Below are 56,697 nucleotides of genomic sequence, written 5' to 3' on the forward strand. Positions count from 1 at the left end.
CCAGAATGTGCGGACGACCCTCGTGCACCTTGTTGACCAGACGCGGGTTGATGCTCGCCTCGCCCAAGGTCACGGCGGTGCCGTGGGTGGCGTCGAGGTCATAGCCCAGCTCCAGCAGCTTGGCGGCCAGGTTGACCACCCGTTCCTTGTCGCCGTGGCGAACGGACAAGAGGGCGCGACCTTCGCTCGGAACCTGGTGACCGGCACCCAGCTGCGCCTTGGCATAGGCCTCGGCGAAGCTGCTGCCTACCCCCATGACTTCACCGGTGGAGCGCATTTCCGGCCCCAGCAGCGGGTCCACACCCGGGAACTTGGCGAACGGCAGTACCACTTCCTTCACCGAGTAGTAGGGCGGGATGATCTCGGTGGTAAAGCCCTGTTCTTTCAGGCTCTGACCGGCCATGACGCGGGCGGCAATCTTCGCCAGCGGGGCACCGGTGGCCTTGGAGACGAAGGGCACGGTACGGGCGGCACGGGGGTTCACCTCGATGAGGTAGATCTCGTTGTCTTTCACCGCGAACTGCACGTTCATCAGACCGACCACGCCGAGTTCCAGCGCCAGCTTGCGTACCTGCTCGCGCATCTCGTCCTGGATGGCCTTGGACAGGGTGTAGGGCGGCAGGGAGCAGGCGGAGTCACCGGAGTGGATACCGGCCTGTTCGATGTGCTCCATAATGCCGCCGATGACCACGTCAACACCGTCGCAGATGGCGTCCACGTCCACCTCGGTGGCGTCGTCCAGGAAGCGGTCCAGCAGCACCGGCGACTCGTTGGAGACGCTCACTGCCTCGGCGAAGTAGCGGCGCAGGTCCTGCTCGTCATAGACGATTTCCATGGCGCGGCCACCCAGCACGTAGGAGGGACGAACCACCAGCGGGTAGGTGATGCGCGTGGCCAGTTGCACGGCCTGCTCCAGGGCGGTGACGGTGCCGTTTTCCGGCTGCTTGAGCCCCAGGCGCTCGACGGCGGACTGGAAGCGCTCGCGATCTTCCGCGCGGTCGATGGCATCCGGGCTGGTCCCGATGACCGGCACGCCGTTCGCTTCCAATGCCCGCGCCAGTTTCAGAGGAGTCTGGCCGCCGTACTGGACGATGACGCCCTTGGGCTGCTCGACCCGCACGATTTCCAGCACGTCTTCCAGGGTCACAGGCTCGAAGTAGAGACGGTCCGAGGTGTCGTAGTCGGTGGAGACGGTTTCCGGGTTGCAGTTGACCATGATGGTCTCGTAACCGTCTTCGCGCAGGGCCAGGGCCGCGTGCACACAGCAGTAGTCGAACTCGATGCCCTGACCGATACGGTTCGGGCCGCCACCGATGACCATGATCTTGTCGCGGTTGGTGGGGTTGGCCTCGCACTCCTCGTCGTAGCTGGAGTACATGTAGGCTGTGTTGGTGGCGAACTCGGCCGCGCAGGTATCGACCCGCTTGTAGACCGGGAAGATGTTGTGGCGGGCACGCAATTTACGCACTTCACCTTCGGCCACGCCGAGGATCTTGGCCAGACGGGCGTCGGCAAAGCCTTTGCGCTTGAGGGCGCGCAGGAAGTCGGCGTCAAGACCGGCCATGCCGCGCTCTTTCACCTGCTCTTCCAGCTTGACCAGCTCTTCAATCTGGACCAGGAACCAGGGGTCAATCTTGGTCAGCTTGAACACGCCGTCCATGGAGAGGCCGGCGCGGAAGGCGTCGGCGATGTAGAAGATGCGCTCGGCACCAGCATCCTGCAGCTCGTGACGGATGCGGGTCAGGGAGTCGGGGGCGTTCAGGTCAACCATGGGGTCGAAGCCGGTCTTGCCGGTCTCGAGACCACGCAGGGCCTTGTGCAGGGACTCCTGGAAGTTACGGCCGATGGCCATCACTTCACCGACGGACTTCATCTGGGTGGTCAGACGGTCGTTGGCACCGGCGAACTTCTCGAAGTTGAAGCGCGGCACCTTGGTCACCACGTAGTCGATGGCCGGCTCGAAGGAGGCCGGGGTACGACCGCCGGTGATGTCGTTCATCAGCTCGTCCAGGGTGTAACCGATGGCGAGCTTGGCGGCGATCTTGGCGATGGGGAAGCCAGTCGCCTTGGAGGCCAGCGCAGAGGAGCGCGACACCCGCGGGTTCATCTCGATGATGACCATGCGGCCGTCTTTGGGGTTGATGCCGAACTGGACGTTGGAGCCGCCGGTCTCGACGCCGATTTCGCGCAGCACCGCCATGGAGGCGTTGCGCATGATCTGGTACTCCTTGTCGGTCAGCGTCTGGGCTGGCGCGACCGTGATGGAGTCACCGGTGTGGATGCCCATGGGGTCGAAGTTTTCGATGGCGCAGACGATGATGCAGTTGTCGTTGCGATCCCGCACCACTTCCATCTCGTACTCTTTCCAGCCGATGAGCGACTCGTCGATGAGCAGCTCCTTGGTCGGGGAGAGATCCAGACCGCGCTCGCAGATCTCCACGAACTCTTCGGTGTTGTAGGCGATGCCGCCGCCCGAGCCACCCATGGTAAAGGAAGGACGGATGATGCAGGGGAAGCCGACCATCTGCTGCACACCCCAGGCCTCTTCCATGTTGTGGGCGATGCCGGCACGGGGGCACTCGAGACCGATGCTGCGCATGGCCTTGTCAAAGCGGGAGCGATCCTCGGCCTTGTCGATGGCGTCGGCGGTGGCGCCGATCATCTCGACACCGAACTCCTTGAGCACGCCATGCTGCTCCAGCGCCAGGGCGCAGTTCAGCGCAGTCTGACCACCCATGGTGGGCAGGATGGCGTCCGGGCGCTCTTTCTTGATGATCTCGCGCACCACTTCCCAGGTGATGGGCTCGATGTAGGTGGCGTCGGCCATCTCCGGGTCGGTCATGATGGTGGCCGGGTTGGAGTTCACCAGGATGACGCGGTAGCCCTCTTCTTTCAGGGCCTTGCACGCCTGGGCGCCGGAGTAGTCGAATTCGCAGGCCTGACCGATGACGATGGGGCCGGCGCCGAGGATCAGGATGCTCTGTAGGTCGTTACGTTTTGGCATGGCTCTCTTTATCCTCTTAGGCGCGATACTGCTTAATCAATTCAATAAAGTGGTCGAACAGACCGGCACAATCGTGCGGGCCCGGGCTCGCTTCGGGGTGACCCTGGAAGCTGAAGGCCGGACGGTCGGTGCGATGGATGCCCTGGAGCGACCCATCGAACAGGGAGACGTGGGTGGCACGCAGGCACTCGGGCAGGGTCTGCTCGTCCACCGCAAAGCCGTGGTTCTGGGCGGTGATCATCACGGTGTTGTCGTCCAGACTCTTCACCGGGTGGTTGGCACCGTGGTGGCCGAACTTCATCTTGATGGTCTTGGCGCCGGAGGCCAGGCCCAGCAACTGGTGGCCCAGGCAGATACCGAACACCGGGGTGCTGGTATCAAGGAAAGCCTTGATAGCTTCGATGGCGTAGTCGCACGGCTCGGGGTCGCCGGGACCGTTGGAGAGGAAGATGCCATCCGGGTTCATCGCCAGTACCTCGGCGGCCGGGGTCTTGGCCGGCACCACGGTCAGGCGGCAGCCACGGTCCACCAGCATGCGCAGGATGTTGCGCTTCACGCCGAAGTCGTAGGCCACCACGTGGTATTTCAGCTCATCGGCCGCCGGGGTGACGTGACCCTTGCCGAGCTGCCAGCTGCCTTCAGTCCAGCTGTAGGATTCGCTCACGGTCACTTCCTTGGCCAGGTCCATCCCCTTCAAACCGGGGAAGGCGCGGGCCTGTTCGAGGGCATGGGCTTCATCGAGCTGCTTGCCGGCCAGGATGCAACCGGCCTGGGCGCCTTTTTCACGCAGGATGCGGGTCAGCTTGCGGGTGTCGATGTCGGCGATGCCAACGATGTTGTGAGACTTGAGGTAATCGGAGAGGGATTGCTGATTGCGGAAGTTGGAGGCCAGTATCGGAAGGTCCCGGATGATGAGGCCCTGAGCATGGACCTGACTGGACTCTTCATCTTCGCTGTTGGTGCCGGTGTTGCCTATATGGGGGTAAGTGAGGGTAACGATCTGACGGGAATAGGAGGGATCTGTGAGGATTTCCTGATAACCCGTCATCGACGTGTTGAAAACCACTTCACCAACGGAACATCCCTCGGCGCCTATCGACACGCCTTTGAACACAGTTCCATCTTCCAGCACTAGCAATGCAGTGTGATTCAAGACAACCTCCAGTTATTTAGCTTTAAATTCAGCAATTTACCTGGGTGTTGCGGGCTCGGTTCCGGTCTTTGACAGGACTCGAACCCGGCAGATTTCTGGCAAATTGGGCGCATTCTACTTAAAAACGATCTCATTTCAACGTCTTTTCTCGTTTGAAATGCATCTAAATTCAATAAACAAGCAACATTACCCATTATCTATGCACTCACTCGCTTTGCAACCCCCTCTTCAAAAAGAAAAGCCAAACACAGACCACAAAGCGGCACCCGATGCCATGCAACGTACAAAAAACCAAATTTACCACTTAATAAACAGCAAGATATAAAATTAAAAAATAAACAACACAACAGCAAAAACACCATTTGAAGCCAGAAAAGTGAACACCAAGAATAGAAAACGTTTTTCTTGGATTGCATTTTTAGTCTATTTCACATCAGGGCGAAATGCCCCCCGCAGGGGAATATTGAGACCCAAACCCGTTACCCCTTGATGACATTTTTGTCGCAAGAGGGTGGCAGGCTTGTAAGAATGGCAGGATTTAGCGAGGTTCACTCAAAAAGTGATGATTAAGGCTTATTTCTACAAAAAAGTGACAAAAAACCCCGGCGGACCGGGGTTTGGCAAACAGTACGGGAGTCTGCACTCCCCCTGAAGACGGTTTATTTCAGACCGAGCACATCCTGCATGTCATAGAGACCGGCCCCTTGCTGGCCGAGCCACTTGCCCGCCCGCACTGCACCGTTGGCGAAGGTCAGACGGCTGGAAGCCTTGTGGCTGATCTCGACCCGCTCGCCGATGTCGGCAAACATGACGGTGTGCTCCCCCACCAGATCTCCGGCGCGGATGGTGGCAAAGCCGATGGTGTTGCGATCCCGTTCACCGGTGATCCCCTCACGGCCATAGACGGCGCACTCTTTGAGATCCCGGCCCAGGGTTTTCGCCACCACTTCTCCCATGGAGAGCGCAGTGCCGGATGGAGCATCCACCTTGTGTCTGTGGTGCCCCTCGATGATCTCGATGTCGGTGTACTCCCCCATCACCCTGGCCGCCTGCTCCAGCAGCTTGAACACCAGGTTGACCCCGACCGAGTAGTTGGAGGCGAAGACGATGCCGATCTGCTTGCCCGCCTCGCGAAGGGCCGCCTTGCCCGCCTCGTCAAAGCCGGTGGTGCCGATCACCATCCGCTTGCCATGGGCCAGGGCGAAGGCTAGGTTAGCCAGGGTCACCTCGGGACGGGTAAAGTCGATGATGAGATCGAATTCGTCCTTCACCTTCTCCAGACTGTCGCTGATGATGACGCCAAGGCGCCCCAGGCCGTTGAGTTCACCCGCATCCAGACCGATCACGGCAGAGCCCGGTCGTTCCAGCGCCGCTCCCACCACCACGCCCTCGGCGTTGGCGATAGCCTCCAGCAGCACCTTGCCCATACGACCATTACAGCCCATCACGGCCACACGGATCGGATTGTCCATCTCCACCCTCTCATCTCTTTATTATGGAAAGAGACCGTTTTACCAGCCCGCGCCCCCTTTGAAAAGCCCGATCTGGCCCGCCAAACCACCCCGACATTTAAACGATAAATTCATTAAAAACAGAATAAATAACGGAATAACTAGTCAAGTCAGAATCACGAAGCAAAAAGCCCTATCCATCTGGACGGCTATCTTGACCCGGGCGGGCCGACTCACTACTGTTGGCCCCCCATGGTGGCAGGATGCCCGCCCTGTGCCCGCCCTGGAGGCGCCACAGGCAACGACAGGAGGTCATTGTTCAAGTTTCGAGGAACACATGATCCAGACCCAACCCCGTGCCAGAGCCCTGCTGCCCCTTCTGGTCTTTCTTGCCCTCTTCATCGGTACCGGTACCTGGCTGACCCTGCAGGGGGTCGAGTTCGCCTTCTACCAGCTCCCCGCCCCCGTTGCCGCCCTGCCCGCCGTCATGCTGGCCCTGCTGATGGGACGCGAGGGGTTCAACAAGAACCTCGAGACCTTCTTCAAGGGGGTGGGCGAGAGCAACATCATGGCCATGTGCCTCATCTATTTGCTGGCGGGCGCCTTCGCCACCGTGGCCAAGGCCACCGGCGGGGTGGATGCCACGGTCGCCCTCGGCCTCTCCCTCATTCCGGGCTGGTGCCTGCTGCCGGGGCTCTTCCTCATCTCTGCCTTCATTGCCACCGCCATGGGTACCTCCATGGGCACCATCGGCGCCGTGGCACCGGTGGCGCTGGGCGTCGCCCAGGCCGCCGGCATCGATCCGATGCTGATGGCGGGGACCATCCTCTCCGGCGCCATGTTCGGGGACAACCTCTCCATCATCTCCGACACCACCATCGCCGCCACCCGCAGCCAGGGCTGCGAGATGAAGGACAAGTTTCGCGAGAACATCAAGATTGCCGCCCCCGCCGCCGTGCTGGTGATCCTGCTCTATCTGGTGCTGGGCTCCACCGGTGAAGCGCCGGCCCCCACCGCCGAGGCGGACTTGCTCAAGGTCGCCCCCTATCTGCTGATCCTGGTGCTGGCCCTCTCTGGCATGAACGTCTTCATGGTACTGGGGCTCGGCATCCTGGCGGCCGGTGGCGTGGGGCTGCTTGGCAGCTACTCTCTCGGCCAGTTCAGCAAGGACATCTATCAGGGCTTTACCAGCATGCAGGAGATCTTCCTGCTCTCCATGCTCATCGGCGGTCTGGGTGCCCTGATGGAACGCCAGGGGGGGCTCGCATGGATAAGTGAGCGCATCGCCGCCCTGATTGCCCGCTTCACCCGCCACCACGATGGCGAACAGAACGAGAAGGCGGCCGAGCTCGGCATCGCCGGCGTGGTGAGCCTCACCAACCTGTGCACCGCCAACAACACCGTGGCCATCATAGTCGCGAGCAAGGTGGCCAGGGATCTGGCGGACCATCACGGGGTCACCCCGCGCCGCGCCGCCTCCATGCTGGACATCTTCTCCTGCGTGGTACAGGGGCTGATTCCCTGGGGCGCCCAGGCGTTGCTGCTGGGTTCCATCTTCGCCCTCTCGCCGATCCTGGTCGTGAGCATGAGCTTCTACCCCATGGCGCTGGCCCTGGCCGCCATCGTGGCCGTCTTCCTCAAGCACCAGATGGGCGCAGTGGCTCCCGCCCCCCACCGTTCCTGACACCCGACCTCAGGGGCCGCCCGGCTGGCGGCCCCGCCATCGGCTTTTCATCCCGTCGGCCCCTTGCTAAGGTAGCGCCAGCCCACCTTTGCCCAGGAGTCCCCATGCCGGATACCCAACCCGAACGCCAGAACCTGCGCCAGCTCATTCGCCAGCGCAGAAAAAGCCTGAGCCAGGCCGAGCAGCAGGCGGCGGCCCAACAGCTGGTCGAGCGCTTCCAGGAACATCCCGGCATCCTCGCGGCCAGGCGCATCGCCCTCTATCTGGCCAACGACGGGGAGCTCGATCCCCTGCCCGCCATCCACTGGCTGTGGGCCCGGCAAAAGGAGGTCTACCTGCCGGTGCTGCACCCCTTCACCCCGGGTCACCTGCTCTTCTTGCGCTACACCGCCACCACCCCCATGACCCGCAACCGCTACGGCATCGCCGAGCCCGAGCTCGACGTGCAGCAGGTGCTGCCCCACAGCATGCTGGACATCATCTGCACCCCGCTGGTGGCCTTCGATGAGGCTGGCAACCGCCTCGGCATGGGGGGCGGCTACTATGATCGCACCCTCGCCTGCTGGCACGAGCACCAGCTCGGCCCAAGACCCCTGGGGCTCGCCCACGATTGCCAGCAGGTGGATGCCGTCCCCCGGGAGCAGTGGGACGTGCCGCTCCCCCAGATCATCACCCCCAGCCGCAGCTGGCACTTTGCCTGATGAGGCGAGGGCGCCCCCTTCGGTTCAATAAACAGGCAAACGATTTACATCTTGGGGATTTTTGCGCCGGAACGTGAGCACCATGGTCGCTCTGGGGGGGATGCTTGGATATAATGCGCCCGCTTTTTCCATAAGGATCCATCATGACTCAAGATGAAATGAAGAAGGCGGCCGGTTGGGCTGCGCTCAAATACGTGGTACCCGGCACCATCGTCGGGGTGGGCACCGGCTCTACCGTCAATCACTTCATCGACGCACTGGCGACCATGAAAGACCAGATCAAGGGCGCGGTGTCGAGCTCCATCGCCTCCACCGAGCGCCTCAACGGTCTCGGCATCCCGGTGTTTGACCTCAACGACATCGATGCCCTCTCCGTCTACGTGGATGGTGCCGACGAGATCAACGCCAGCCGCGACATGATCAAGGGGGGCGGCGCCGCCCTGACCCGCGAGAAGATCGTCGCCGCCGTGGCCGACCAGTTCATCTGCATCATCGACAACACCAAGACCGTCGACGTGCTGGGCACCTTCCCCCTGCCGGTGGAAGTGATCCCCATGGCCCGCGAATACGTGGCCCGCGAGATCCGCGCCCTTGGCGGCAACCCGGTGTGGCGTGAAGGGGTGGTGACCGACAACGGCAACATCATCCTGGACGTCAAGGGCATGGCCATCACCGATGCCAAGGCTCTGGAAACCCGCCTCAACAGCATCGTGGGCGTGGTCACCAACGGCCTGTTCGCCCACCGTGGCGCCGACGTTGTGCTGATCGGCACCCCCGAGGGTGTGATCACCAACTAAGGCCCGCTCCCCGGACCTCTCCCTCCGGGCAAGCCCCCGCCCGGGTCAGTCAATCTGACTGCCCCAAATGGACAACGGCGCCTCATGGCGCCGTTTCTGGTTATCCCTCAATGGGTTGTAGCAGCACATCTGCAACAATCGTTGATAACTTCAAAGAATTTGACTTTCGTCACAAATATTCCCTCTCCCAAACGTTTTTGCTACTTTACGGTTTTCTTCACACTACAAGCCTGAACGCATTTTTCAAAACAATAGAGGGAACGTCATGACAGCCAAGTTTTCGCTGGACAAGGATAAGATCAAGGTACTGCTGCTGGAGGGAGTCCATCCCAACACGGTGGAGACCTTTCGGGCAGCCGGCTACACCAATGTGGAATATCTGAAGACGTCCCTGTCGGAAGAGGAGTTGATCGAGCGCATTCGTGACGTGCATTTCGTGGGCCTGCGTTCACGCACCCAGATCACCGAGAAGGTGCTGGATGCCGCCACCAAGCTGGTGGCCATCGGCTGCTTCTGCATCGGCACCAACCAGGTCTCCCTCGACGCCGCCCACGTGCGCGGCATCCCCGTCTTCAACGCCCCCTTCTCCAACACCCGCTCCGTGGCCGAACTGGTACTGGGGGAGATCCTGCTGCTGCTGCGCGGCATTCCCGAGAAGAACGCCAAGTGCCATCGCGGCGTTTGGGAGAAGCTGGCCAACCGCAGCGTCGAAGCCCGCGGCAAGAAGCTCGGCATCATCGGCTACGGCCACATCGGCACCCAGCTTGGCATCATCGCCGAGATGATCGGCATGAAGGTCTATTACTACGACATCGAGAACAAGCTCTCCCTTGGCAACGCCATCCAGGTGCCGAACCTGGTGGAACTGCTCAACATGTCTGACGTCATCAGCCTGCACGTACCGGAAACCGCCTCCACCAAGGATCTCATCGGTGCAGAGCAACTTCGCATGATGAAACCGGGCGCCATCTTCATCAACGCCTCCCGCGGCACCGTGGTGGACATCGACGCCCTGGCCGACGTCATCAAGAGCGGCCACCTCTCCGGCGCCGCCATCGACGTCTTCCCGGTGGAGCCCAAGTCCAACGACGAGGAGTTCCTCACCCCGCTGCGCGGCCTGGACAACGTGATCCTGACCCCCCACATCGGCGGCTCCACCCAGGAAGCCCAGGAAAACATCGGTCTGGAAGTGGCCAACAAGCTGGTCAAATACTCCGACAACGGCTCCACCCTCTCAGCGGTCAACTTCCCGGAAGTCTCACTGCCCGGCCACAAGGGCTCCAGCCGCCTGCTGCACATTCACCGCAACCAGCCCGGCGTGATGAACCAGATCAACCAGATCTTCGCCGACGAGGGGATCAACATCGCCGGTCAGTACCTGCAGACCAGCAGCGAGATCGGTTACGTGGTCATCGACGTCGAAACCGAGCACAGCGAGAAGGCCCTGGCCCGTCTCAAAGAGATCAATGGCACCATCCGTGCCCGGATCCTGCACTGATAAGCCCTTATCTGCGCAGCAAAAAGCCCGTCGTGATGACGGGCTTTTTTATGTCAGGAGAAAGGTTGCTCTCGCAACCTACCACCAGCCCAGCAGGTTGCGGCCCACCAGGGCTCCCCACACCAGGGCATTGAGGGCCAGGGCGATGAAGACGGCGGCGGAGCCCAGATCCTTGGCGCGGCCCGAGAGTTCGTGATGCTCGGAGCCGATGCGATCCACCACCGCCTCCACGGCGGAGTTGAGTACCTCGACGATCACCACCAGCCAGCTGATGCAGACGAGCAGCAGGATCTCGTTGAGGGAGTCACCTATCCAGAATGCCAGCGGCATCAGCAGCAGGATGAGCACCAGCTCCTGACGGAAGGCGGCCTCGTTGAACCAGGCCGATTTGAGACCTTTCATGCTGTAACCGGTTGCGTTGATGATGCGGGTGATCCCGGTCGCGCCTGGCTTTGCCACGATAACTACCTCATTTGAAATGGCTTTTGGGTTCACATCCTATCAGAGCCGCCCAAGGTTTCCATCGGGTGACTTTTGCTTTATTTTATTCCCTTGCATTTTGGCATCCCGCCCACCTTATCCACTCGAGAATTGAGTCGTATGTCCATTCACACCGATGAATTGCGCACCCGTCGCCTGGAGGCCCTGATCACCCCCAGCGAGCTGGCGCACGCCTTCCCGTTAACCGACACCATCGCCCAGAACCTGCTGGATGCCCGCCGCCAAGTGGAAGCCATTCTGTCCGGTGAGGATCAGCGCCTGCTGGTCATCGTCGGCCCCTGCTCCATCCACGATCCCGCCGCCGCCCACGAATACGCCCTGCGTCTGAACACTCTGCGGGAAGAGTACAAAGAGAGCCTGTGCATCGTGATGCGCACCTACTTCGAGAAGCCGCGCACCATCGTCGGCTGGAAGGGGCTCATCAATGATCCGCGCCTGGACGGCAGTTTCGACGTCAATGAAGGGCTGAAACTGGCCCGCAAGCTGCTGGTGGACATCAACGAGACCGGCATGCCCACCGCCACCGAGTTCCTCGACATGGTGACCGGCCAGTACATCAGCGATCTCATCACCTGGGGCGCCATCGGGGCGCGCACCACCGAGTCCCAGGTTCACCGGGAGATGGCCTCCGCCCTCTCCTGCCCGGTGGGGTTCAAGAACGGCACCGACGGCAACACCCGCATCGCCATCGATGCGGTGCGCGCCGCCCGTCACAGCCACATCTTCTACTCCCCGGACAAGGACGGCAAGATGACCATCTACCGCACCGCCGGCAACCCCTACGGCCACGTGATCCTGCGCGGCGGCCACCGTCCCAACTACGACACTGCCAGCATCGACGAGGCGTGCGAGGCTCTGGCCCAGGTGGGCCTGCCGGAGCGCCTGGTGGTGGACTTCAGCCACGGCAACAGCATGAAGGATCATCGCCGCCAACTGCTGGTGGCCCAGGATATCTGCGATCAGCTGCGCCGCGGCCGCACCGGCATCGCCGGCATCATGGCCGAGAGCTTCCTGGTGGAAGGGCGTCAGGACGTGGAGAACGGCTGTGCCGCCACCTTCGGCCAGAGCATCACCGATGCCTGTCTGTCGTGGAGTGACACCGAAACCCTGCTGGCCATGCTGGCAGAAGCCGCCCAGGTGCGGCTGGACAAGCAGAAAGCCTGAGCAACCGCTCAACGCTCTCTCTACCAATTCAAAGAGCCAGGCATCACGGATGCCTGGCTCTTTTCATTTCCACGGTGATTCACTCGCCCCCCTTGGCTTCACTCAGCCTCTGCAGGTTTTCAATGCTGTATCAGTGGTAGACGGAGCGGCTCCCTTCTCCCGCTTGTTTCAAAAGAATGGGAGAAGGGCGGGGGATGAGGGGGAAGCCCGCCTCACAGGCTCGGCATAAACCAGGTGCGGCCAGCCGCCTCGATACGATCGGTACGGATCTGGAACACCCGCTCCAGCAGCGCCTCGTCGATGATCCCGACGCCCCCTTCCCCCACCACGCGGCCCTGTTGCAGGCAGAGCACGCGATCCGCCCAATCGATGGCCAGATTGATGTCGTGGATGGCCACCACCACCAGCAATCCCTGCGCGGCCAGTTGCTTGAGCAGCCGCAGCAGCGCCATCTGGTGATGCAGATCCAGCCCCGCCAGGGGTTCATCCAGCAGCAGCACCCGCCCGGTCGGATTGAGGCTTGGCCACAGTTGCAGCAGGGTGCGGGCGATCAGCACCCGCTGCTGCTCCCCCCCGGACAATCGGCTGAAGTCCCGAGCCAGCAGAGGCGCCAGTTCCAGGGCGTCGCACACATCCGCCACCGCCTGCGCCTGGGCATCGGGGCCCCCCTCCTCCAGCCCCAGGCTCAGCACCTGGAACACCGGGATGTGGAACAGCTGGGGCTGGCGCTGGGGCAGCATGGCGCGCCGCGTTGCAAGCTCGGGCCAGCTCAGGGTCGTGATGACCTCTCCTCCCAGCAAGACGGCGCCATCGGCGGGCAGCAGGCCCGCCAGGGCTCCGAGCAGGGAGGACTTGCCGCTGCCGTTGGGGCCGAGCAGGGCCACCAGCTGACCGCCGGACCAGGCGAGATCCAGGGGGGCGAGGCGATGGGGGATGGCCAGGGCGCGGGCCTCCAGCCGCCAGGGGGCGGGATCAGCGGGACACATCGGCATCTTGCCTCAGCAGCAGATAGATAAAGAGCGGGGCGCCCACCGAGGCGGTGATAACCCCGATGGGCAGTTCACCGGCGTGCAGCGCCGAGCGGGCCACCAGATCGGCCCCAAGCAGCAGGGCGCCGCCCCCCAGCGCCGAGGCGGGCAGCAGGAAGCGCTGATCGCTGCCACCGCACAGGCGCAGCAGGTGAGGCACCACCAGGCCGACGAAGCCGATGACGCCGCACAGGGAGACCGCCACCCCGGTGAGCAGGCAGACCGCCAGCACCAGGCGTACCCGCATGCTGTCCACGTTCAGCCCCATGAGGCGGGCCTGAGTCTCTCCCAGCAGCAGTTGTTGCAGTGCCCGCCCCTGCCAGCAGAGCCAGCCGAGGGTGAGGGGCAGCACCAGCCACCACCAGGCGAGCTGCTGGCTGCCGTAGGCGAGGCTGCCCATCATCCAGAACATGAATTCCCGCAAGGCGCCGTCGTCGGCGAAATACATCAGCCAGGTCATGGCCGCATTGGTGAGGATGCCGATGGCGACCCCGAACAGCAGCAGCCGCCCATGGCCGAGCCGTGCCCGGCGTGCGAGACGGATGAGCAGCATGGTCACCACCAGGGCACCGCCAAAGGCCGCCAGCGACAGCCCCCAGCCCGGCAAATAGAGCCCGAGCCCCTTGGCCACCGCCATCGCCACCATGGCGGCCAGCCCAGCGCCGCTCGAGACGCCAAGCAGGCCGGGTTCCGCCACCGGGTTGTGCAGCATCACCTGGAGCACGGCACCACCGCAGGCAAGGGAGGCCCCCGCCAGCAGGGCCAGCAGGGCGCGCGGCAGGCGCAACTCCAGCAGGATGCGCAGCTCCAGATCCCCCAGCGGCTGCCAGGGCAGCAGCACGAACTCCCCGAGGGCGAGGGAAAGCAGGAACAGGGCCAGGGTCAGCAGCGACAGCAGGAGCAGCCAGCGGCGCTGCCAGCGCTGCTGGCGACGGATGAGAGCGAGATACACGGGATCCCCAAGAAGCGAGGCCCGCCGGGGGGCAGGCAGGAAAGCTGCATGATAACAGCGCGTTACCACCCAAGGTCAAGGCTGGTAGGGCTTGGCCAGCGCCGCTATCTCGCCGCTCTCCACCATGGCTTGCAACGCCTGCGCCAGCTTGGGGCCCAGCTCGTGGTGGGGCGAGTGCTTGCTCATCCCGAGGTAGAGCACCACCGGGTTGGGGGGCTGGAAGGGCGCCTTGACGAGGCCGGCGTCGTTGCGCTGGCTCAGGGCGTAATCCACCTGGCAGTCGGTCCCTATCATCAGGGGCAGGTGGCCCCGCTCCACCATGCGCTGCAACTGGTCTTCGGTGGGGACCCCGTGCTTGTCGAGCTGGGTGTCGCCATCGAAGGGGGGGAAGTAGGCGGAGTTGAGCACATAGCCTATCTCGCGGCCTCGCAGATCCTCGTAGCGCCTGAGACCTGCCACGGCGGCGGGCTTGCCATAGAAGGCAGGCCGGCACTGGTAATAGGACGGCTGCAGGTAGTCGATGAAGGCGGCCCGCTCATCGGTGTGAGCCAGCCCTATCATCAGATCCACCTGACCGGTCTGCATCTGTTTGAGTGCCCGTCCCCAGGGCACCCGTTTGAGGGTGAGCACAATGCCGCTGCGTGCCTGCAACTGGCGCAGAATGTCGATATCCAGCCCCTGGAAGTCGTCGTTCTCTGCCAGCATGCGAAACGGCGGCCAGACATCGGTGGCCACCGTCAGGGTCGGCGCACCTTGCGCCCAGCAGGCAAACAACAGACAAAGCGCACCCCAGCTTGTCTTGCCCATCCAGCTTTCGCCTTCTTTTGTTACATCCTTGTGAGCTAAAAATACCCTCAAGCACCACTTATGAAAACCCATGGAGTCGAGATAAAATGCATTGATTTAAAAGGAGAACCTAATGAACCCCATCATGACCAGTATCGGCCTGCTCATCTGCAGCAACGTCTTCATGACGTTTGCCTGGTACGCCCATCTCAAGAGCATGAATCACAAACCCTGGATCATCGCCGCCCTGGTGAGCTGGGGGATAGCCCTGTTCGAATACCTGTTGCAGGTGCCCGCCAACCGCATCGGCCACACCGTGCTCTCCGTCGGCCAGCTCAAGATCCTGCAGGAGGTGATCACCCTCACCGTGTTCGTTCCCTTCTCCATCTTCTATCTGAAAGAAGATCTGAAGTGGGACTACCTCTGGGCGGGTCTGTGCATCCTGGGCGCGGTCTTTTTTGTGTTCCGCGAAAAACTGACCGGCGCCTGAGGCTGTACACTCAAGCCATTCATCATCCCCCAGCCCTTTGAGCGACGAGGCCCCTCATGGAATTGAGAGACATGCTGCAGATCCTGGCCAAACAGGACGGTTCCGATCTCTATCTCTCCACCGGCGCCCCCCCCTGCGCCAAGTTCAACGGCGCCCTGCGCCCCCTCACCCAGGAGCCCCTGGGGCCGGGCGAGGTGGCCCGCATCGCCTACGACATCATGGATCTCGAGCAGAAACAGCAGTTCGAGAAAGAGCTGGAGATGAACCTCGCCATCTCCCTGCCCCAGATAGGCCGTTTTCGGGTCAACATCTTCAAGCAGCGCAATGAAGTCTCCCTGGTGGCGCGCAACATCAAGACCGAGATCCCCCGCTTCGAGGATCTCAAACTCCCTCCGGTGCTCCTCGACACCATCATGGAGAAGCGGGGTCTGGTGCTCTTCGTCGGCGGCACGGGGTCCGGCAAGTCCACGTCGCTCGCGGCCCTCATCGATCATCGCAACCGCAACAGCGGCGGCCACATCATCACCATCGAGGATCCGGTGGAGTTCGTCCACCGCCACCAGAAGAGCATCATCAACCAGCGGGAGGTGGGGGTGGATACCCGCAGCTTCCACGCGGCCCTGAAGAACACCCTGCGCCAGGCGCCGGACGTCATCCTCATCGGTGAAATCCGCGATCGGGAGACCATGGAGCATGCCCTCGCCTTCTCGGAAACCGGGCATCTGGCCATCTCCACCCTGCACGCCAACAACGCCAACCAGGCGCTGGATCGCATCATCAACTTCTTCCCGGAAGAGCGCAGACCCCAGCTGCTCAACGACCTTGGCAACAACCTCAAGGCCTTTGTCTCCCAGCGGCTGGTGAAGACCACGGACGGCGGGCGCCGGGCGGCGGTGGAGGTAATGCTCGGGACCCACACGGTGCGCGATCTCATCAAGCGCGGCGAGTTTGGCGGCCTCAAGGAGATCATGGAAAAATCCAGGGCCCTTGGCATGGTGACCTTCGACAGCACCCTGTTCGATCTGGTGGTCGAGGGGGTGATCGACGAGGAGGAGGCGGTGAAGAACGCGGACTCCCAGAACAACCTGCGCCTCAAGATCAAACTCTGGCGGGAGAAGGGTCAGATAGGCAACAGCGCGGCGGCGAGCGGCTGGAGCCTGGAGCCCACCAAGGACGAGGGCGACCTCTTCTGAGACGGGCCCGGCGGCCACGAAAAAGGGAACCCTCGGGTTCCCTTTTGCATGTGGGCAGGCATCAGCCCTTCTGGACCAGCCCTATCTGGCCGGGCTCGCACCACTCGAACGTCACCTCTTCGTGCTTGCCGCAGCAGGAGCCGCCACACAGGCGGCTCTCCCGCTTGGCGACGCGCCCCTTGCGCATCCAGACCCCGAGCATGGCCTCCACCGCATCCTCGGAGGTGTGGAAGTGGCGGGCCAGCGCCCGCCGGCTCACCTTCTTGTGCAGGGCCAGATAGTCCCCCAGTTCACGCAGGATCACAGAATACCCTCCCTCTCGGCGCACTCGCCCCTGACCATGAGCCCCTTCACAGGGTCACCACCTTGCGGGCGACGATGTCGCCGTGACGACGCCCCAGCCACCAGAGCAGCACCAGGGAGAGCAGATAGCTCAGGCTCCAGACCAGGCTCTGCGCCGGGTGGGCGGCGAAGGTCGCCAGTTGATAGAAGAGGGTGGCGCACAGGAAGGCGACGTAGTTGCACCAGGCGGCGGTGAACAGGGCCCACTGGCGCCCGGTCTCGCGCACCAGAGCCCCCATGGCGGCGGCGCAGGGCATGTAGAGCAGCACGAACAGCAGGTAGGCAAAGGCTCCGGCCACGCCGTCGAAGTGGGTCTGCATGTTGCCGTAGGTGGAGGTGTCCACCTCCTGGGCCTCGGCTGCCGCCTGCTTGTCCTCCAGATCCCCCACCTTGAGCCCCATGGGATCGGCGGGGTCGATGTCCGCCAGGTTGGCGGGAATGGTGGCCAGCGCCGCTTTCAGGCTGCCCAGCAGGGAGTATTCACTCTCCTCCTCATCACCGGCGCCGCCGGCGTAGAGGCTGTTGAGGGTAGCGACCACCGCCTCCTTGGCAAAGATGCCGGTGAGGATGCCCACCGTGGCCTGCCAGTTGTCGTCCCGCACGCCTATGGGATGCAGCACCGGGGTCACGGACTGGCTCAGCTTGCTCAGCACCGAGTTCTCCTGATCCTGGTTGCCGAAGCTGCCGTCGGTGCCGAGGGAGTTGAGCACGCTCAGCACCGCCACCATCAGGACGATGGTCTTGCCCGCGCCGAAGATGAAGCCCTTGAGTTTCTGCCAGGTGCGCAGCCCCACGTCCACCGGACGGGGCCACTCGTAATCGGGCATCTCCATCACCATGGAGTCGCTCTTGCCCGGCAGCAGGGTGCTGCGCAGGAAGAGGCCGGTGAGCACCGCCACCAGGATGCCGAACAGATAGAGACCGAACACCAGATTCTGCCCCGACTCGGGGAAGAAGGCCACCGCGAACAGGGCGTAGACCGGCAGACGGGCACCGCAGGACATGAAGGGCGCCATGGCCGAGGTCATCAGCCGCTCGCGCTCCGACCCCAGGGTCCGGGTTGCCATCACCGCGGGCACGGTGCAGCCAAAGCCCATCAGCATGGGGACGAAGGCCTTGCCGGGCAGGCCGAGGCGACGCATCAGGGCGTCCACCACGAAGGCGGCGCGGGCCAGATAGCCGGAGCTCTCCAGCACCGCGAGGAAGAGAAAGAGGCAGCCCACCACGGGGATGAAGGTCGCCACCGTCTGCAAACCGGCACCCACGCCGTCCGCGAGCACGGCCCCCAGCCAGTCGGGGGCACTCATCAGCCCCAGCAGATGGTGCACCCCGTCCACGAACAGGGCCCCCCCGAGGATGTCGAAGAAGTCGATGAAGGCGCTACCCACCTTGATGGCGAACATGAACATCAGGTACATCACCAGCAGGAAGAAGGGGATGCCCACCCAGCGGTTGAGCAGCACCCTGTCCAGCCGTTCGCTCTGGGCGACGGTGAGCTTGTCCTGATGGCGGCACGCCTGCTGGCACCAGTGGTGGATATGGCCATAGCGCAAATCAGCGAGTTGCAGGTCGATGTCCTGGGCGTGGTGGGCGCGACTCACCACGTTGTCGGCCGCCGCCTGCTGCCCCGCCGCCAGGGTCTCCTGCATGGCAATGTCTTCCTCCAGCAGGCGCAGGGCGCGGCCACGGCGATGCAGATGATGGGGGGCGAGCAGGGTCTCCAGCTCGGCGATGTCCCCCTCGAGGGGCTGACCGTAGTCGAGCACCAGGGCGGGCTGGGACTGACCGATAAACTGGTGGATCCCCTCTTTGAAAGCCGCCACCTGCTGGCGATTGTGGGCCGAGAGCGACACCACGGGGCACCCCAGCGCCTTGGCGAGCAAGGCCTCGTCGATGGTGATGCGCCGCTTTTGCAGCAGATCCATCTTGTTGAGCACCACCACCATGGGCAGCCCCAGCTCCCGCAGTTGCAGGGTGAGGTAGAGGGAGCGCTCCAGGTTGGCGGCATCGATGACGTTGAGCAGCAGATCCGGCTGCTGGCGCTGGACGAAGCGGCTGGCGATCTGCTCGTCCAGGCTCGCCTCCTGGTTGGCCAGGGCATAGATGCCGGGCAGGTCCACCAGGGTGTATTCCTGCCCGCGGGCAGCAAAGGCCCCCATCTTCTTGTCGACGGTGACCCCGCTCCAGTTCCCCACCTGCTGGCGGGAGCCGGTCAGGGCGTTGAACAGGGAGGTCTTGCCGCTGTTGGGATTGCCCACTGTGACCAGGTTGTAGCTCATACCGGCTCCACCTCGATTTGCTGGGCCAGACTCCGCTGCATGGAGAGGCAGATGCCCTGGCACTGGATCTGGAGCGGGTCCCCCAGGGGGGCGGCCCGCAGATAGAGGATCTCGGTCTGGGGCAGCAGCCCCATCACCATCAGCTTGCGCCGCAAGGCGCGGCCAAGGTGGTTCATGTGCGTGATGCGAGCGCTCTGTCCCGGCGACAGCTCTGTGAGTACCATGACGGGCTCCTGAAGTTAAACAAGAATAATTCGCTTTTAATGGGGGGATTATAAGCTGTGCCCTCAACATTTATTTGCGTAAAATCAAACTCCGCTTAGCTAACCGACAAAGTATTGCCATGAGTCACGACAACAACAGCCGCCTGGTCTATAGCACGGACGGCGGCATGATCAAGGAATCCGCCCCTGCCCAGCACGCCTCCCCCTTCCCCGCCGACGGGGTCGTGCGCATCCGCCGCGAGACCAAGGGACGCAAGGGGGCCGGGGTCATCAGCATCCACGGCGTTCCCGTCGACCAGCAGAAGGCCCTCGCCACCCTGCTCAAGAAGAAGTGCGGTACCGGCGGCGGTCTCAAGGAGGGGATCATCGAGATCCAGGGGGACAAACGGGACCTTATCAAGGCCGAACTGGAGAAGGCCGGCTTTCAGGTCAAGCTGGTGGGGGGATAATTCCCCATCCCGCGCCTTGCCTCACCGGGGGTTTTTCCCTAGAATGCCCGCTCCCATCGAGGGGGAGTAGTCTCGCCACGGACCCGTTCCGTGCGCGATCCTGATCAACATACTTGGTGCCAACTCACCATGGTCAGGGTGATCCGGGCAATGCCGGATTTGACAAGACCTTTGACGGGCCAGTGCCAAAACCGGGGACGGATGGCGCAGGCTTGTCTTTGGTTTATAACAATTCCGTCCCCCGGTCATTTTTATGGAAGCCTTGTTAACCTCCACCATCAGCGTTGCCATCGCCGAGATCGGCGACAAGACACAGCTGCTGGCCCTGTTGCTCATCTGTCGTTTTCGCAAACCCTGGCCCATCATCGCCGGCATGCTGGCTGCCACCCTGCTCAACCACGCAGGGGCCGCCTGGATAGGGGAATTCATCAGTCGCTGGATGGATCCCAAGGTGATGACCTGGCTGGTCGCTGGCGCCTTCATCGCCATGGCCGCCTGGATCCTGGTGCCGGACAAGATGGACGATGAAGAGAGTTCCCTGGACAAGTACGGCCCCTTCATGGCCACCTTCGTGCTCTTCTTCATCGCCGAGATCGGTGACAAGACCCAGATAGCCACCGTGCTGCTGGCAGCCAAGTACGACTCCCTGATCCAGGTGATCACCGGTACCACCCTCGGCATGATGCTGGCCAACGTGCCCGTGGTGCTGCTCGGCAAGCTCGGGGCCGACAAGCTCCCCCTCAAGGGGATCCGCATTGCCTGCGCCATCCTCTTTGCGGGGCTTGGCATCTCCACCCTGATCTTCGCCTGACCTCCATAGAAGCCGGCGGGGGATCAGCGTGAGCACTGATCGCCACCGCCGCCCCGGACGTCCTTCAGGCCCCCTCCTCACGGCGGGGGCCTTTTTAGTGCAAAGACATGGCCCCGTGCCGCGACCTGTGTCGCAGCGCCGACGGCGCCCCTGCCCCGAGACGCAGCGCCGACGGCGCCCCTGCCCCGAGACGCGGCGCCGTGCCATAATGCCTTATCTTTCAGGCATCACGGCTTCAGGAGCCCCCATGCACCTCACCTCACGACAGACCCTGCTCGACTGGGTCAGGCGCGGCCGCCTGCCACGGGCCTCGCTGCCTGCCGCCCTGGCCCTGTGCGAGCTGCCCCCCGGCCCTGCCCGCTGGCAGTGGCTGTTCGACAGGCTGCTGCTCTGGCTCGGCTGCCTCTGCCTTGGCGCCGGCCTCGTCTTCTTCGTCGCCTTCAACTGGCAGGCCCTGGGGCGCCTCTCACGTCTCGCCCTGCTGGAGCTGCCGTTGCTCGCCATGCTCCTGGTGCTCTGGCGCAAACCCATGAGTGACACCCCGCGCCAGGTCCTGCTGCTGGCCCTGGCCCTCAACCTCGGCGCCCTGCTCGCCCTGGTGGGCCAGACCTACCAGACCGGCGCCGACCCCTGGCAGCTCTTCGCCACCTGGGCCCTGATGCTGCTGCCGCTGGCGGCCCTTGGCAGAAGCCCGCTGCTCTGGACCCTGGCCTGGCTGCTCGGTCAGCTCGCCCTGGTGCTCTACTGGCGGCTCGGCCTTCTCGATCTCTTCTTCTCCTTCAACGAGGAGGCCCTCGGCTGGTGCCTGACCCTGCTCAACGCCGCCCTCTGGGGTCTGCTCATCCTGGTGCCCGCCCGCTACGCCCTGATGCCCTCCTGGCTCGCGGGGCTGGCCGCGGGGCTCGGCATCACCCTGCTTACCCTGCTGGCCCTGTTCGATGCCGCCTCTCCCTGGGTCTGGCCTGCCTGGCTCGCCTGGCTCGGCGCCGCCTACCTGCGCTGGCACCACAGGTTCATCGCCGGGCTCGCCATGGGGTGCCTGAGCCTTATCGCCGTCATCCTCGCGGCCCTTGGCAAGTGGATGGAGCCGGACATGAACGGCTTTTTGCTGCTGGCCCTCATCGCCATCGGCCTGTCGGTGATGGCCAGCCGCTGGCTGCAACAACAACGGAGGCAGCATGTCTGATCTCACCCCCTGGGAGCGCCTGCGTGCAGCCCAACTTGTGGAAGGGGATGCCCCCCGGGATGAACAGCCCCACTGGTCGGGCCGTTTTCTGCTCGGCATGGTGGGCTGGATAGCCGCCCTCTTCCTGCTCTTCTTCCTCTTCATGGCCTTCGAGCAGCTGACCCGCGACCCCAACAACGCCCTCACCATGGGGATGGTGCTGATGGCCGCCGCCCTCGGTCTCAACCGCATGGCGACCCGCAGCGATCTCTGGGATCAGTTCGTGCTGGCGCTGGCGCTGGCGGCAGATGCCTGGCTGCTCTACGGCCTGCTGGACAGGCTGGATCTGAACGTCGCGTGGCTCTGGTTCGGTCTGACCGCCTTCTCCCTCGGGGTGGCCGCCCTGTTCGAGCACTGGCTGATCAGGCTGTTCCACAGCTTCGCCGCCGCCATCCTGCTCACCCTCGCCCTCGCCTGCCTCGGCCTGCACCTGCTGGCCCTGCCGCTGGTGATGGGCGCCGTCGCCCTGTGCTGGCTGCAGGCGGAGCGCGATCCCGCCCGCCATCTGCTCTATGAATCCCTCACCCTGGGACTGGCACTCTCCCTGCTGGTGCTGGGACGGCTGCACCACCCCCTGTGGGAGGGAGGCACCAGCGTGCTCAATGAGCTCGGCAGCTCCCGCCTGCCCCTCTGGCTCAATCCCCTGCTCTGCGCCGCCCTGCTGCTCGCGGTCATGGTTCGCCTCAGGCTGCCGCTGCGCTACGGGCTGCCGCTGGTGGTGATCAGCGCCATCATTCCCGGCATGGGGGCTGGCGCCCTGGTGCTGGTGCTCGGCTTCTACGCCGGCAGCCTGGCCCTGATGACCCTGGCAGGCCTCCTGCTGCTCGGCTTTGGCTCCCTCTATTACTACGATCTGGGGCTGACCCTGATGACCAAGTCCTGGCTGCTGCTCGCCTCGGGGGCCCTGCTGCTCGGTACCCGTCAGTGGCTCAAGCACCTTCACAACGGGAGCCCCTCATGAGACGCCTCGCCTTTTTGCTGACCGGTCTTGCCCTGCTCGCCGGCATCAACGCCGCCGTCTGGCGCTTCGAGCACGCCATGAGCCAGGGGGAGGTGGTGCTGATCGAGCTGGCACCGGTCGACCCCCGCTCCCTGATGCAGGGGGACTACATGCGCCTGAACTACGCCCTCGCCCGCCAGCTGGCGGGCCGCCAGGCCGCCTCCGGCCCCCACACCCTGGTCGTTCGCCTGGATGAACATCAGGTGGTGCACTGGGTGGAAGGGGGCAAGCCCGAGGCCCCGGGCCCGGGGGAGCGCCTGCTCAAGGTGCGCCAGCGCGACGGCCAGTGGTTTATCGGGCCTGACGCCTTCTTCTTCGAAGAGGGCACGGGAGACCAGTATGAGTCGGCCCGCTACGGCGAGTTTCGTCTGCAGGAGGATGGCAGCACCCTGCTGGTAGGGCTGAGGGACGAGGCGTTCACCCCCCTGGGTCACACCCGCCCAGCCTGGTAAAAAGGGGGCGCCGACCCGGTTGAGAGTGGCGAAATGATGACAACCCCCGACGGATAACGTCTGCGCCGGGTGGCGAAACGCCGTGACTTGGCAACACTTGAAACTGGGCACTCGGCAGCAGGACGGTCAGGATGAACATAGACATTGCAGTCCCCCTTCGCAGACTGGTCGCCTGCGCCGCCCTCGCGGCCATGGTCTGGGGCACTCCCGCGACCCAGGCCAGCCCGGCGCTCGCCAGCCTGCACTACCTCACCGAAGAGTACAAACCCTACAACTTCACCGGGGAGGATGGCGCCCCGACCGGCTTTGCCATCGACCTGCTGCACCTGGTGTGGCAAAAGACCGGCACCCCTGTCCAGCCCGTCAGCATCCTGCCCTGGGCCAGGGGTTACTACCTGCTGACCCAGAAACCCAATGTGGTGCTCTTCTCCACCGCCCGCACCGAGGCGCGCAATCCCCTGTTCAAGTGGGCCTGCCCCATCGGCTATGCCGAGATAGTGCTGATGGGGCTCGCCAGTCGCCCCCTGACCTTGACCCGCCTGGAAGATGCCCAGCGCTACACCATAGGCGCCGTGCGATCCGACGTGGGGGAGCAACTGCTGCTCAACGCCGGCTTCGACGAGCAGAAGATCATGACCGCCAACCGCCTCTCCCAGGCCCTGCGCATGCTCACCTCGGGCCGGGTCGATCTGGTCTCCAGCAACAAGTCCACCCTGCTGGATCTCATCAAGACCCAGCAGCTGGATCCTGCCCAGTTCGAGGTGCGCTGGATGTTGAGCTCCGAGCAGTACTGCTTCGCCTTCAGCCACCCGGTTGACGATGCCCTGGTCAGGGAGTTCCAGCTCGGCCTGACCCAGGTGCTGGCCAGCAGCGACTTCCAGCAGCTCCAGCACAAATACTTCCCCTCCCCCTGACCCCTTCCCCCGCCGGGGCCGCCAAGGCCCCGGCCCGCCTTTGAGGCAGCGCACGAAACCCGTTTAATGTTCGCCACTTGCAACGACAAGGGGTGACGCAGACCGTCCCGGGTCCGTAATATAGGGCGCAGGAGCCTGTTGGCCCCTTTTTCACGGCAAGGGGCAGGGCGCACGGTGGCAGCGACAGTCAGGGGCGGCAGCGTGCCCGCTGGCCGCCTTCATCGGGCAGCGCCGCGCTCACGCCCTTCCCCGCCATCTCTCCGATCTCTTGGGAATACACATGCACAACACAGCGAAATGGTTGATGAGTCTCTCGGTCTGCGCCCTTCTGATGGCCTGCGGCGGTGACAAGACCACCGGCAAGGCCTGCCTCGGGTCAAACAACGACACCCTGGTGGAGGGGATGCAGGACAAATGCAAGGCGGGGGACATTGTCGCCACCAAGCACCCGGCCTATTTCTGCGATTTCAACTACGCGGTCACCTTCAACAGCTACAACTCCGCGATTTGCGTCTACTCCGGCGGTCTGAAACCGGAGAGAACCACGGAAAAATCATAACTGGCGACCCATTTGCCCCGTCTGACACGAAGAGGGCGGCAGGATATGTGGTCAATGCCCGGGCGGCGGTGCCGCCCAGGCCATCCGGGGGCGGCTTCGCCCCTATTTCACCCGCATCAGACGGTGATGCTGCCCGGCGCACTCGAGCTGGAGCACCTGGGATCGGGCCATGGCCTCCACCCTGGCCAGCATCTCGGCGCTGTAGCCCTTGCGGCGCATCCATTGCAAGGGCTCCTCGAAGCCCCCTTCGTTGACCACGAAGGTATCTGTGTAGGACTCCTTGACGATGCTGACCACCCAGATGCGCTGCTGAAACTCGCAGAGTCCGGCCACCAGGGTGGCCGTCCGCCCGGCAAGGGCGCGCACACGGCGGGCAAGAAGATGAACCATGGTATGGGCTCCGGACTGATAAAAGGGAAAACAGACTGGCACCCGGGTGGACGCGCCACCCTGTGCCCTCTCAACCCGCCCCGCTGCTATCGCGGGGCAGGCACCTGACTGGAAGGGGGCGGGTTCCCGCCCTCCCCTGCGGCCCGGCGCTGGCGCTTGACCGCATACATGCTCGCATCGGCCCGGTTCAGCGCCTCCTCGACGCTGACCTCGGCCGGCATCACGGCCACCGCCCCCACGCTGGCACCGGGATAATGGATCACCTTGTCCCCCACCGGCAGTGACAGCACGCTGTGCTCGAACAGGCGCTGGCGAAACGCCGCCACCGCCCCGTCCAGCGTGTCGGCGTCCGGGAAAGGCCCCATGCCCACGGCCACGAACTCGTCCCCCCCAAAACGGGCCAGCAGATCGCCGCCACGCAGGGTCTCCCCCAGTTGCCGCGCCATGGCGGTGAGCAGCCTGTCCCCCGCCTCGTGGCCATACTCGTCGTTGATGGCCTTGAAGCCATCGAGATCCACAAAGGCGATGAGCACCGGATGCCCCGCCCGCTCCGACAACGAGAAGAGGCGGGTGAGTTCGAGCATCAGGGCGCGGCGATTGGGGAGCCCGGTGAGGGGATCGGAGAGGGCCAGGCGCGAGAGCTCGTCGTTGGCCTGCTGCAATTGCCGCAGCAGTTGCTCCCGCTCCACCTGTTCGGCAATCAGGTGCGCGAAGAAGGCGATGAGCTGCTGCGCCCCCGCCACCGCGGGTTTTTGTTCGGTACTGGCGCCGCACAGGGTGCCATAGAGGGAGCCGGTCGAGGTGCGAACCGGGCTGCTCAGATAGGAGCGAATGCCGAGCTCGCTGGCCGCCTGGGAGTCCCCCCACAGAGCGGCGACGTCATCGGTGTAGCCAATCTCTTCGTCGATGGCGCGGCGACACAGGGTATCGCTCCACTCCACCGTCATCCCCTCGGGGATCTGCAGCCCGGCCACATTGCGGGCATAACGGACATGCTGGGTGCTTTGCCCGAGGTCAATCTCGGTGAGATAGGTCGACTCCAGCCCGGTCACCGACGCCAGCATCTCCAGCAAGGGGCGGGTCAGGCTCTCCAGATCCCGCGCGTTTATCATCTGCTCCGAGAGCGCCAGCAAAATTTTATCCATGCCTACCTCCACTACTGCGTGCATCTGATGGGCGGCTACCTTAGCCAACTCGGGGCGGGCCCGACAAGCGGCAGACCGCGATTGACCGGGGGAAAGATCGATTTGTTCACATTTTGGCATAACCGGACCCCAAGCGGCGTCGCCATGCGAAACACAGGGACACAACCCTGCCCTCACCCCTGGGTGCCGGGTCGATTCCCGCCGCGTATTCACCCACGGTCACCATCCCCTCTCCCCTTGCGGGAGAGGGTCAGGGTGAGGGGTCACTCGCCGTCATTTGGCATGGCTACGCCGTAGGGTCGGTAGGGTCGATTAGCGAAGCGTAATCGTCCGCGGTAACCATCCCCTCGCCCTTTGGGGGAGAGGGCTAGGGTGAGGGGTTGGGTAACCTTATTGCTCGGTGGAATATCGCTCCACGCCTGATTGGCATGGCTCCGCCATGCAGGACACGAGGACTTCGTCCTCGACGGGGTTTCGCCGCCGCTGCGCGGCTTGGCGAGTGACTTTGGAAAGACCCAAAGTCACCAAAGGTCTTCACCCCCGCTTGTTCGCCCTCCTACCGTCGGGTGCCCTCGGTTCACCCCTTTGTCCCACGGCACGCGCCGATGGGCCATCCCTGGCCCAGCGGCGCTCGCTCGGCGTCCAGCCTCGCGGCCTGGACAAACGGGCTCACCTCGGCGAACAACAGGGGGCAACACCCAACCCGCAGCGCCGAGGCCGGTTAACAAGCGTAGGGGGCAATAAGCGCAGCGCATTGCACCGCAGTAACAGTCCCTGTCTATTCGGGGCAAGGATCGGGAGGGGTGTCATCTCAGAACCAACCCCTCGCCCACCCCATGGCGAGATCAGATTGTCGCCCCCATGCAACAGGTGTCATCGACATGGTTGCATAGGTGAAAAAATCATTGTGTATATAACAGCAAACGGCAAATATCCCTATCGAGAAACAGTTTTATATTGAAGGCCCTATAGTGAGTATTTCACCGTAATAACACCCTATTTCTTGAACGTCCGCTTACGCTTCTCCAATCGAACCTATGGCCATATTTATTTACCCCAATAACATTAGAGAAATTCAATACAATGCACAGTAGAAAATCATAAGGAAATAATGCCTTGCTATGTAACACTCAAAAACTGACGGCATTTATTTTAGTCATTACGTTAGGTAACCGAACTGGGTGATTATGAAAATACAAATGTACAAAGCTGACAACGGCGATTGCATTTCAATTAAAACTCAATCTGCATTTATTTTAATTGATGGTGGTACCGCACAGTCATTTTCTAACTGGAGCATGGATGTTACTGGGGGTGGCAAAAAAATAGATGCAGTGATAGTTACACACATAGATAATGACCACATTAATGGTATCATTAAACTATTGATGCATCCAGAATGCCCAACTATTGGGAAAATTTATTTCAACGGAGCAGAACAATTTTTTGGAAAATCATCTACTGATAATATAGACCTTCGAGCAGATCTTAAGCTCAAAGCTATTTATGAGGAGAGTAAAGAAATTGCAGAAAAAACTAAAATTGGTCACTCAGAAGGCACGTCGCTATCCTATCTGATTTCTAATGAAAGCTATAAGTGCAACGATATCGTTAATGGTAACGCTTTATATAGAGAAATATGCGACCATTTTTATATAGGCAATTTGAAGCTTTCCATCATAGGGCCAAGCAAAGATGATCTCTTTAATCTAAAAAATATTTGGGAAGACAAGCTTAAGGAAAAAAATATTAACCCTCGAATCATAAATAAATGTCACTATGATTCATTTGAACAATACACTGGAAATATTAGAGGGTTACTTACTAATTCTCACCAGATCTCATCAGCAGAAAACAATAGCATTTTCGAATTGGCAAATTCGAAATTTTATGATGATGAATCACCAACCAACAGAAGCAGCTTTGCATTTTTAATTGAACATGATGGTAAAAAAATAATTTACCTGGGTGACTGCCATGCTAGTGTTTTCATATCTTGGCTAGATGAGAATAGAATAGATGTAATTAAAGTTGATGCAGTAAAAATATCTCATCATGGAAGTAAAAACAATACAAGCCTAGAACTATTAAAAAGAATTGAATGTAATAAGTTTTTGATAAGTACCAACGGGCAATCTCATGGACATCCAGATATAGAGACATTGGCGAGAATAGCATTTGTGAACGCTGACTCAGATGTAGAAATTCATTTTAATTATTCGCTAGACACAATACCAGACTGGTTCAAAGATGAACTAAATAATAATTACCCAAGAACTAAATTGTTAATGAATTCTTGTGAGGTTAATCTATGACTGCAGGAGCGCTGGGGAAATTCAATATTTCTAGCATATATCTATTAGAAACACATTTTTCAGATGGAAGGGTAAAACGAGGGACCTGCTTTTCTATTGCTCGCGACTTGTTACTGACAGCTAACCATGTTGTTGATGGAGCATCAAAAATCAATGTATCTCTAAGTAGTGATGGATTTTTTAATCAAAAATATGTAGTCGCCAACATAATATATTGTAACAAATATCGTGATGTAGCCTTACTAGAGTTACCTAACGGCACGACTAGTAGCCATATTGATTTATACAAAACAACTATAAACCTAGATAATGACGTGAAGGCGTGTGGCTATCCAGTTGAAAAAGAATACTATCCAGCCCCCATCAACGTTAAGGTTACAAATAACTTCGAACACATAGCAAGTCGCGAGTACAGTTTTGAAGTTTCACAATCTGATTCAGTTAGTCAGTATAGTGGTATGTCTGGATCACCAGTTATGCATAATGAATTTTGTATAGGCATGTTGCTTGTACAGCAGAGTAATAATACTCTTTATGCTGTGTCAATTAAAGACTGCTTACAAGATAACTCTTTCCAAGAACTCATTATAAAACATGAAGTCTGCATCAAGGTTCAGGAAGGTATTGACTATAAACCACCCAATTTTCCTACATCCCCTTTCAAATACTGTATCAACTGCAATGCTGACACTCCAAATATAAAGGGCATTGAAATTGGCTTTACCTTTAATCAATGGAACTTAAGTGATTTCACTGAGTTAGTGTACGACTGGATTATTGACTATTGTTTATCACCCAAGCAACAAGTGAATTTTACCGGCGGACATAGAAGTCTATTTAAATATGCGAGATCACATTATCCAGTCGAAGATCTTAGTGCTCTGGGTGATCTCTGCCTCCACATTGCCATTAGAGAGTCTTATTCCACAATTCCAATAATGAATAAGCTTTTTGATGTAAATAATAAAACTTTTTCATGTACTCATGCTGTTTTGAATTTTAATAGCATCGAACTTTGGATAGGTGCATCAGCTGTTACAACTAACATCGAAGCTGCTGTGAAATCTGCAATAGAAAGCGTCAATTATATTATTGACGTCAAATCTCTTAAAAATAGACTAATTGCACTTACTTCAGAAATCGATGAATCGTGGCCTCATAAAGATAAACTTCAACGCTTAGCTGACTCGAAGCTTAACTTAGATGAACGCTTTGATAAGATAATCATCCCTATTTTCTTGATGCATAACAGTGAGTTAATCACACAGTATGATAAAGAAAAGTTCATCGAATTGTTTTATGAAAAAGTCGCAGAATGTAGGGGGCTGCTAAAAGAAGGCATTGACCATAAGGCCATAGACCTTATTGATTTAAGAGTTTTTTATTTTCCTGTATCAGACATAAAAAAAGTAAATGCTGCATTACTTGAGGAGTTGAACTCATGAGTGCTTGGTATCAAGATGTCAAAAAACACTTGAGTAATCCAGAATTTTCCATGTGGGATGAGTTTCTGATTTCTCTGGTGAACGAATATAATAGTCATGCTAATGAAGCTCTCGTACAGGATATTGTGATACGAGCATTAGAAAGAAAAAAAGAAATGCCAAATGGTTTTGTATTAGACCATATTTTAGGTGAAATCGGATTATACCCATACATTAATAAAGATACGCATTCGAATAAAGATAAATTTAGGCAAGGCTTATTCACTACACCTCAAGATGAAAATAAAACATTTCATATTCGCCAAGCAGAAGTTTTTCATAGGATTATGAGTGGTGAAAATATCATTTTAAGCGCACCAACAAGCTTTGGTAAGAGCTTGATAATTGAGGCCATTGTAGCCAGCAATTCATTCAATAATATAGTTATTGTTGTTCCCACAATAGCATTAATAGATGAGTTAAAGAAAAAACTTATAAAATATAAAGAAAAATACAAACTAGTTACACAAGTCTCTCAAGAACCAAGTAAAAGAAATATTTTTATTTTGACTCAGGAAAGAGTTCTTGAATTTAAAAACATCGGTAATGTTGACTTTTTTGTTATTGATGAGTTTTATAAACTAGCACCAGTTAACGATACGGATGACCGGAGTGATAGATTGAATATAGCGTTTAGAATGCTATATAAAAAATGCAAACGATTCTATATGTTAGGCCCCAATATTAATGGTTTAGTTTCTGGCATTGAAAATGAACTACGGTGTACATTTCTTAAGTTTGACTCCTACAAAACTGTTGCTACAAATGAGTTTTATTACCCTCTAAAAACTGTTGGTAAAGATGAGCTTATTGATGTAGAAAGAGACATTTTATTAAAGAAAATACTGAGTGGTATTGGTAGACAAGAACAGACTGTTATTTACTGCAAGTCGCCAAAACGTGTAAGTTCATTGATGACTCGTATTTTAAGTATGGGACTACTTCATGGTGATGATACGAATAATGAACTTGCTGCTTGGCTTGCAGAGAACTTCCATAATGATTGGTCCTTAGTTAATGGTGTAAAACACGGCATTGCTTATCATCATGCTCAGATTCCAAGAGCGGTTGGAGCCTTAATAGTAGATCTTTTTAATGACTCAAAAATAAATATTCTTATTTGTACTTCAACTCTAATTGAGGGGGTTAATACAAACGCAAAAAACATAATCATATATGATGACTGTATAACGAAAAAAACTAAACTGGACATGTTTACGTTCAATAATATTGCCGGTCGTTCAGGCAGAATGTTTGAGCACTTTATTGGTAATGTATATATATTTGGCGATAAACCTCAAGTGGAGCTGCCATTTATTGATATTCCAATTATAACTCAAAGCGAACAAGCCTCAGAGTCCTTGTTGCTACATTTGGGTGATGATATTTATGAAGAAAACAAAGGGAAAATCAAAAAATTTTACGATCAAACAATTCTTCCCATGTCCTTACTACTAAAGCATCAAGGCATTGACCCTAATAAATTAATCCAATTAGCAGAAGTGTTAACTGACAAATGTAATGCTTGGAATAAGTTAATGTGTTGGGATGGAATTTACCCCACATCTATACAATTAAAACATCTTTCTGAAATATTATTCAAGCACTTCAACATTTCTTCCATGGGAGGAGGAACTGTTCGTTCAGCAAGTCAATTACATAGAAAACTTGTAGATATAATAAATAAGGTTGATGACAAAGTACTGATTCAGCAGAACTATAACTATTGGCATAGCAAAGACAACACTTACAATATTGACGACTCTGTTCAAGCTATTTTTAACTTCAAGAAGAACCTAGTAAATTACAATCTTCCAAAAATAATTTATGCGGTTAGTGATGTTCAGGAGGTTATATTTAAAAGATTTAAATATCCCTCTGGAGATTACAAATCATTTGCATCTTCTCTTGAAAACTTTTATTACCCAGCTGCAATTAATTCATTGGAGGAATTTGGAATTCCAAGTCAAGTTGCCAAGATTTTCATTGAAAAAAATAAAAGTCACATTGAAGATATAGATAATATAGACTCGGTAATTGATTATTTAACTTCCAAATATGAAAAATCATACTCATACTTGACTCGTTTTGAGCTTGATTTTATAAAAAGAGCTATTTCATATATGTAGAATTCGCTAAAGCTCTTTGAGCTTAAACATGTAAAACCGCAGCCTTGAGCTGCGGTTTTTATTTCTATTCCCCAAACACGCTTTGACCCAAGCCAAAGCCCTATTTCCCCAACCCCTTGCACTGCGCTGCCCCTACGGCGGGATAGGCGGCGAGCGTATCAACGAGAGCGGCGCGCAGGCTGCCGGATTGGCAGAAATCACAGCTACCGCCAGCGTCGATATCGGTGATGCGGGCGCCCTGCGGCCCTTCCTGTACCAGATAGGTGCTGACAAAACGGTAGGTGCCGCTGGAGGCGTAGAGCGGGGTGCCCGGCTCGCCAAAGGTGAAACGCACCTTGACCTCGCTGCGATCCCGGCTGCCGGCGATGGCGCGTGACGAGAGGATCTCAGAGCCCAGCAGGTGATCCCAGGCATTGGGCAGAAAGGGGTTGCCCTCGACGAAGGGGGGCTTCTCGTCCGGGGCTTCGCGAGTTGCTATCTCCCGCGCCTTGGAGGCAGCATTGAGCAGGCAGAGCAGCTCGGGGGAGACGATGTTGGGCAACGCACCGCCCAGGTCTGCCTGATAGAGGCCGCTCGGTTTGACTTGGCGCTCCCAGACCAGAAACTCGGCCACCTTGGCGCGGGCTTGGACCTGCATATCGGGGGCTGTGGCGGCCACAGACAGCCCGGACGCCAGCAGAGGCAGGGCCAGAAACGGCATCCAGTTCAACTTCATGACGTCATCTCCTTGTTATTCTTGAAAAACAGAGCCGCCATCGGGCCGGTTTATGCCGTATATTGGCCCTCTCCCTACCACAAAGGAACTGCCTCTTGAGACCCTATCCCGCCCTGTTGCTCTTGCTGGCAACCACTGCCGTTCAGGCCGAACAGGATTGTACTGCGCCGGTGACACAAACCGACATGAACATCTGTGCGTTTCAGGATTACCAGCGAGCCGATGCCAAGCTCAATGCCGCCTATAAAAAGCGGGTTGCCTCCCTGGAGAAGGCACAGCTGGAGAGGCTGAGAACTGCGCAACGGGCCTGGATCGCCTTTCGCGATGCCCAGTGCCGCTACGAGGCCGGCGTCTATGAAGGGGGATCAATGGCGCCGATGGTCCACAGCAGTTGTCTCACCCAGTTGACCGAGGCGCGCACCAAAGACCTGAACACACTGCCGGACCAGCCATGATCAGAGGCGCCAACCAGGTCAGGTAGGAACTGGGGGCAAGTAACAGACGGCTTGCAGGCACTCCGGTGAGTCATGATGCGAGCTCCCCTCACCCTGACCCTCTCCCGCAAGGGGAGAGGTGATCAGACCGAAAAATGCCGAGGCTTTGGCAGGCCATAAAAAAACCGCAGCCCTAAGGCTGCGGTTTTTTTATTGGCTCAACCTGTTGGCCTAGGCGCCAAGAAGGCCACCGGCCTTAGGCACGGCGCCAGCTGGTCTTGCCGGCGCTGTCTTCCAGCACGATGCCCATCTCGGTGAGGCGGTTACGGGCGGCATCCGCCGCGGCCCAGTTCTTGTCGGCGCGGGCCTGATTGCGCTGGGCGATCAGTTGCTCGATTTCGGCGACCTCTTCGTCCGCTTCGTCACCCTTCAAGAACGCATCCGGATCCTGTTGCAGGATGCCGAGCACGGCGCCCAGCTCCCGCAGACGGGCACCGAGGCCGGCGGCGACAGCGATGTCTTCGGCTTTCTGGCGGTTGATCTCGCGCACCAGGTCGAACAGGGCGGAGTAGGCTTCCGGGGTGTTGAAGTCGTCGTCCATGGCATCAACGAAGCGGGCCACCTGCTCGTCACCACCGGCGGCGGCGGCCGCCGGCAGATCGCGCAGGGCGGTGTACATGCGCTCCAGCGCGGCGCGGGCCTGCTTGAGGTTGTCTTCCGAGTAGTTGAGCTGGCTGCGGTAGTGACCGGACATCAGGAAGTAACGGACGGTTTCGGCGTCATAGTGGGCCAGCACATCACGGATGGTGAAGAAATTGCCAAGGGACTTGGACATCTTCTCTTTATCCACCATCACCATGCCGCTGTGCATCCAGGTGTTGACGTAGTCGCCGCCGTGGGCGCAGCAGGACTGGGCAATCTCGTTCTCGTGGTGGGGGAACTGCAGATCGGAGCCGCCGCCGTGGATGTCGAAGTGGTTGCCAAGGTGCTTGGAGTTCATGGCGGAGCACTCGATGTGCCAGCCAGGGCGACCCGGGCCCCAGGGGCTGTCCCAGGTCGGCTCGCCGGGCTTGGACATCTTCCACAGCACGAAGTCGAGCGGATTGCGCTTGGCATCCACCACGTCGACCCGGGCGCCGGCCTGCAACTGCTCCAGATCCTGGCCCGAGAGCTTGCCGTAGTCGGCGTAGGACTCGACGATGAACATCACATCGCCGTTGTCCGCCACGTAGGCGTGCCCTTTTTCCAGCAGGGTTTCAACCAGGGCGATGATCTCGCCGATGTGCTGGGTGGCGCGGGGTTCGATGTCCGGACGCACCATGCCGAGGGCGTCGAAATCCTGGTGCATGTCGCCGATGAGGCGCTCGGTGAGATCGTCACAGGTCACGTGCGTTTCGGCGGCGCGCTTGATGATCTTGTCGTCCACGTCGGTGACGTTGCGCACATAGGTGAGGTCGTATCCTGCATAACGCAGGTAGCGAGCGACGACGTCGAAGGCGACGAAGGTACGGCCATGGCCGATATGACAGTGATCATAGATAGTGACGCCACACACATACATGCCCACCTTGCCCGGGTGGATAGGTTTGAATTCTTCTTTTTGACGAGTGAGTGTGTTGTATATCTTCAGCATCTTATGACCACTGCCTGTGAGTAAAATGGCCTGCCATTCTAACCGCATCCGGTATAGAAAACGAGGCAGAAAAAGCCCCCTCTCCCCCCTGCCATCTATGCCGCAGGGCCTTGATGGGCTAGAATTGCCACCACTTTATGCCATACACCTGCGGGCACCTTGCTGCCCGCGTCAAAATGAAAGGACAACTCATGGTTACTCTGCACACCAACCACGGCGACATCACCCTGACCCTGAACGCGGAAAAAGCCCCGGAGACCGTGGCCAACTTCCTGCAATACTGCCGTGACGGTCACTACGACAACACCATCTTCCACCGCGTCATCGACGGCTTCATGATCCAGGGTGGCGGCTATGCCCCGGGCTTTGAAGAGAAAGAGACCCGCGCTCCCATCAAGAACGAGGCGGCCAACGGTCTGTCCAACAAGGTCGGCACCATCGCCATGGCCCGCACCATGGAGCCGCACTCCGCCAGCGCCCAGTTCTTCATCAACGTGAACAACAACGACTTCCTGGACTTCAAGTCCGCCACCACCCAGGGCTTCGGCTACTGCGTGTTCGGTGAAGTGACCGCCGGCATGGACGTGGTCAACAAGATCAAGGGCGTGAAGACCGGCAACTACGGCCGCATGCACCAGGACGTCCCGACCGAAGACGTCGTGATCACCAAGGTGACCCTTGCCGAGTAATCCCTGCCGGCCAGGCTCTGATACCACTGCGGCCCCGGCCGCAGTTTTTCCATCTGCCGCCCCCAACTGGCGCCGCCTCGACTATCTGACCCAGGGCAACGAACGTCAGCGCTCGGCCCACGCCCTGCTGAGCGGCGGCCTGTGGGATGAGCTTGGCCCCCTGTGCAACGATCTGGCCCTGGTGAGCACGATCGCCATCGGGCTGGATAGGCCCGGCAGCGATCTCGACATCCTCTGCCAGCATCCGGCCCCGGCCTTCCTTGCCGCGACACTGGCAGCACAAGGCTGGCAGGTGCGAAGCAAGGGCGAGCAGGTCTGGATCGCCGAGCAGCGACGCCACGGGCCAGATGGCCAGTATTGGCCAGTCGAGCTCTACCTCACCCCTGATCCCCTCGAGGCGTGTCATGGCTGGCGCCACCTCAGCCTGATGGCCGCCCTGCTTGAGCGCTTTGGCGCCCCCTTCCACCGGGAAGTGCTGCGCCTGCGTTTTGATGAAGGGCTCAAGGGGGAAGCGGCCATGTGCCGCCTGCTGGGCCTGTCCGGCGACCCTTACGAGGCGTTGCTGACCCTGGAGGGCGTCAACCTTGCGGGGCTCTGCTGCCCTTCCCTCCCCCGCCCGCTCGACGAGCAAGGTCACAGGCCTTGTCCGCACCCAGGCGGGACTCTCTTACCATGATGCCCAGGAACTCATGAGCACCCTCTTTATCAGTGACATTCACCTCAGCCAAGGCAGGCCCGACATGACGGCGGCCCTAGTGCGCTTTCTGGCCGAAGACGCGCCCGGTGCCGACGCCCTCTATGTGCTGGGGGATCTGTTCGAATTCTGGATTGGGGACGACGACCCCAACCCGCTCCACCGCGAGGTGGCCGATGCCTTTCTCGCCCTGAGCCAGCAGGGGGTGCCCCTCTATTTCATTCACGGCAACCGCGACTTCCTCTTGGGGCGCCAGTTTGCCAAACGGGCCGGCATGACCCTGCTTGGCGACCCCTGCGTCATCGAGCTGTACGGCGAGCGGGTGCTGCTGAGCCACGGGGATCTGCTCTGCACCCGGGACGAGGGCTACCAGAAGTTTCGCCGCATCACACAACTCAAATGGCTGCGCTGGCTCTTCCTGCGCCTGCCGCTCTCGCGCCGCCAGGCCATCGCCCACAAGATGCGCGGCCAGAGCCAGATGGAGAATGCCCACAAGAGCCAGATCATCATGGACGTGACTCCGGAGGCGGTGGACGAGATGCTGCGCCAGCACGGCTGCCGCCTGATGATCCACGGCCACACCCACAGGCCCGCCATCCACGACTTCACTCTGGATGGCCGTGAGGCGCGGCGCATCGTGCTGGGAGACTGGTTCGAGCAGGGGTCGGTGCTGGTGTGCTCCCCCGCCGGGCAGCGCCTCGACACCCGCGCGCTCGGCTGAGGCCCTCTGCCTGCCATGGTCAGGAGCGAGTCTCATATGACCGTTTCTGACTCACGCCGTGCTGCGGCGGGATACAAGCTGGATCCCTGCATATACTCTGGTTCTCTGCACACAACGAGGAGATGACCATGGGATTTCTTACTTGGGTGGTACTGGGGCTGATCGTCGGCATCCTGGCCAAATGGATCATGCCGGGCAAGGATGGCGGCGGTTTCTTCATGACGGTGATCCTGGGGGTAGTCGGTGCCATGGTGGGGGGCTATGTCAGCACCCTGCTCGGGATGGGAACGGTCACCGGCTTCAACCTGCCGAGCATCATCATCGCCACCGTTGGCGCCCTGATCGTGCTGTTTGTCTACAACAAGCTGCGCAGCTGAGACGCAGCCACCCATCGATGCGAGGGCGCCACTGGCGCCCTCGCTGTTTTCAGCCCCGCTGGCGCCAGCTTGTCTCGACTACCCGATCTCATCCACTCGTTTCGTCCGTTCGGTGCCGCGCTTGCATTATTTCTAGTTGAGGCGTCTAATAAGCCCCATGCAAGCCAATGACCCCCGGCCCCGCCGCCCTCGCGGCCGCCCTGCCCAGCACGGGCACACCTATGCCGACACCCGGGATCTGTTGATCCGCCGGGGCATGGAGCTGCTGACCGAGCAGGGCATCGCCGCCACTTCCATCGAGCGGGTGTTGCAGTCGACCGGGATCCCCAAGGGCTCCTTCTATCACTACTTCGCCACCAAGCACGACTTCACTCTGGCGGTCATGGATGCCTATCACCACTACTTCTGCCGCAAGCTGACGCGCTATCTGGAGGATGAGAGCCTGCCCCCCCTGGCCCGTCTTGTTGCCTTCGTCGACAGCGCCTGCCGGGGCATGACCCGGTTTGCGTTCCAGCGGGGCTGCCTCGTGGGCAATCTGGGTCAGGAGGTGGTGCAACTGTCCCCCGCGCTGCGCCTGCGCCTTGAGCAGATCCTCCTCGACTGGGAGGCGCTGCTCGCCCGCTGCCTGAGGGACGCGGTGACGGCGGGGGAGCTGCCCCCTGATTGTGACTGCCCTGCCCTCGCCCATCAGTTCTGGATCGGCTGGGAAGGGGCCGTACTGCGCGCACGCCTGGTGGGCGATACCGAGCCCATGCTCTCTTTTCTCAATTTTTTCATGAAGTTAGCAACGTGATTTTTTTACAAAGATTAATAGTCAGTCAGTCCAATTAATGGGAGTAGACAAGATGTTCAACGGTATTCTGATCGAGAAAGACGAGGCGGGTTATCGCGCCAGCTACCAGAGCCTCTCCGAGGAGATATTGCCTGCCGGGGATGTGACCGTGGCGGTACAGTGGTCTTCCCTCAACTACAAGGATGGCCTGGCCCTCACCGGCGCCTCCCCCGTGGTACGCCGCTTCCCTCTGATCCCCGGTATCGACTTTGCCGGTACCGTGCTGGAGAGCCAGCATCCCGACTGGCACCCCGGCGACAAGGTGGTGCTCAACGGATGGGGCGTGGGCGAGACCCACAGTGGCGGGCTGGCAGAGCGGGCACGGGTCCGGGGCGACTGGCTGGTCGCCCTGCCTGAGCGCTTCCAGCCCCGGGACGCCATGGCCATCGGCACCGCAGGGTACACCGCCATGCTCTGCGTGATGGCGTTGGAGAAGCACGGCATCACCCCCGGTGACGGTGACATTCTGGTGACGGGCGCCAACGGCGGCGTGGGCAGCGTGGCGATCACCCTCCTGGCCAAGCTGGGCTATCGAGTGGTGGCCGCCACCGGGCGGCTGCACGAGGCCGACTATCTGACGTCCCTCGGCGCCGCCGAGGTGATCGATCGCGCCGAACTGGCCGCGCCGGGACGCCCGCTGGGCAAGGAACGCTGGGCCGGCGTCATCGACACCGTCGGCAGCCACACCCTGGCCAATGCCTGCGCCACTACCCGCTACGGCGGCGCCGTGGCTGCCTGCGGTCTCGCGGGAGGGATAGACTTCCCCTCCACCGTCATGCCCTTCATCCTGCGCGGCGTCACCCTCTATGGCATCGACAGCGTGATGGCACCGCGCCCGCTGCGCCAGCAGGCCTGGGCCCGACTGGCCGAGGATCTCGACCTGACCCGCCTCCATCTCCTCACCCGGGAAGTGCCCCTCTCCCAGGTCGTGACCCTGGGGGATACCTTCCTGGCAGGCCAGGTGCGCGGCCGGATCCTGGTTAATGTCCAGGGGTGATGACTGACGCGATATGAGCCGGCTCGCCTGACCAGGTCAGGCGAGCCTCTCCAGGGCATTTCGCAGCCACACGGAACGTCACCCCTCCTTCCCATCGTCCATGACAATGGGCAACAGATGCGTTCAAACACTCAAGTGCAGGTTTCCCGGACAGAGGGACCGAGACACCTCTATATGCCGCACCTTCCCGCTGCGCGCCCTCCCCCATCGATGCAGACGACCGTCACTCCTCACCGACAAGCCCCTGCCCTGGATACCCGTATTCGCCGAAATGAGGCCCTGTTCGCCCACGGCTGCGAACCATTGTCTTGCCCACTGACAGACCCCGTTAAACAATCGATGCATCGAACAAATAATTCAGAATAGGAATACGTTTTATTTATCACCGCATATATAAAGGGCGCATCATCTTGTATTAAACCTGTTTTTTGTATGGAAAAGCCCGAATCAAATGACAGGGGTGCATTACACTCAAAAACGACCCTTCATACCCAGAAAGTGTGAAGAGTTCGTCAACGAAGAGATGTCGGATGATTCTATTTTCTTGGCTGGAGTGTGCTTATGTTCGACTCGAAACTTAAAAAAGAGCTGGCAGCAGAACGAGAGAGGGCCTTGAAAAGCGAGGCTCTGGATCATGCCATGCACGATCATCTTCCCATGATTGAATTCACCACCGATGGTTATATTCTCGATGCCAGCCCGCTTTTTCTTCATTCCGTCGGCTACTCCCTCAATGAGATCGTGCAGCAGCATCACGCCATGTTCTGCATGAAAGAAGATACCGACTCCCCCTCCTATCGGGAATTCTGGCGAGATCTGGCAAATGGGCACAGCCAGCATGGCACCTTCCACCGGGTTGGCAAACAAGGCAAGGAAATATGGCTGGAAGCCACCTATTTCCCCGTCCGCCAGGGCGGAAAAATAATCAAGATCATCAAAATAGCGTCAGATGTGACAGTGCAACATGATCTGCTCATGACTCAAAAAGCAATATTTGAGGCGCTGGATCGCTCCCTCGCCGTCATCGAGTTTGAACCGACTGGTGTTGTTATTTCCGCCAACCGTAATTTCCTGGATACCATGGGCTATCGACTCGATGAAATTAAAGGCCATCAACATCGCATGTTTTGTGATGAGCTGTTTTATCGGGAACATCCCGATTTCTGGCAGGAGCTGGCTCAGGGGACGTTCAAATCGGGGCGCTTTCAGCGATTTGATAAAAAAGGCCATGAAGTCTGGCTGGAGGCAACCTACAACGCTGTGCGGGGCAGCCATGGCAAGGTGATCAAGGTCATCAAGTTTGCTTCCAATATCACCCCGCAGATCAGCAAAGATCAGGCCGTACAACATGTGGCCAAGGTGGCAAATGAAACATCTGTCACAACCAAATCCTCCGTCATCAAAGGAGAGGAGATGTTGACCACCGTCGTCTCCACTTCAGACAATATTGTCAGGCAGATGGAACATGCCAGCACCTTGATGAGCAAGCTCCACGCTCAATCCCAGAATATCACCGCCATCGTATCCACCATCAGCAGCATTGCAGACCAGACCAACCTGCTCGCGCTCAATGCCGCCATCGAAGCGGCGAGAGCCGGCGAACAAGGCAGAGGCTTTGCCGTCGTGGCCGATGAAGTTCGTCAACTGGCGGCAAGAACCTCCCTATCGACCAACGAAATAGCCAATGTCGTCAGCCAGAATCAGCAGCTCACCAGGCAGGTCAGCGAGCAGATCCAGTCCGCGGCAGACGGCGCCATCCACGGGCAAAAGCAGATCGATGACGTTGCAAAAGTGATGGAGGAGATAAGACACGGAGCAGAAGAGGTATCGACCATCATCTCGGAACTCTAGATAAATCTGGGAAGCACTCAGGAGCCTGCCATCGAGCAGGCTCTTTGATGTTCACACCAGGGGTCGCAGCCTGGCACGTGCAGATTCAAGAGATGAACCGACTCTTCAGGTCGCTGCCATTCTGGCAGTCAATTGACTAGAAACAAAAAGGCCACTATTGCTAGTGGCCTTAGTAAGTCTTTGATTTAAATGGTGCCTGAGGCCGGAATCGAACCGGCACGACGCGAACGTCGAGGGATTTTAAATCCCTTGTGTCTACCGATTTCACCACTCAGGCACCGCAATCGGTATCAAGTCCGCGGGCGGGCTTGTCAATATGGAGGCACGTTCCGGAGTCGAACCGGACTAAACGGATTTGCAATCCGCTGCATAACCGCTTTGCTAACGCGCCATGCAAAAGAGAGTAACTCTCTATTGTCTGAATTTGGAGCGGGAAACGAGACTCGAACTCGCGACCCCGACCTTGGCAAGGTCGTGCTCTACCAACTGAGCTATTCCCGCATCGGTCTGGCTGACTGCCTGACTGTGAGAACGCATTCTAGCGATGTTCCCCGCCCAGTCAACCAAAAACATTTAATACGCTGATCGTTCGGGTGTTTTTTACCCTTTTCCCACACTTTTGCAGCTCATGGCCGTTTCTCGGCGCCAGTGGCAGAGAAACGGTCATCTTCCCGTCGGGACTAGAACCGGGAGTGGTAGCTGAGATCGCCCCAGGCAGCCTTCATGTACTGGAACATGGACCAGAAGGTGAGCACGGTGGCCACGTAGAGCAGCACATAGGCGAGCCACACCATCCAGATGTCGTATTGCCAGATGAGGCCGGTGAGCGACACCATCTGGATCATGGTCTTCCATTTGCCAATCCAGCTGACGGCCACCGAGGAGCGCTTGCCAAGCTCGGCCATCCATTCACGCAGGGCGGAGATGATGATCTCCCGGCCAATCATGGTCATGGCGGGGATGGTGACCCAGACGGTGTTGTAGTGCTCGACAATGACCACCAGGGCCGCTGCCACCATGATCTTGTCGGCCACCGGATCGAGGAAGGCGCCAAAGGCGGTGGACTGGTTCAGCTTGCGGGCAAGATAGCCGTCAAACCAGTCGGTTGCGGCCGCCAGGATAAAGACGATGGCCGCCGCCATGTAGGACCACTGATAGGGAAGGTAGAACAGGATGACGAAGACGGGGATGAGCAAAATCCGAAAGAACGTCAGCAGGTTAGGAATATTTGTCATTATTTTCAGCCACTTCTTGTATGCCGCTACATGGTAGCCCCAAGCCGATCGCGGATGCAACCGAACTGGCGCCCGCCTTGGTCCATTAATCCATCAATAACCTCAGGATGCCGGTCATTATGGCATTTGGGAGCCCCCTGCGTCACGGCTCTTGTGCGCAGGCGGCACGCCCTGATGCCCCCTGGCGTGACCACCTTCACACCAAAGGCAGCGCTAGAGCGAGTGCAATGCGTCGTGAATGGACTGGGCCAGCTCCTGGCTGATGCCGGGCACCTTGGCGAGCTCGTCCACCCCGGCTTTTTTCACCTCCTGCAAGCCACCCAGGTATTTGAGCAGCGCCTGTCGCCGTTTCGGCCCCACCCCGGGAATGTCCTCCAGGGTACTGGTGGTGCGGGCCTTGGCGCGCCTGGCCCGGTGGCCCGTGATGGCAAAGCGATGGGATTCATCGCGAATGTGCTGGATGAGGTGCAAGGCGGGCATGTCCGCCGGCAAATGCAGCTCTTCGTGGCTGTCCCCCAGGATCAGGGTTTCCAACCCCGCCTTGCGGGTCACCCCCTTGGCGATGCCCACCAGCAGCGGGTATTTGCCGCCGAGAAACTCCAGCTGGCGCGCCAGGATCTCCTCCGCGCGGCGCAACTGGCCGAGACCGCCGTCGATGAACAGCACATCCGGCACCTTGTCCGGCTCCTGCTGCTTGCCAAAACGGCGCTCAAGCGCCTGCTCCATGGCGGCGTAGTCATCCCCGCCGGTGATGCCGTCGATGTTGAAGCGGCGGTATTCCGAGGAGAGCGGCCCCTCCCGGTTGAACACCACGCAGGAGGCCACGGTGCGCTCCCCCATGGTGTGGGAGATATCGAAACATTCCATGCGGGCGATGGGGGTCTCGAGCTCCAGCAGCTCCTCCAGCTGATCGTAACGGGCGGTGATGGTGCTCTTGTGGGCGAGGCGCGAGCGCAGCGCGGTCTGGGCGTTGATGGAGGCGAGCTTGATGAAGCGGGCCCTTTCGCTGCGCGTCCGGCTCACCACCCGCACCTTGTAGCCGGCGGTCTGGCTCAGGGTGTCTGCGATGACGCTCTCATCCTCCAGCGCCACGTCCAGCAGCACCTCGCTCGGGATCTGCCGTCCCCCCTGCCCCGACAGATAGAACTGCAGCAGGAAGGATTGCACCACCTCGTCAAGCGGGGTATCGGCCGGCACTTTCGGGAAGTAGCTGCGCGATCCCAGCACCTTGCCCTGGCGGATGAAGAGCACGTGGATGCAGGCGGTCCCCTGCTCGAAGGCCACCCCCACCACGTCGAGCTCGTCCAGCACGTTGCCGCTCACAGACTGCTGCTCGGTGACCCGGCGCAGGGCCTGGATCTGATCCCGGTAGCGGGCCGCCTCCTCGAAGCGCAGATCGCCGCTGGCGGACTCCATCTTTCCCACCAGTTCGCCGATCACCTGCTGGTTCTTGCCCGCGAGGAACAGCTTGGCCAGCGCCACCTGCTGGGCATACTCGGCCTCGCTCACCAGCCCCGCCACGCAGGGGCCGGCGCAGCGCTTGAGCTGGTAGAGCAGGCAGGGGCGGGTACGGTTGGCATAGACGGCATCCTCGCACTGGCGCACCGGGAAGATCTTCTGCATCAGGTGCAGGCTCTCGCGTACCGCGCCGCCGGAGGGGTAAGGGCCGAAATACTCCCCCTTCACCTTGCGGGCGCCGCGATGGACGCCGATGCGCGGGTGCCGATGGTCGGTGATGATGATCCAGGGGTAGGACTTGTCATCCCGCAGCAGCACGTTGTAGCGGGGCTGGTACTGCTTGATGAGGTTGTGCTCGAGGATCAGCGCCTCGGTCTCGGTGTGGGTGACCGTTACCTGCACATCGGCAATCTGGCGCACCAAGGTGCGGGTCTTGATGCTGTCGACGTTGGCCCGAAAGTAGGAGGCGAGCCGTTTCTTGAGATCCTTGGCCTTGCCCACGTAGATGACGGTGCCGCCGCTGTCGTACATGCGGTAGACACCGCTCTGGTGGGTGACGGCGCTCAGAAACGCCTTGCTGTCAAAATGGGGCTCGGGAGAGAGGGTCATCGGCAACTCGACTCAACGGATGAATGCAAAAAGACGGGGAGAGCATACTGCCCACAGCCTGCAAAAAGCAAAAGGCGGCCGGTGCCGCCTTTGGTGTCCACACGCCCCCGTTACAGGGTATCGGCATCCAGCATGCCATAACGAATGGCCAGATGGGTCAGCTCCACGTCGCCGTTGATCCCCAGCTTGCTGAACAGGCGGTAGCGGTAGCTGTTGACCGTCTTCGGGCTCAGGTTGAGCTGCTCGGAGATGTCGGTCACCTTCTGCCCTTTGGTGATCATCATCATGATCTGCAGCTCCCGCTCGGAGAGGGACTTGAAGGGGTTCTCGTCGGCGGAGGCGAACTGGCTCAGGGCCATCTGCTGGGCGATCTCCGGGGAGATGTAGCGCTGACCGGAGTGAACCAGGCGAATGGCGTGGATCATCTCGTCCGGCGCGGCCCCCTTGGTGAGGTACCCGGCGGCGCCCGCCTGCATCACCTTGGTGGGGAACGGATTTTCTGAATGAATGGTCAGCACTATGATGCGTACATCGGGGCGGATCCGCAGGATCTTGCGGGTCGCTTCCAGACCACCGATGCCCGGCATGTTCATGTCCATCAGGATCACATCGGGGTGATGTTGCCGACAGAAGGCCACCGCGGTTTCCCCGCTCTGCGCCTCGCCCACCACCTTGATCCCGCGGACGTCTTCCAAAATGCGTCTTATCCCTGTACGCACCAACTCATGATCATCGACCAGGAATACATTAATCACCCAAACACCCCGTTTTTTATCTCGTTATATGCCAGTTAGGGTTAACACGGCGTCTTGCATCATAACCAAACTCGATGATTTGGCAAACCATGGGCGGGAAAAGTTTGAAATTGCTCGTAAAATCCGTTTTAAATCAAATTATTATACAAAGAATCAATTAAAAAACGGCGCCCTGGGGCGCCGTATTGCATCAAAGCCGTTCCGCCAGCCTCAACCGGCCAGCAGCGCTCGCACCTTGTCGAGATCGGCCTGGGTGTCCACCCCCACCGGCGGGGCTTGCAGCGCCTGGGCCACGTGGATCTTCTCCCCGTACCAGAGCACCCGCAGTTGCTCCAGGGCTTCGACCTGCTCGAGCACGCTCGGTGCCCAGTCCACGTAACGCTGGATGAAGCCGGCGCGATAGGCGTAGATGCCGATGTGGCGCTGGTAGTGATTGCCAATCTGCTCGCGGCTCTGGGCAAAGCGGTCCCGATCCCAGGGGATGCTGGCGCGACTGAAATAGAGGGCATACCCCTCCCGGTCGGTCACCACCTTGACGGCATTGGGATTGAACGCCTCTTCGGCATCCCTGATCGGCACCGACAGCGTCGCCATGGGCGCGCTGGCCGCGGCCAGGTTGTCCGCCACCTGGCGGATGATGGCGGGGGGAATGAGGGGCTCATCCCCCTGCACGTTGACCACGATAGTGTCGGCGGCAAAGCCGTAGTGACGGCACACCTCCGCCAGACGCTCGGTGCCGGACTGGTGATCCGGTGAGGTCATGCACACCTCGACCCCGGCAGCGGCGGCAAAGGGGGCCAGGGCCTGCTGCACCCGCTCGTCATCGGTGGCGACGATCACCCGCTCGGCGCCCGATTGCAGGGCCTTCTCCACCACGTGCTGCACCATGGGCTTGCCGTGGATGTCGGCCAGCGGCTTGCCCGGCAGCCGGGTGGAGGCGTAACGGGCCGGAATAACGACGACGAAACTCATGGCTTCAGCTCTTCCAGCGGCAGGTGGCGGGCCCGGTTCTCCAGCAGCACCGGGATCCCCTCTTCCAGCGGATAGGCCAGTCTGTCGAAGCGGCAGATGAGCTCCTGGGTACCGGCGTGAGCCTGATAGTGCAGCTTACCCTTGCAGACCGGGCAGGCGATGATGTCGAGCAGTTTAATATCCAGTGCCACAACCAAACTCCTTTAACGATGTCGGACAGGCGATGATACCTGGCCATTGATATGCTGTGCCGGGCCCGCAGCCGGGCCCGTTCCGTTGCGTGGGCGCGGGGTCAGGCCATGCGCCCTCTCTATGTTTTCCGGTTGCCGGCCGGGGCCGACACACCCGCCCCCTGCAGGGTACGCAGCAGCGCCTCCCCCAGGGCGTCCGGCAGCTCGGCGCTCACCGGCAGGTACCACCAGTGGGCCGGCGCGAAGGGGCGGCACTTGACCGCATCCTTCTCCGTCATCAGCAAGGGGCGCTGGCCGAAGCGGGCGAGCAGTTCGGCGGCGTCGAACGCCTGGTGATCCCCGTAGCCGACGCTCTGCACCAGCTCGTAGCCGAGGGACGTCAGGGTGGCGAAGAAGCGGGGGGGATGGCCGATGCCAGCCAGGGCATCCACCGGCCCCGAGAGGGGGGCCTCGAGCGGCGCGTCGTCGCACACCCGGCGAGGGGTGCCCGGGATCAGGCCCATGGCGTACTCGCCCGGCGCGGGCTCGCCGCCGTTGCAGAGGATGGCATCCACCCGCTTCAAGCGGGTGATCGGCTCGCGCAGGGGCCCCATGGGCAGCAGGCAGCCATTGCCGAAGCGGCGCATCCCGTCCACCACCACCAGCTCGATGTCGCGGGCCAGGGCATAGTGCTGCAGGCCGTCGTCGGTGACTATGATGTCCACCTCGCCGCTTTGCTCCAGCAACCGCACCGCGTCGGCCCGTTTGGGGGCCACCGCCACGGGGCAGCCGCAGCGTCTGGCGATGAGCACGGGCTCATCCCCCGCCTCGGCCGGGGTGCTGGTCTCATCGAGCCGATAGGGATAATGGGGGGCCTTGCCGCCATAGCCGCGGCTCACCACGCCGGGGCGCCAGCCGCGGGCCTGCAGTTGCTCCACCAGCCAGACCACCACCGGGGTCTTGCCGTTGCCCCCCACCGACAGGTTGCCCACCACGATGACCGGCAGGCTGGCGCGATAGCTCGCGAGCCAGCCCCGGCGATACCCCAGACGGCGGATGCCGCTGACCAGGGCAAACAGCAGGGCGAAGGGGGCCAGCCACCAGCGCCAGCCGCTGTTTCCGTACCAGAGCCGCGCCAGCATCAGGCCTGGTTATCCACGGCAGCGCCGGCCGCCGCATGGCCGAACTGGATGGCGCGCAGTTGGGCATAAGTGCCCTGCCGGGCCATCAGTGCCTGGTGGTTGCCACGCTCGACGATGTGGCCCTCGTCGATCACCAGGATCTCGTCCGCCTTCTCGATGGTGGAGAGGCGGTGCGCGATCACCAGCGAAGTGCGCGCCTTGCACAGCTCGTCGATGGCCGCCTGGATGTGGCGCTCGGACTCGGTGTCCAGGGCCGAGGTGGCCTCGTCCAGCAGCAGCACGGGGGAGTCGCGCAGCAGGGCGCGGGCGATGGCGATGCGCTGGCGCTGGCCGCCGGAGAGGGAGGCGCCGTTCTCGCCGATGACGGTGTCATAGCCGTCCGGCATCTTGCGCACGAAGTCGTCCGCATGGGCGATGCGGGCCGCCTGCTGGATCTCCGCCAGGCTGTAGCGCTCTTCCGCCGCATAGGCGATGTTGTTGGCCACGGAGTCGTTGAACAGGTGCACGTGCTGGGAGACCAGGGCGTACTGCTTGCGCAGCTCGCTCAAGCGGTATTCGCGGATGTTGACCCCGTCCAGCAGTATCTCCCCCTGCTCGATGTCGTAGAAACGGGTCAGGAGGCTCGCGATGGTGCTCTTGCCGGAGCCGGAACGGCCCACCAGGGCCACCGATTTGCCCGCCTCCACCTTGAAGCTGATGTTGTGCAGCGCCGGGGTGTCCTTGGTCGGGTAGGTGAAGGTGACATTGCGGAATTCAATTTCGCCGCGGGCACGCTCCAGGGTGCGGGTGCCGGTATCCTGCTCCGGGGTGGAGTCCAGCAGGCCGAACAGGCTCTGGCAGGCGGTGATGCCGCGCTGGAACTGGTTGTTCACGTCGGTTAGGCTTTTGAGCGGCTTGAGCAGCATCATCATGGAGGTGACCATGACGGTGAAGGTGCCCGCGGTCAGGGTCGCCTTGACGCTGTCAATGGTGGCCACATAGAGGAAGACCGCCAGGGCGATGGAGGCCACCATCTGGACGATGGGACTGCCGATGGCGTCGGCGGCGACCATCTTCATGGTCTGCTGGCGCATCCGGTTGCTCACCTGGTAGAAGCGCTTGTCCTCCACCTCCTGACCCCCGAACATCAGCACCTCTTTGTGCCCCTTGAGCATCTGCTCGGTGGAGGTGGTGATGTCACCCACCGCCTGCTGGATGTGGCGGCTTATCTTGCGAAAACGTCGGCTGATGATGCTGATGAGGATCCCGACCAGGGGCCCCACCACCAGGAAGATCACCGACAACTGCCAGGAGTGCCAGAACATCAGGCCCAGCAGGCCGATGACGGTGGCCCCTTCCCGCACTAGGGAGACCAGGGTCGAGCTCGCGGCGGACGACACCTGACCGGCGTCATAGGTCACCTTGGAGAGCAGGTTGCCGGTGTTCTGGCGGTCGAAGAAGCTCATGGGCATGGCCATCAGGTGGCTGAACACCTGCTGCTGCAGGCGCATCACCACGTGGTTGCCGACCCAGGCCATGCAGTAGTTGGAGAGGAAGGCGGCGCAGCCGCGCAGAGCCACGATGCCGAGGACGAAGAAGGGCATCCACTTGAGCACGCTGCTGTCGTTGCCGTTGAGCCCCTGATCGATGAGCGGTTTGATGGAGTAGACGAAGGTGGTATCCACGGCCGCGTAACCCAGCATGCCAATGATGCCGCCCACCAGACCCAGCTTGCGATCCCGGACATAACCGAGCAGGCGCTTGAAGACGGTCCAGCTCTCTTGTGAGGTTTCTTGTTGCATGAATAGCCGTTAATAAGGGAAATGACGGGCTATTCTAGCCAAACCTTGGAGCTACACCAAGCGCCGCTGGCGCGATGGCTACAACCCGGGTCACAAATGAAGGCCGCCCCTTGCCGGGCAGGCTCACCAGATCCTCACTCCCTTCCCCATACCTGCGGCTGCCACCAGGGGCCGCCACGCCTGTACCAGGGCCCCTGCTCCCGCTCGGCCCGGATCCTGAGCCCCGCGTCCCCCGGCTCGATCAGGATGGCGCCCGCCTCCCCCGTGACCCACTGCCGCGCCCCCTGGTATCGCGCCACCACCTCGGGGCGGGGAAAGCCCCACTGGTTCATGAAGCCTGCACTGTGCACCACGAAGGCAGGTTTCACCGCCGCCACGAAGGGGGCCGTGGAGGAGGTGCGACTGCCATGATGCGGGCTCACCAGCAGGGTGCTGGCCAGCCCCGCGCCCTCACCCTCCTCCAGCGCCAGTGCCAGCAGGCGGCGCTCCGCCTGCTGCTCGATGTCGCCGCTCAGCAGCAGCCGATGGCGCCCGTCGTCCAGCTGCACCACGCAACTGTCGTTGTTGCGCCCCGCCCCGGCTGCCAGGGGCCAGAGCACCCGCACATCCAGTCCCTGCCAATGCCACTGCTGACCTCGGCGGCAGGCCTGGGTAGCCGGTGCAAAGGGGAAGGAGGAGAGCTCCCGGCGCACCGCCATGCTCTGCAGCAGAGCCTGCCGGTTGCCCGCGTGATCCCTGTCTCTGTGGCTGATGATCAGGGTGTCGATCACCCGGATGCCGAGCCGGTTGAGCAGGGGCAGGATGGCCGCATCCGCCATGTTGTAGCCCCCGGGGTAGCGATCCCCGGTATCAAACAGGATGGCCCGATCCCCCCGGGTGACGAGCACCGAGAGCCCCTGCCCCACGTCCAGCACCCGCACCTGCCAGGAAGCGGGAGCAGGCCAGAGGGCGAGCAGCAGGGCCGCCGCCACCGGCCCCCCCAGGGCGCGCCCTCCCGGCAGGTGCCATCCCGTCCACAGCAGGATCAGCAGGGCGCTGGCGGGCATCAGCCAGCCGGGCACCGGCCACCAGAGCTGCAGGCGATCCGCCAGCTGCGTGAGCCCCCACAGCACCCACTCCAGGCCGAAGGCGGAGACCCAGAGCAGGCCGTGGGCCAGCAACGTGGAGAGGGGCGCCACCAGCACGCCGATGAGCGCCAGGGGAATGATGACAAGGCAGAACAGCGGCAGTGCCAGCAGATTGAGCAGAAACGCCAGGGGCGCCATCCCCTCGAACAGCAGCAGTTGCAGGGGCAGCAATCCGAGCAGCAGCAGAAGTTGCAGCCGCACCAGGCCGGGGCGATCGTGCAACAGGCTCGCCAGCAACAGCAGGGCCACCGCCAGAAAAGAGAGCCAAAACCCCGCAGAATAGAGGGCGAAAGGGTCCCACAATGTCAGCACCACGAAGGCCCACAGCCAGATCCGGTGGCTCGGCCAGTCCCGCTTTAGCCAGCGCAGCAGGCTCCACACCAGCACCATGATGAGGGCACGCTCGGTGGCCACCGCAAACCCCGCCAGCCAGCTGTAGGTGGCCGCGAACAGGAGTGACACGCAGATAGCCCCGCGCAGCCCGAACAGCCGCCCGAGCCACCAGCCGAGCACCGCTACCAGAGCAATATGCTGGCCCGAGATGGCGATGATGTGGGTCAGGCCGCTGCCGCGAAAGAGTTCCCACTGGGCATCCGTGATCCCCCCCTGTTCCCCGAAGGTGAGGGCCGCCAGCAGGGGGGCCTGCGCCATCCCCTCCCAGGCGCGACTCGCCGCCGCCAGCCAGCGATCGCGCACACCCGGGGGCACGGCATCCAGGGCGATGACCCGGCGCAGGTTGCCGGTGGCGGTGATCCCCTTGCCAAGGAGCAGGCGCCGCCCATCCATCCCCGCTTCGTTGGCCAGGCCATGGGCCGGCTTGAGAGAGGTCACCAGGGTGACGCGGCTGCCGGCAGGCAACGGCGGCAACACCTGATAGGCATTGACCCGCACCAGGGGTGGCACGATGAGGGGGCGATCGTCCAGGGTGTCGAGGCGCAGCAGCAGGCGCGCAAATTTATCCCCCTCTTTCTCTCCCGAAGACTCCGTACTTTGCACGTGTGCGGTTATGATGTGGCTCGTTTTTTTGCCAAGTTGATCCAGCCAGGCAAGCCGGTAGTGCAAATTCACCTGCATCCAGAGGATGCCGAGCAGCAGAAACAGCAGCCGCCAGCAACGACCACCGGCGAGAGGAAGCGCGAGCAGCAGCATCAGGCCACCCCATTCCCATGAAGGCAACCATGGCCAAAGCAGTGAGGAGCTTGCCCCCAGGGCAAACGACAACAGACGCAGATCCATGGAGCAAGTATTTAGCAAGGTTCAGAACATGCCCAAACGAATCATACAGCGCTGGCTACCCGACCCGGCGACCCTCAAGGAACACAAGCACTTGCGATTCTTTGGCAAGCTGCTGCTGGATGCCAACCTCTGGCATCTCAACCGGCGCTCCGCCGCCGGTGCCTGTGCGGTCGGCCTCTTCATGGCCTGGGTTCCCCTCCCCTGCCAGATGCTGCTGGCCGCTGGCGGCGCCATCGCCTGCCGGGTCAACCTGCCCCTCTCGGTAGCCCTGGTCTGGCTCTCCAACCCCCTGACCATGCCACCGCTGTTTTATGGCGCCTATCTGGTGGGCTGCCAGTTGCTGGGGCAACCCTCCCAGCACATCGAGATCACCTTCACCTGGGCCTGGCTGGTGTCGGTGTTCGAGACGGTGGCCCCGCCGCTCTTGCTGGGCTCCCTGGTGCTTGCCCTGCTGAGCGCCCTCGTCGGCTATGTCCTGGTTCGCGCGGGCTGGCGCCTGAGCACGGTGCGCCAGTGGCAAAAACGCAAGGTGGCGCGCCCATGCTGAATCGCTGGTTGGCCCGCTTCAAGATTGACCCCGATACCCTGCGCCAACAGAAGTGGTTCGCCCTCTTTGGCGAGCGACTGCTGACCCCCGCCCTCTGGCAAGGGGGAACGCGGGCCCTCTGTGGCGCCGTGGCGGCCGGGCTGTTCGCCAGTTGGGTCCCCATGCCCATGCACTCCCTGGTGGCCGTCGCCCTGGTGCTGGCGTTCAGCTTCAACCTGCCGCTGGCCCTCTTGGCGGTCTGGTTCAACAACCCGCTGACGCTCCCCTTCATGTACCTCTACGCCTATCGTACCGGTTGCCTGGTGCTGAACGAGACGCCAGCCCCCTTCCATCTCACCTGGTCCCTGCACTGGCTGGAGCAGGAGGCAGCCACCCTGGTGCCCCCCTTCCTGCTCGGCAGCCTGCTGCTGGCGGTGCTGAGCGCCGCCGCCGGCGCCTTGCTCACCCTGCTGCTGTTACAACTGGGCAAGCTGACCCGCCCCCGCTAGGTTGCCAGCACGCCGTCCTTGTCTCGGGCGGCGTGCCTTGCCATCGTCTGCCTCTGCCACCACACTCCTTGTAACCCGTTGTTTTTCGACCCCCCTTCGAAACAAGGAGCCCACCATGGCCGAACCGCTCACGCTGGCCCATGCCAATGGCCACCCCCTCTCCCTGCTACCCGCCATGGCCAATCGCCACGGCCTCATCACCGGGGCCACCGGCACCGGCAAGACAGTCACCCTGCAGGTGCTGGCGGAGGGGTTTTACCGCCTCGGCGTGCCGGTCTTTCTGGCCGACGTGAAGGGGGATCTGAGCGGCCTGGGCGCCGCCGGCACCCCCTCTGCCAAGCTGGATGCCCGTCTGGCCCAGCTCGGCCTTCAGGCACCCGACTTTGCCGCCAGCCCCACCCTGTTCTGGGATCTCTTTGCCGAAGAGGGCCACCCGGTGCGGGCCACCGTCTCCGACATGGGGCCCCTGTTGCTTGCACGCCTGCTCGGCCTCAACGACACCCAGAGCGGGGTGCTGGAGCTGGTGTTCAAGGTGGCGGACGACGAGGGGTTGCTGCTGCTCGATCTGAAAGACCTGCGGGCCATGGTGCAGTTTGCGGGGGAGCACGCCAAGACCCTCACCACCCGCTACGGCAATGTGTCGACCGCCTCCATCGGCGCCATCCTGCGCAACCTCCTCACCCTGGAGAGCGCGGGCGGCGATCACTTCTTCGGCGAGCCCATGCTGGACATCCAGGATCTGATGCAGACCGACGAGGCGGGCCACGGCCATATCAATGTGCTGGCCGCCGGCAAGCTCACCCAGTCCAGCCGCCTCTATGCCTGCTTCCTGCTCTGGCTGCTCTCCGAGCTGTTCGAACAGTTGCCCGAGGTGGGGGATCCGGAGAAGCCCGTGCTGGTGTTCTTCTTCGACGAGGCCCACCTGCTGTTCAAGGATGCGCCCAGGGCACTGCTGGAGAAAATTGAGCTGGTGGTGCGCCTCATCCGCTCCAAAGGGGTGGGCGTCTATTTCGTGACCCAGAGCCCGGCCGACATCCCCGACAGCGTGCTGGGGCAGCTTGGCAACCGGGTGCAACACGCCCTGCGCGCCTTCACCCCGAGCGATCAGAAGGCGGTGCGCATCGCCGCCAACACCCTGCGGGCCAACCCGGCCTTCGACGCCGCCGGAGCCATCACTGAACTGGGGGTCGGGGAAGCGCTCATCTCCCTGCTCGACGAGAAGGGACGGCCCAGCGTGGTAGAGCGCGCCTTCATCGCGCCCCCGGCCAGCCGCATCGGCCCCCTGAGCGCGGCCGAGCGCCAGGCGCTTATCCAGGGCTCATTGATCTACGGCAGATACGACACCCAGGAGGACAGGGAGTCCGCGTTCGAGCGACTTCAAGAGGCATCGCCCGCCGCCGGTGACGAGACCGCTTCCCCACAGAGCGACCAGGGCGGCGGTCTGCTGGATGCCTTGAATGGCATCCTGTTCGGTCGCACCGGCCCCCGTGGTGGCCAGCATGACGGGGTGGTGCAGACCGCCGCCAAGAGCGTGGCCCGCACCCTCGGCAACGAGGTGGGACGCCAGCTGATGCGCGGGGTGCTCGGCTCCCTGCTGGGAAGCAGCAAGCGGCGCCGCTGATGCCGGAAAATGAAAAAGCCCGCCGATACGGCGGGCTTTTTATGGCTGAAGCAAGGCGCTTGGCGCAGATGCTTCTCTCTTACAACACCTTGGCGATGGCGTCGCAGAGGGGATCAATGTTGGCGCGGGTGATGCCTGCCACGCTGATCCGGCCGGAGCCGACGATATAGATGGCGAATTCGCTCTTGAGGCGCTCCACCTGATCCTTGGAGAGACCGGAGAAGGAGAACATGCCGTTCTGTTCGCGGATGAAACTGAAATCCTGGTTCACCCCCCGCTCGGCCAGCTTCTCCACCAGCAGCTCGCGCATCTCGCGAATGCGCACCCGCATGGCGGCCACTTCTTCCACCCACTCCGCATAGAGGGCCGGGTCGCTCACCACGGTGGTGACAACGGCGGCGCCGTGTGACGGCGGGTTGGAGTAGTTGGCACGAATGACGGTCTTCACCTGGGTGAAGGCGACGTCGGCCACCGCCTTGGTCGCGCAGACCAGGGTGAAGGCGCCGACCCGCTCGTTGTAGAGGCCGAAGTTCTTGGAGAAGGAGCTCGCCACCAGCAACTCGTCGTGGCACTCGGCGAAGATGCGAAGGCCTTCGGCATCCTCTTCGATACCCCGGGCGAAGCCCTGATAGGCGAAGTCAAAGAGCGGCAGCCAGCCGGCGGCGGCACTCTGCCTGGCCAGGGCACGCCACTGCTCGGTGGTGGGGTCGATACCGGTCGGGTTGTGGCAGCAGCCGTGCAGCAGCACCAGATCCCCCGCCTGCGCGTCAGACAGGGAGGCCTGCATGGCGGCGAAGTCGAGCCCCTTGGTGGCGGCGTCGTAGTACTTGTACCACTTGACGGTCAAACCGGCCGCCTGGAACACGCTGACGTGGTTCGCCCAGGTGGGATCGGAGATCCAGATGGTCTTGGCGAGATTGTTGCGTACCACGAACTCGGCGGCGATGCGCAGGGCACCGGTACCGCCCGGCGCCTGCGCCGTCTTGGCGCGGCCGCTGGTCACCAGGGCAGCATCACGGCCGAACAGCAGTTGCTGCACGATGCGGCCGTATTCGATATTGCCTTCGATACCGAGGTAGTTCTTGGTCTTCTCGTCGGTCAAGAGCTTCTGCTCGGCTTGCTTGACGCAGTGAAGGATAGGAGTGGCACCGGTCTCATCCTTGTAGATACCGACCCCCAGATTGATCTTGTGGCTGCGAGTGTCGGCACGGAAGGCTTCGGTCAGGCCCAGGATCGGATCCGCTGGGGCGGCAACAACCTTTTCAAACATGGTATTCCCTGTAGTCCGTTGAGTTCGTTGGCTGGCAAAGTAGGTTGGCAAACAAAAGCGCCCGTTCAGGGAGCGCTTCGTCAGCTCTTTATACCACTGCCTTCCATAGGGGAAAACCGCTTTCTCGGCGCCGCCTCAACCAATCCCGTGCCAATCCGGTGCCAGGGCACACACCTCGACCGACAGACCCCGATTCGACTCCACCAGATCATTGCACTGCGCCAGCAGCGCACGGGGGATACGGCTCGGCTCCCAGGGCCGGCCATCCCCCAGGGGAGCCCCGTAAGCCGCCTTGATGGGCAACAGATCCCGGGGCAACCACCAGCTCGCCGGTCTCCCCAACCGCTGGGCCAATGCCAGTACCCTGTCGACCCCGGCCGGATCCAGGGCAGTGAGGTGGCTCCAGAGGGTCTGGGGCGGCAAGGCGGCGATCAGGGGCTCCAGCGTGCCGGGATCCTCGGCGGGATACCAGACCAGCAGGGCGTCGGCGGGCAGTGGCAACTCGGCGAAGGCGCCGACGGCATCGGTCGTGATCACCCGCTGTATCTCCCCCTCTCCCCAGAGGATCTTGCCAAGCTGCGCCAGGGTGCGGGCTGGCAGCGCCACCTCCCCCAGGGTCTGGAGCCAGGGGGCGGCATCCAGCAGGGTGCCGCCGCTGAGAAACAGGCTGAACGGCCGTGCGGCCCGCAGACGAAGGGGCAGATCACTGCAAACCCGGATCCCCTTGTCTTCGAAGTCGATCTGCTCGATGGGGCTGAAATGGCCCTCCCCCTTGCGATACAGGGCCGCCAGCACCCGCTCGTTGACCCTCTCCCCCAGTTGCCAGCCGTGGGATTGCAGCCACTCCTCGGGTTCCGGCGGGGCACTGGCCATCTTCGCCAGCATCAGCTCCCGGGTCAGATAGCGGTGCCCGGCAGGGGTGAGCTCATAGTGATGATTGCCAAGGGCCAGCAGCAACTGGTTGTCCCGAAGCATGCCGATGAGCGGCTGCCATTGACGACCGCGAACAGCCTGGGGGCCGCCGCTCAGCAACTGCTGTGCCAGCGCGCGCCACTCGGGGTGGGTGAAATCGATCAAAGGCATCCTTCCCTGTCGGCCAATCTGCTTCAACAAATTGAATAATCTAGCGATTTACCAGAGGAGAACCAAGGGTGCAAAGAAGACAACGTGATATGGCGCAGGGCCAGAGGACGAAAAGTGGTGAAGGAGCCAAAAAACAGAAC

Annotated in this window: 52 protein-coding genes and 3 tRNA genes (1 of these 55 running past the window's edge); 28 read left to right on the top strand and 27 right to left on the bottom strand. The window is 60.8% G+C overall.

Features of this window, described 5'->3' with window-relative positions; translation table 11 throughout:
• The 3 genes from carB to dapB all read right to left on the bottom strand — a co-directional run.
• On the bottom strand, positions 1-3,004 hold the 5' portion of the coding sequence (carB, locus tag BGO64_RS18825) for a carbamoyl-phosphate synthase large subunit (RefSeq protein WP_010675188.1). 221 nt of this gene lie to the left of the window's left edge; 3,004 of the gene's 3,225 nt are visible here — the first part of the coding sequence; it begins with the start codon at positions 3,002-3,004; its stop codon lies beyond the left edge, outside the window.
• Positions 3,005-3,020: 16 nt separating this feature from the next.
• The gene (gene carA, locus BGO64_RS18830) at positions 3,021-4,157 is read right to left on the bottom strand and encodes a glutamine-hydrolyzing carbamoyl-phosphate synthase small subunit (protein WP_010675189.1); all 1,137 of its coding nucleotides are present in this window, start codon (positions 4,155-4,157) and stop codon (positions 3,021-3,023) included.
• A gap of 659 nt (positions 4,158-4,816) precedes the next feature.
• The gene (gene dapB, locus BGO64_RS18835) at positions 4,817-5,629 is read right to left on the bottom strand and encodes a 4-hydroxy-tetrahydrodipicolinate reductase (protein ID WP_286701184.1); all 813 of its coding nucleotides are present in this window, start codon (positions 5,627-5,629) and stop codon (positions 4,817-4,819) included.
• Positions 5,630-5,945: 316 nt separating this feature from the next.
• On the opposite strand from dapB, the gene BGO64_RS18840 reads away from it, so the two are divergent.
• The 4 genes from BGO64_RS18840 to serA all read left to right on the top strand — a co-directional run bounded on the left by BGO64_RS18840 (position 5,946) and on the right by serA (position 10,288).
• The gene (locus tag BGO64_RS18840) at positions 5,946-7,292 is read left to right on the top strand and encodes a Na+/H+ antiporter NhaC family protein (RefSeq protein WP_039040381.1); all 1,347 of its coding nucleotides are present in this window, start codon (positions 5,946-5,948) and stop codon (positions 7,290-7,292) included.
• A gap of 104 nt (positions 7,293-7,396) precedes the next feature.
• Positions 7,397-7,993, top strand: coding sequence for a 5-formyltetrahydrofolate cyclo-ligase (locus tag BGO64_RS18845; protein ID WP_039040382.1), 597 nt, complete (start codon positions 7,397-7,399; stop codon positions 7,991-7,993).
• Positions 7,994-8,136: 143 nt separating this feature from the next.
• Entirely contained in the window at positions 8,137-8,790 is a 654-nt protein-coding gene (gene rpiA, locus BGO64_RS18850; RefSeq protein ID WP_286701185.1) for a ribose-5-phosphate isomerase RpiA, read from the top strand.
• Between the two features lie 265 nt (positions 8,791-9,055).
• Entirely contained in the window at positions 9,056-10,288 is a 1,233-nt protein-coding gene (gene serA / locus BGO64_RS18855; protein WP_039040384.1) for a phosphoglycerate dehydrogenase, read from the top strand.
• A 78-nt stretch (positions 10,289-10,366) separates the two neighbouring features.
• On the opposite strand, the gene BGO64_RS18860 is transcribed toward serA, so the two are convergent.
• Positions 10,367-10,747, bottom strand: a complete 381-nt coding sequence (locus BGO64_RS18860) for a diacylglycerol kinase (protein ID WP_286701186.1) — start codon at positions 10,745-10,747, stop codon at positions 10,367-10,369.
• A gap of 141 nt (positions 10,748-10,888) precedes the next feature.
• Between BGO64_RS18860 and BGO64_RS18865 the strand changes: the two genes are divergently transcribed.
• Complete coding sequence (locus tag BGO64_RS18865; RefSeq protein ID WP_010675196.1) at positions 10,889-11,953, top strand: 3-deoxy-7-phosphoheptulonate synthase; 1,065 nt, start codon at positions 10,889-10,891, stop codon at positions 11,951-11,953.
• A gap of 212 nt (positions 11,954-12,165) precedes the next feature.
• Here the strand turns inward: BGO64_RS18865 and BGO64_RS18870 are convergent, their stop codons facing one another.
• The 3 genes from BGO64_RS18870 to BGO64_RS18880 all read right to left on the bottom strand — a co-directional run bounded on the left by BGO64_RS18870 (position 12,166) and on the right by BGO64_RS18880 (position 14,740).
• Complete coding sequence (locus BGO64_RS18870) at positions 12,166-12,939, bottom strand: ATP-binding cassette domain-containing protein (RefSeq protein ID WP_201888464.1); 774 nt, start codon at positions 12,937-12,939, stop codon at positions 12,166-12,168.
• On the bottom strand, positions 12,926-13,933 hold the full coding sequence (gene btuC, locus BGO64_RS18875; RefSeq protein WP_039041213.1) for a vitamin B12 ABC transporter permease BtuC: 1,008 nt from the start codon (positions 13,931-13,933) through the stop codon (positions 12,926-12,928). Before btuC ends, BGO64_RS18870 begins: the two co-directional genes overlap by 14 nt.
• Before the next feature lie 75 nt (positions 13,934-14,008).
• Positions 14,009-14,740 carry a substrate-binding periplasmic protein gene (locus BGO64_RS18880; protein WP_261999201.1) on the bottom strand — a complete coding sequence of 244 codons (732 nt, stop codon included), beginning with the start codon at positions 14,738-14,740 and terminating at the stop codon, positions 14,009-14,011.
• Positions 14,741-14,852: 112 nt separating this feature from the next.
• Here BGO64_RS18880 and BGO64_RS18885 point away from each other — a divergent pair, with 112 nt between their 5' ends.
• Together BGO64_RS18885 and tapW are read left to right on the top strand one after the other, a co-directional pair.
• Positions 14,853-15,209, top strand: coding sequence for a DMT family protein (locus tag BGO64_RS18885; RefSeq protein WP_010675200.1), 357 nt, complete (start codon positions 14,853-14,855; stop codon positions 15,207-15,209).
• Positions 15,210-15,265: 56 nt separating this feature from the next.
• A complete protein-coding gene (gene tapW, locus BGO64_RS18890) occupies positions 15,266-16,402 on the top strand; it encodes a type IVa pilus ATPase TapW (RefSeq protein ID WP_029314740.1) in 1,137 nt (378 codons plus the stop codon).
• A 61-nt stretch (positions 16,403-16,463) separates the two neighbouring features.
• Here tapW and BGO64_RS18895 read toward each other — a convergent pair whose 3' ends face one another.
• The 3 genes from BGO64_RS18895 to BGO64_RS18905 are packed head-to-tail and all read right to left on the bottom strand — an operon-like array spanning position 16,464 to position 19,247.
• Positions 16,464-16,706: a FeoC-like transcriptional regulator gene (locus tag BGO64_RS18895; protein ID WP_039041210.1), complete on the bottom strand. Its 243-nt coding sequence runs from the start codon at positions 16,704-16,706 to the stop codon at positions 16,464-16,466.
• A gap of 46 nt (positions 16,707-16,752) precedes the next feature.
• Complete coding sequence (feoB, locus tag BGO64_RS18900) at positions 16,753-19,023, bottom strand: Fe(2+) transporter permease subunit FeoB (protein ID WP_111896890.1); 2,271 nt, start codon at positions 19,021-19,023, stop codon at positions 16,753-16,755.
• Positions 19,020-19,247 (bottom strand): FeoA family protein, encoded by a 228-nt coding sequence (locus BGO64_RS18905; protein WP_010675204.1) that lies wholly within the window; start codon positions 19,245-19,247, stop codon positions 19,020-19,022. The genes feoB and BGO64_RS18905 overlap by 4 nt, the downstream gene beginning before the upstream one ends.
• 119 nt (positions 19,248-19,366) lie before the next feature.
• Between BGO64_RS18905 and BGO64_RS18910 the strand changes: the two genes are divergently transcribed.
• The 7 genes from BGO64_RS18910 to BGO64_RS18940 all read left to right on the top strand — a co-directional run bounded on the left by BGO64_RS18910 (position 19,367) and on the right by BGO64_RS18940 (position 24,657).
• Positions 19,367-19,696 carry a translation initiation factor gene (locus BGO64_RS18910; protein WP_010675205.1) on the top strand — a complete coding sequence of 110 codons (330 nt, stop codon included), beginning with the start codon at positions 19,367-19,369 and terminating at the stop codon, positions 19,694-19,696.
• A 253-nt stretch (positions 19,697-19,949) separates the two neighbouring features.
• Positions 19,950-20,507, top strand: a complete 558-nt coding sequence (locus tag BGO64_RS18915; protein WP_010675206.1) for a TMEM165/GDT1 family protein — start codon at positions 19,950-19,952, stop codon at positions 20,505-20,507.
• A gap of 247 nt (positions 20,508-20,754) precedes the next feature.
• Positions 20,755-21,693 (top strand): DUF2157 domain-containing protein, encoded by a 939-nt coding sequence (locus BGO64_RS18920; RefSeq protein WP_286701187.1) that lies wholly within the window; start codon positions 20,755-20,757, stop codon positions 21,691-21,693.
• The gene (locus BGO64_RS18925) at positions 21,686-22,693 is read left to right on the top strand and encodes a DUF4401 domain-containing protein (protein WP_042014995.1); all 1,008 of its coding nucleotides are present in this window, start codon (positions 21,686-21,688) and stop codon (positions 22,691-22,693) included. Before BGO64_RS18920 ends, BGO64_RS18925 begins: the two co-directional genes overlap by 8 nt.
• Positions 22,690-23,184 (top strand): GDYXXLXY domain-containing protein, encoded by a 495-nt coding sequence (locus BGO64_RS18930; RefSeq protein ID WP_286701188.1) that lies wholly within the window; start codon positions 22,690-22,692, stop codon positions 23,182-23,184. Before BGO64_RS18925 ends, BGO64_RS18930 begins: the two co-directional genes overlap by 4 nt.
• A 191-nt stretch (positions 23,185-23,375) precedes the next feature.
• A complete protein-coding gene (locus tag BGO64_RS18935) occupies positions 23,376-24,098 on the top strand; it encodes a substrate-binding periplasmic protein (RefSeq protein WP_041215870.1) in 723 nt (240 codons plus the stop codon).
• 280 nt (positions 24,099-24,378) lie between these two features.
• The gene (locus BGO64_RS18940) at positions 24,379-24,657 is read left to right on the top strand and encodes a hypothetical protein (protein WP_029314742.1); all 279 of its coding nucleotides are present in this window, start codon (positions 24,379-24,381) and stop codon (positions 24,655-24,657) included.
• Positions 24,658-24,759: 102 nt separating this feature from the next.
• Here BGO64_RS18940 and BGO64_RS18945 read toward each other — a convergent pair whose 3' ends face one another.
• Together BGO64_RS18945 and BGO64_RS18950 are read right to left on the bottom strand one after the other, a co-directional pair.
• Positions 24,760-25,047 carry a hypothetical protein gene (locus tag BGO64_RS18945; RefSeq protein WP_286701189.1) on the bottom strand — a complete coding sequence of 96 codons (288 nt, stop codon included), beginning with the start codon at positions 25,045-25,047 and terminating at the stop codon, positions 24,760-24,762.
• 86 nt (positions 25,048-25,133) lie between these two features.
• Positions 25,134-26,192 (bottom strand): GGDEF domain-containing protein, encoded by a 1,059-nt coding sequence (locus BGO64_RS18950; RefSeq protein WP_286701190.1) that lies wholly within the window; start codon positions 26,190-26,192, stop codon positions 25,134-25,136.
• A gap of 1,199 nt (positions 26,193-27,391) precedes the next feature.
• On the opposite strand from BGO64_RS18950, the gene BGO64_RS18955 reads away from it, so the two are divergent.
• The 3 genes from BGO64_RS18955 to BGO64_RS18965 are packed head-to-tail and all read left to right on the top strand — an operon-like array spanning position 27,392 to position 32,120.
• Positions 27,392-28,507 carry a ComEC/Rec2 family competence protein gene (locus tag BGO64_RS18955; protein ID WP_286701191.1) on the top strand — a complete coding sequence of 372 codons (1,116 nt, stop codon included), beginning with the start codon at positions 27,392-27,394 and terminating at the stop codon, positions 28,505-28,507.
• Positions 28,504-29,952 carry a Hachiman antiphage defense system protein HamA gene (locus BGO64_RS18960; RefSeq protein ID WP_286701192.1) on the top strand — a complete coding sequence of 483 codons (1,449 nt, stop codon included), beginning with the start codon at positions 28,504-28,506 and terminating at the stop codon, positions 29,950-29,952. The genes BGO64_RS18955 and BGO64_RS18960 overlap by 4 nt, the downstream gene beginning before the upstream one ends.
• The gene (locus BGO64_RS18965; protein ID WP_286701193.1) at positions 29,949-32,120 is read left to right on the top strand and encodes a DEAD/DEAH box helicase; all 2,172 of its coding nucleotides are present in this window, start codon (positions 29,949-29,951) and stop codon (positions 32,118-32,120) included. The genes BGO64_RS18960 and BGO64_RS18965 overlap by 4 nt, the downstream gene beginning before the upstream one ends.
• Before the next feature lie 100 nt (positions 32,121-32,220).
• On the opposite strand, the gene BGO64_RS18970 is transcribed toward BGO64_RS18965, so the two are convergent.
• Positions 32,221-32,835, bottom strand: a complete 615-nt coding sequence (locus tag BGO64_RS18970; RefSeq protein ID WP_286701194.1) for a hypothetical protein — start codon at positions 32,833-32,835, stop codon at positions 32,221-32,223.
• Positions 32,836-32,930: 95 nt separating this feature from the next.
• On the opposite strand from BGO64_RS18970, the gene BGO64_RS18975 reads away from it, so the two are divergent.
• A complete protein-coding gene (locus tag BGO64_RS18975; RefSeq protein WP_010675218.1) occupies positions 32,931-33,290 on the top strand; it encodes a lysozyme inhibitor LprI family protein in 360 nt (119 codons plus the stop codon).
• Between the two features lie 235 nt (positions 33,291-33,525).
• Here the strand turns inward: BGO64_RS18975 and cysS are convergent, their stop codons facing one another.
• On the bottom strand, positions 33,526-34,902 hold the full coding sequence (cysS, locus tag BGO64_RS18980; RefSeq protein WP_286701195.1) for a cysteine--tRNA ligase: 1,377 nt from the start codon (positions 34,900-34,902) through the stop codon (positions 33,526-33,528).
• Between the two features lie 191 nt (positions 34,903-35,093).
• Between cysS and BGO64_RS18985 the strand changes: the two genes are divergently transcribed.
• The 7 genes from BGO64_RS18985 to BGO64_RS19015 all read left to right on the top strand — a co-directional run bounded on the left by BGO64_RS18985 (position 35,094) and on the right by BGO64_RS19015 (position 41,063).
• A complete protein-coding gene (locus tag BGO64_RS18985) occupies positions 35,094-35,591 on the top strand; it encodes a peptidylprolyl isomerase (RefSeq protein WP_010675220.1) in 498 nt (165 codons plus the stop codon).
• Positions 35,581-36,267 carry a DUF4269 domain-containing protein gene (locus tag BGO64_RS18990; protein WP_286701196.1) on the top strand — a complete coding sequence of 229 codons (687 nt, stop codon included), beginning with the start codon at positions 35,581-35,583 and terminating at the stop codon, positions 36,265-36,267. The genes BGO64_RS18985 and BGO64_RS18990 overlap by 11 nt, the downstream gene beginning before the upstream one ends.
• Positions 36,268-36,280: 13 nt before the next feature.
• The gene (gene lpxH / locus BGO64_RS18995) at positions 36,281-37,006 is read left to right on the top strand and encodes a UDP-2,3-diacylglucosamine diphosphatase (protein WP_221435838.1); all 726 of its coding nucleotides are present in this window, start codon (positions 36,281-36,283) and stop codon (positions 37,004-37,006) included.
• A gap of 128 nt (positions 37,007-37,134) precedes the next feature.
• The gene (locus tag BGO64_RS19000) at positions 37,135-37,383 is read left to right on the top strand and encodes a GlsB/YeaQ/YmgE family stress response membrane protein (RefSeq protein ID WP_010675223.1); all 249 of its coding nucleotides are present in this window, start codon (positions 37,135-37,137) and stop codon (positions 37,381-37,383) included.
• 157 nt (positions 37,384-37,540) lie between these two features.
• Entirely contained in the window at positions 37,541-38,176 is a 636-nt protein-coding gene (acuR, locus tag BGO64_RS19005) for an acrylate utilization transcriptional regulator AcuR (protein ID WP_286701197.1), read from the top strand.
• Positions 38,177-38,228: 52 nt separating this feature from the next.
• Positions 38,229-39,212 (top strand): acrylyl-CoA reductase (NADPH), encoded by a 984-nt coding sequence (acuI, locus tag BGO64_RS19010; RefSeq protein ID WP_286701198.1) that lies wholly within the window; start codon positions 38,229-38,231, stop codon positions 39,210-39,212.
• 561 nt (positions 39,213-39,773) lie between these two features.
• Positions 39,774-41,063 carry a methyl-accepting chemotaxis protein gene (locus tag BGO64_RS19015; protein WP_286701199.1) on the top strand — a complete coding sequence of 430 codons (1,290 nt, stop codon included), beginning with the start codon at positions 39,774-39,776 and terminating at the stop codon, positions 41,061-41,063.
• Positions 41,064-41,253: 190 nt separating this feature from the next.
• On the opposite strand, the gene BGO64_RS19020 is transcribed toward BGO64_RS19015, so the two are convergent.
• From BGO64_RS19020 to BGO64_RS19070, 11 genes are all read right to left on the bottom strand, one after another.
• A tRNA-Leu gene (locus tag BGO64_RS19020) sits at positions 41,254-41,340 on the bottom strand.
• Positions 41,341-41,380: 40 nt separating this feature from the next.
• Positions 41,381-41,454: transfer RNA gene (locus BGO64_RS19025), tRNA-Cys, on the bottom strand.
• 34 nt (positions 41,455-41,488) lie between these two features.
• Positions 41,489-41,564, bottom strand: a tRNA-Gly gene (locus BGO64_RS19030).
• Between the two features lie 179 nt (positions 41,565-41,743).
• Positions 41,744-42,298 (bottom strand): CDP-diacylglycerol--glycerol-3-phosphate 3-phosphatidyltransferase, encoded by a 555-nt coding sequence (pgsA, locus tag BGO64_RS19035; RefSeq protein WP_010675229.1) that lies wholly within the window; start codon positions 42,296-42,298, stop codon positions 41,744-41,746.
• 213 nt (positions 42,299-42,511) lie between these two features.
• Positions 42,512-44,365 (bottom strand): excinuclease ABC subunit UvrC, encoded by a 1,854-nt coding sequence (gene uvrC, locus BGO64_RS19040; RefSeq protein WP_045524196.1) that lies wholly within the window; start codon positions 44,363-44,365, stop codon positions 42,512-42,514.
• 110 nt (positions 44,366-44,475) lie between these two features.
• A complete protein-coding gene (uvrY, locus tag BGO64_RS19045) occupies positions 44,476-45,120 on the bottom strand; it encodes a UvrY/SirA/GacA family response regulator transcription factor (RefSeq protein WP_010675231.1) in 645 nt (214 codons plus the stop codon).
• A 210-nt stretch (positions 45,121-45,330) separates the two neighbouring features.
• Positions 45,331-46,092, bottom strand: coding sequence for a 3-deoxy-manno-octulosonate cytidylyltransferase (kdsB, locus tag BGO64_RS19050; RefSeq protein ID WP_286701200.1), 762 nt, complete (start codon positions 46,090-46,092; stop codon positions 45,331-45,333).
• Positions 46,089-46,283, bottom strand: a complete 195-nt coding sequence (locus BGO64_RS19055; RefSeq protein WP_209792934.1) for a Trm112 family protein — start codon at positions 46,281-46,283, stop codon at positions 46,089-46,091. Before BGO64_RS19055 ends, kdsB begins: the two co-directional genes overlap by 4 nt.
• Before the next feature lie 119 nt (positions 46,284-46,402).
• The gene (gene lpxK, locus BGO64_RS19060; protein WP_286701201.1) at positions 46,403-47,404 is read right to left on the bottom strand and encodes a tetraacyldisaccharide 4'-kinase; all 1,002 of its coding nucleotides are present in this window, start codon (positions 47,402-47,404) and stop codon (positions 46,403-46,405) included.
• The gene (msbA, locus tag BGO64_RS19065) at positions 47,404-49,185 is read right to left on the bottom strand and encodes a lipid A ABC transporter ATP-binding protein/permease MsbA (RefSeq protein WP_286701202.1); all 1,782 of its coding nucleotides are present in this window, start codon (positions 49,183-49,185) and stop codon (positions 47,404-47,406) included. Before msbA ends, lpxK begins: the two co-directional genes overlap by 1 nt.
• Before the next feature lie 134 nt (positions 49,186-49,319).
• Positions 49,320-51,461: a DNA internalization-related competence protein ComEC/Rec2 gene (locus tag BGO64_RS19070; RefSeq protein WP_233462323.1), complete on the bottom strand. Its 2,142-nt coding sequence runs from the start codon at positions 51,459-51,461 to the stop codon at positions 49,320-49,322.
• A gap of 115 nt (positions 51,462-51,576) precedes the next feature.
• On the opposite strand from BGO64_RS19070, the gene BGO64_RS19075 reads away from it, so the two are divergent.
• From BGO64_RS19075 to BGO64_RS19085, 3 genes are all read left to right on the top strand, one after another.
• Entirely contained in the window at positions 51,577-52,095 is a 519-nt protein-coding gene (locus tag BGO64_RS19075) for a DUF2062 domain-containing protein (RefSeq protein WP_286701203.1), read from the top strand.
• Positions 52,089-52,583 (top strand): DUF2062 domain-containing protein, encoded by a 495-nt coding sequence (locus BGO64_RS19080; protein WP_039040273.1) that lies wholly within the window; start codon positions 52,089-52,091, stop codon positions 52,581-52,583. The genes BGO64_RS19075 and BGO64_RS19080 overlap by 7 nt, the downstream gene beginning before the upstream one ends.
• A 115-nt stretch (positions 52,584-52,698) precedes the next feature.
• A complete protein-coding gene (locus BGO64_RS19085) occupies positions 52,699-54,204 on the top strand; it encodes a helicase HerA-like domain-containing protein (RefSeq protein WP_286701204.1) in 1,506 nt (501 codons plus the stop codon).
• 79 nt (positions 54,205-54,283) lie between these two features.
• Here the strand turns inward: BGO64_RS19085 and BGO64_RS19090 are convergent, their stop codons facing one another.
• Together BGO64_RS19090 and BGO64_RS19095 are read right to left on the bottom strand one after the other, a co-directional pair.
• Positions 54,284-55,474, bottom strand: a complete 1,191-nt coding sequence (locus BGO64_RS19090) for an amino acid aminotransferase (protein ID WP_010675240.1) — start codon at positions 55,472-55,474, stop codon at positions 54,284-54,286.
• Positions 55,475-55,609: 135 nt separating this feature from the next.
• A complete protein-coding gene (locus tag BGO64_RS19095; RefSeq protein WP_182975861.1) occupies positions 55,610-56,551 on the bottom strand; it encodes a hypothetical protein in 942 nt (313 codons plus the stop codon).
• Positions 56,552-56,697: the final 146 nt, after the last annotated feature.

The organism is Aeromonas sp. 62-46 (genome assembly GCF_001898585.1).
GTDB lineage: Bacteria > Pseudomonadota > Gammaproteobacteria > Enterobacterales > Aeromonadaceae > Aeromonas > Aeromonas caviae.

Bases quoted from the DNA above. Each gene is read 5' to 3' on its own strand.
- dapB (WP_286701184.1), bottom strand. From the start codon at position 5,629: ATGGACAATCCGATCCGTGTGGCCGTGATGGGCTGTAATGGTCGTATG.
- BGO64_RS18840 (WP_039040381.1), top strand. From the start codon at position 5,946: ATGATCCAGACCCAACCCCGTGCCAGAGCCCTGCTGCCCCTTCTGGTC.
- BGO64_RS18845 (WP_039040382.1), top strand. From the start codon at position 7,397: ATGCCGGATACCCAACCCGAACGCCAGAACCTGCGCCAGCTCATTCGC.
- rpiA (WP_286701185.1), top strand. From the start codon at position 8,137: ATGACTCAAGATGAAATGAAGAAGGCGGCCGGTTGGGCTGCGCTCAAA.
- serA (WP_039040384.1), top strand. From the start codon at position 9,056: ATGACAGCCAAGTTTTCGCTGGACAAGGATAAGATCAAGGTACTGCTG.
- BGO64_RS18865 (WP_010675196.1), top strand. From the start codon at position 10,889: ATGTCCATTCACACCGATGAATTGCGCACCCGTCGCCTGGAGGCCCTG.
- BGO64_RS18870 (WP_201888464.1), bottom strand. From the start codon at position 12,939: ATGTGTCCCGCTGATCCCGCCCCCTGGCGGCTGGAGGCCCGCGCCCTG.
- BGO64_RS18880 (WP_261999201.1), bottom strand. From the start codon at position 14,740: ATGGGCAAGACAAGCTGGGGTGCGCTTTGTCTGTTGTTTGCCTGCTGG.
- BGO64_RS18885 (WP_010675200.1), top strand. From the start codon at position 14,853: ATGAACCCCATCATGACCAGTATCGGCCTGCTCATCTGCAGCAACGTC.
- tapW (WP_029314740.1), top strand. From the start codon at position 15,266: ATGGAATTGAGAGACATGCTGCAGATCCTGGCCAAACAGGACGGTTCC.
- feoB (WP_111896890.1), bottom strand. From the start codon at position 19,023: ATGAGCTACAACCTGGTCACAGTGGGCAATCCCAACAGCGGCAAGACC.
- BGO64_RS18905 (WP_010675204.1), bottom strand. From the start codon at position 19,247: ATGGTACTCACAGAGCTGTCGCCGGGACAGAGCGCTCGCATCACGCAC.
- BGO64_RS18910 (WP_010675205.1), top strand. From the start codon at position 19,367: ATGAGTCACGACAACAACAGCCGCCTGGTCTATAGCACGGACGGCGGC.
- BGO64_RS18915 (WP_010675206.1), top strand. From the start codon at position 19,950: ATGGAAGCCTTGTTAACCTCCACCATCAGCGTTGCCATCGCCGAGATC.
- BGO64_RS18920 (WP_286701187.1), top strand. From the start codon at position 20,755: ATGCACCTCACCTCACGACAGACCCTGCTCGACTGGGTCAGGCGCGGC.
- BGO64_RS18925 (WP_042014995.1), top strand. From the start codon at position 21,686: ATGTCTGATCTCACCCCCTGGGAGCGCCTGCGTGCAGCCCAACTTGTG.
- BGO64_RS18930 (WP_286701188.1), top strand. From the start codon at position 22,690: ATGAGACGCCTCGCCTTTTTGCTGACCGGTCTTGCCCTGCTCGCCGGC.
- BGO64_RS18935 (WP_041215870.1), top strand. From the start codon at position 23,376: ATGGTCTGGGGCACTCCCGCGACCCAGGCCAGCCCGGCGCTCGCCAGC.
- BGO64_RS18940 (WP_029314742.1), top strand. From the start codon at position 24,379: ATGCACAACACAGCGAAATGGTTGATGAGTCTCTCGGTCTGCGCCCTT.
- BGO64_RS18945 (WP_286701189.1), bottom strand. From the start codon at position 25,047: ATGGTTCATCTTCTTGCCCGCCGTGTGCGCGCCCTTGCCGGGCGGACG.
- BGO64_RS18950 (WP_286701190.1), bottom strand. From the start codon at position 26,192: ATGGATAAAATTTTGCTGGCGCTCTCGGAGCAGATGATAAACGCGCGG.
- BGO64_RS18955 (WP_286701191.1), top strand. From the start codon at position 27,392: ATGTACAAAGCTGACAACGGCGATTGCATTTCAATTAAAACTCAATCT.
- BGO64_RS18960 (WP_286701192.1), top strand. From the start codon at position 28,504: ATGACTGCAGGAGCGCTGGGGAAATTCAATATTTCTAGCATATATCTA.
- BGO64_RS18965 (WP_286701193.1), top strand. From the start codon at position 29,949: ATGAGTGCTTGGTATCAAGATGTCAAAAAACACTTGAGTAATCCAGAA.
- BGO64_RS18970 (WP_286701194.1), bottom strand. From the start codon at position 32,835: ATGAAGTTGAACTGGATGCCGTTTCTGGCCCTGCCTCTGCTGGCGTCC.
- cysS (WP_286701195.1), bottom strand. From the start codon at position 34,902: ATGCTGAAGATATACAACACACTCACTCGTCAAAAAGAAGAATTCAAA.
- BGO64_RS18985 (WP_010675220.1), top strand. From the start codon at position 35,094: ATGGTTACTCTGCACACCAACCACGGCGACATCACCCTGACCCTGAAC.
- lpxH (WP_221435838.1), top strand. From the start codon at position 36,281: ATGAGCACCCTCTTTATCAGTGACATTCACCTCAGCCAAGGCAGGCCC.
- BGO64_RS19000 (WP_010675223.1), top strand. From the start codon at position 37,135: ATGGGATTTCTTACTTGGGTGGTACTGGGGCTGATCGTCGGCATCCTG.
- acuR (WP_286701197.1), top strand. From the start codon at position 37,541: ATGCAAGCCAATGACCCCCGGCCCCGCCGCCCTCGCGGCCGCCCTGCC.
- acuI (WP_286701198.1), top strand. From the start codon at position 38,229: ATGTTCAACGGTATTCTGATCGAGAAAGACGAGGCGGGTTATCGCGCC.
- BGO64_RS19015 (WP_286701199.1), top strand. From the start codon at position 39,774: ATGTTCGACTCGAAACTTAAAAAAGAGCTGGCAGCAGAACGAGAGAGG.
- pgsA (WP_010675229.1), bottom strand. From the start codon at position 42,298: ATGACAAATATTCCTAACCTGCTGACGTTCTTTCGGATTTTGCTCATC.
- uvrC (WP_045524196.1), bottom strand. From the start codon at position 44,365: ATGACCCTCTCTCCCGAGCCCCATTTTGACAGCAAGGCGTTTCTGAGC.
- kdsB (WP_286701200.1), bottom strand. From the start codon at position 46,092: ATGAGTTTCGTCGTCGTTATTCCGGCCCGTTACGCCTCCACCCGGCTG.
- lpxK (WP_286701201.1), bottom strand. From the start codon at position 47,404: ATGCTGGCGCGGCTCTGGTACGGAAACAGCGGCTGGCGCTGGTGGCTG.
- msbA (WP_286701202.1), bottom strand. From the start codon at position 49,185: ATGCAACAAGAAACCTCACAAGAGAGCTGGACCGTCTTCAAGCGCCTG.
- BGO64_RS19070 (WP_233462323.1), bottom strand. From the start codon at position 51,461: ATGCTGCTGCTCGCGCTTCCTCTCGCCGGTGGTCGTTGCTGGCGGCTG.
- BGO64_RS19075 (WP_286701203.1), top strand. From the start codon at position 51,577: ATGCCCAAACGAATCATACAGCGCTGGCTACCCGACCCGGCGACCCTC.
- BGO64_RS19080 (WP_039040273.1), top strand. From the start codon at position 52,089: ATGCTGAATCGCTGGTTGGCCCGCTTCAAGATTGACCCCGATACCCTG.
- BGO64_RS19085 (WP_286701204.1), top strand. From the start codon at position 52,699: ATGGCCGAACCGCTCACGCTGGCCCATGCCAATGGCCACCCCCTCTCC.
- BGO64_RS19090 (WP_010675240.1), bottom strand. From the start codon at position 55,474: ATGTTTGAAAAGGTTGTTGCCGCCCCAGCGGATCCGATCCTGGGCCTG.